Source organism: Roseateles sp. GW821-FHT09G09, from assembly GCF_059415965.1.
The window spans coordinates 114,958-165,562 of record NZ_JBWKOG010000007.1; the positions used below are offsets into that span (position 1 = coordinate 114,958).

73 protein-coding genes and 1 tRNA gene (1 of these 74 cut by a window edge) are annotated in these 50,605 nt (G+C 66.9%); 34 read left to right on the forward strand and 40 right to left on the reverse strand.

Going from position 1 to position 50,605, the window contains the following annotated elements:
- The 26 genes from AC07O8_RS19250 to AC07O8_RS19375 form a co-directional block, all read right to left on the reverse strand.
- Window positions 1-244, reverse strand: the 5' end (the start) of a protein-coding gene (locus AC07O8_RS19250) for a site-specific integrase (RefSeq protein ID WP_495049569.1). Its footprint begins 662 nt before the window's first position; only the first 244 of its 906 coding nucleotides appear in the window; its start codon is at window positions 242-244; its stop codon lies beyond the left edge, outside the window.
- Between the two features lie 164 nt (window positions 245-408).
- Complete coding sequence (locus tag AC07O8_RS19255) at window positions 409-654, reverse strand: DUF4224 domain-containing protein (RefSeq protein WP_495049570.1); 246 nt, start codon at window positions 652-654, stop codon at window positions 409-411.
- Window positions 647-1,048, reverse strand: coding sequence for a hypothetical protein (locus AC07O8_RS19260; RefSeq protein ID WP_495049571.1), 402 nt, complete (start codon window positions 1,046-1,048; stop codon window positions 647-649). Before AC07O8_RS19260 ends, AC07O8_RS19255 begins: the two co-directional genes overlap by 8 nt.
- Window positions 1,045-1,797 carry a hypothetical protein gene (locus AC07O8_RS19265; RefSeq protein WP_495049572.1) on the reverse strand — a complete coding sequence of 251 codons (753 nt, stop codon included), beginning with the start codon at window positions 1,795-1,797 and terminating at the stop codon, window positions 1,045-1,047. Before AC07O8_RS19265 ends, AC07O8_RS19260 begins: the two co-directional genes overlap by 4 nt.
- A gap of 49 nt (window positions 1,798-1,846) precedes the next feature.
- Window positions 1,847-2,248 (reverse strand): hypothetical protein, encoded by a 402-nt coding sequence (locus AC07O8_RS19270; protein ID WP_495049573.1) that lies wholly within the window; start codon window positions 2,246-2,248, stop codon window positions 1,847-1,849.
- Window positions 2,248-2,472: a hypothetical protein gene (locus AC07O8_RS19275; protein WP_495049574.1), complete on the reverse strand. Its 225-nt coding sequence runs from the start codon at window positions 2,470-2,472 to the stop codon at window positions 2,248-2,250. The genes AC07O8_RS19270 and AC07O8_RS19275 overlap by 1 nt, the downstream gene beginning before the upstream one ends.
- An 8-nt stretch (window positions 2,473-2,480) precedes the next feature.
- Complete coding sequence (locus AC07O8_RS19280) at window positions 2,481-3,173, reverse strand: hypothetical protein (protein WP_495049575.1); 693 nt, start codon at window positions 3,171-3,173, stop codon at window positions 2,481-2,483.
- Window positions 3,163-3,297 carry a hypothetical protein gene (locus AC07O8_RS19285; protein ID WP_495049576.1) on the reverse strand — a complete coding sequence of 45 codons (135 nt, stop codon included), beginning with the start codon at window positions 3,295-3,297 and terminating at the stop codon, window positions 3,163-3,165. Before AC07O8_RS19285 ends, AC07O8_RS19280 begins: the two co-directional genes overlap by 11 nt.
- A complete protein-coding gene (locus AC07O8_RS19290; RefSeq protein ID WP_495049577.1) occupies window positions 3,294-4,313 on the reverse strand; it encodes a hypothetical protein in 1,020 nt (339 codons plus the stop codon). Before AC07O8_RS19290 ends, AC07O8_RS19285 begins: the two co-directional genes overlap by 4 nt.
- 1 nt (window position 4,314) lies before the next feature.
- Window positions 4,315-4,596 carry a hypothetical protein gene (locus tag AC07O8_RS19295; protein WP_495049578.1) on the reverse strand — a complete coding sequence of 94 codons (282 nt, stop codon included), beginning with the start codon at window positions 4,594-4,596 and terminating at the stop codon, window positions 4,315-4,317.
- Window positions 4,593-4,736, reverse strand: coding sequence for a hypothetical protein (locus tag AC07O8_RS19300; protein WP_495049579.1), 144 nt, complete (start codon window positions 4,734-4,736; stop codon window positions 4,593-4,595). Before AC07O8_RS19300 ends, AC07O8_RS19295 begins: the two co-directional genes overlap by 4 nt.
- Window positions 4,733-5,086: a hypothetical protein gene (locus tag AC07O8_RS19305; RefSeq protein ID WP_495049580.1), complete on the reverse strand. Its 354-nt coding sequence runs from the start codon at window positions 5,084-5,086 to the stop codon at window positions 4,733-4,735. Before AC07O8_RS19305 ends, AC07O8_RS19300 begins: the two co-directional genes overlap by 4 nt.
- The gene (locus tag AC07O8_RS19310) at window positions 5,083-5,400 is read right to left on the reverse strand and encodes a hypothetical protein (protein WP_495049581.1); all 318 of its coding nucleotides are present in this window, start codon (window positions 5,398-5,400) and stop codon (window positions 5,083-5,085) included. The genes AC07O8_RS19305 and AC07O8_RS19310 overlap by 4 nt, the downstream gene beginning before the upstream one ends.
- Window positions 5,397-5,690 (reverse strand): hypothetical protein, encoded by a 294-nt coding sequence (locus tag AC07O8_RS19315; protein ID WP_495049582.1) that lies wholly within the window; start codon window positions 5,688-5,690, stop codon window positions 5,397-5,399. The genes AC07O8_RS19310 and AC07O8_RS19315 overlap by 4 nt, the downstream gene beginning before the upstream one ends.
- A complete protein-coding gene (locus tag AC07O8_RS19320; RefSeq protein ID WP_495049583.1) occupies window positions 5,687-5,929 on the reverse strand; it encodes a hypothetical protein in 243 nt (80 codons plus the stop codon). Before AC07O8_RS19320 ends, AC07O8_RS19315 begins: the two co-directional genes overlap by 4 nt.
- On the reverse strand, window positions 5,926-6,261 hold the full coding sequence (locus AC07O8_RS19325; protein ID WP_495049584.1) for an XkdD/Y8K6 family phage-associated protein: 336 nt from the start codon (window positions 6,259-6,261) through the stop codon (window positions 5,926-5,928). Before AC07O8_RS19325 ends, AC07O8_RS19320 begins: the two co-directional genes overlap by 4 nt.
- Window positions 6,258-7,727, reverse strand: a complete 1,470-nt coding sequence (locus AC07O8_RS19330) for a hypothetical protein (RefSeq protein ID WP_495049585.1) — start codon at window positions 7,725-7,727, stop codon at window positions 6,258-6,260. The genes AC07O8_RS19325 and AC07O8_RS19330 overlap by 4 nt, the downstream gene beginning before the upstream one ends.
- A gap of 13 nt (window positions 7,728-7,740) precedes the next feature.
- Window positions 7,741-8,493 carry a hypothetical protein gene (locus AC07O8_RS19335; RefSeq protein ID WP_495049586.1) on the reverse strand — a complete coding sequence of 251 codons (753 nt, stop codon included), beginning with the start codon at window positions 8,491-8,493 and terminating at the stop codon, window positions 7,741-7,743.
- 13 nt (window positions 8,494-8,506) lie between these two features.
- Window positions 8,507-9,268: a DUF7666 domain-containing protein gene (locus tag AC07O8_RS19340; RefSeq protein WP_495049587.1), complete on the reverse strand. Its 762-nt coding sequence runs from the start codon at window positions 9,266-9,268 to the stop codon at window positions 8,507-8,509.
- Between the two features lie 76 nt (window positions 9,269-9,344).
- Window positions 9,345-9,590, reverse strand: a complete 246-nt coding sequence (locus AC07O8_RS19345; protein ID WP_495049588.1) for a hypothetical protein — start codon at window positions 9,588-9,590, stop codon at window positions 9,345-9,347.
- Window positions 9,587-9,958: a hypothetical protein gene (locus tag AC07O8_RS19350; protein WP_495049589.1), complete on the reverse strand. Its 372-nt coding sequence runs from the start codon at window positions 9,956-9,958 to the stop codon at window positions 9,587-9,589. Before AC07O8_RS19350 ends, AC07O8_RS19345 begins: the two co-directional genes overlap by 4 nt.
- Before the next feature lie 8 nt (window positions 9,959-9,966).
- Window positions 9,967-10,131: a hypothetical protein gene (locus AC07O8_RS19355; RefSeq protein WP_495049590.1), complete on the reverse strand. Its 165-nt coding sequence runs from the start codon at window positions 10,129-10,131 to the stop codon at window positions 9,967-9,969.
- 129 nt (window positions 10,132-10,260) lie between these two features.
- Entirely contained in the window at window positions 10,261-10,482 is a 222-nt protein-coding gene (locus AC07O8_RS19360) for a hypothetical protein (RefSeq protein ID WP_495049591.1), read from the reverse strand.
- 425 nt (window positions 10,483-10,907) lie between these two features.
- Window positions 10,908-11,093, reverse strand: a complete 186-nt coding sequence (locus AC07O8_RS19365) for a hypothetical protein (RefSeq protein WP_495049592.1) — start codon at window positions 11,091-11,093, stop codon at window positions 10,908-10,910.
- Window positions 11,094-11,194: 101 nt separating this feature from the next.
- The gene (locus tag AC07O8_RS19370; protein WP_495049593.1) at window positions 11,195-11,482 is read right to left on the reverse strand and encodes a hypothetical protein; all 288 of its coding nucleotides are present in this window, start codon (window positions 11,480-11,482) and stop codon (window positions 11,195-11,197) included.
- A gap of 109 nt (window positions 11,483-11,591) precedes the next feature.
- A complete protein-coding gene (locus AC07O8_RS19375; RefSeq protein WP_495049594.1) occupies window positions 11,592-12,125 on the reverse strand; it encodes a hypothetical protein in 534 nt (177 codons plus the stop codon).
- 119 nt (window positions 12,126-12,244) lie between these two features.
- On the opposite strand from AC07O8_RS19375, the gene AC07O8_RS19380 reads away from it, so the two are divergent.
- A complete protein-coding gene (locus AC07O8_RS19380) occupies window positions 12,245-12,490 on the forward strand; it encodes a hypothetical protein (RefSeq protein WP_495049595.1) in 246 nt (81 codons plus the stop codon).
- 11 nt (window positions 12,491-12,501) lie between these two features.
- Here AC07O8_RS19380 and AC07O8_RS19385 read toward each other — a convergent pair whose 3' ends face one another.
- The gene (locus tag AC07O8_RS19385; protein WP_495049596.1) at window positions 12,502-12,783 is read right to left on the reverse strand and encodes a hypothetical protein; all 282 of its coding nucleotides are present in this window, start codon (window positions 12,781-12,783) and stop codon (window positions 12,502-12,504) included.
- Between AC07O8_RS19385 and AC07O8_RS19390 the strand changes: the two genes are divergently transcribed.
- The 28 genes from AC07O8_RS19390 to AC07O8_RS19525 all read left to right on the forward strand — a co-directional run bounded on the left by AC07O8_RS19390 (window position 12,776) and on the right by AC07O8_RS19525 (window position 34,250).
- Window positions 12,776-13,246, forward strand: a complete 471-nt coding sequence (locus AC07O8_RS19390; protein ID WP_495049597.1) for a phage regulatory CII family protein — start codon at window positions 12,776-12,778, stop codon at window positions 13,244-13,246. The genes AC07O8_RS19385 and AC07O8_RS19390 overlap by 8 nt on opposite strands.
- A gap of 7 nt (window positions 13,247-13,253) precedes the next feature.
- Window positions 13,254-13,550, forward strand: a complete 297-nt coding sequence (locus AC07O8_RS19395; protein ID WP_495049598.1) for a hypothetical protein — start codon at window positions 13,254-13,256, stop codon at window positions 13,548-13,550.
- Window positions 13,547-13,831 carry a hypothetical protein gene (locus tag AC07O8_RS19400; RefSeq protein ID WP_495049599.1) on the forward strand — a complete coding sequence of 95 codons (285 nt, stop codon included), beginning with the start codon at window positions 13,547-13,549 and terminating at the stop codon, window positions 13,829-13,831. Before AC07O8_RS19395 ends, AC07O8_RS19400 begins: the two co-directional genes overlap by 4 nt.
- Window positions 13,828-14,049, forward strand: coding sequence for a LexA family protein (locus AC07O8_RS19405; protein WP_495049600.1), 222 nt, complete (start codon window positions 13,828-13,830; stop codon window positions 14,047-14,049). The genes AC07O8_RS19400 and AC07O8_RS19405 overlap by 4 nt, the downstream gene beginning before the upstream one ends.
- Window positions 14,046-14,435: a hypothetical protein gene (locus AC07O8_RS19410; protein WP_495049601.1), complete on the forward strand. Its 390-nt coding sequence runs from the start codon at window positions 14,046-14,048 to the stop codon at window positions 14,433-14,435. Before AC07O8_RS19405 ends, AC07O8_RS19410 begins: the two co-directional genes overlap by 4 nt.
- Window positions 14,432-14,776 (forward strand): hypothetical protein, encoded by a 345-nt coding sequence (locus tag AC07O8_RS19415; protein WP_495049602.1) that lies wholly within the window; start codon window positions 14,432-14,434, stop codon window positions 14,774-14,776. The genes AC07O8_RS19410 and AC07O8_RS19415 overlap by 4 nt, the downstream gene beginning before the upstream one ends.
- Complete coding sequence (locus AC07O8_RS19420; protein ID WP_495049603.1) at window positions 14,773-16,686, forward strand: DNA cytosine methyltransferase; 1,914 nt, start codon at window positions 14,773-14,775, stop codon at window positions 16,684-16,686. The genes AC07O8_RS19415 and AC07O8_RS19420 overlap by 4 nt, the downstream gene beginning before the upstream one ends.
- Window positions 16,687-16,985: 299 nt before the next feature.
- Entirely contained in the window at window positions 16,986-17,276 is a 291-nt protein-coding gene (locus AC07O8_RS19425) for a hypothetical protein (protein ID WP_495049604.1), read from the forward strand.
- Window positions 17,260-18,372: a phage minor head protein gene (locus tag AC07O8_RS19430; RefSeq protein ID WP_495049605.1), complete on the forward strand. Its 1,113-nt coding sequence runs from the start codon at window positions 17,260-17,262 to the stop codon at window positions 18,370-18,372. Before AC07O8_RS19425 ends, AC07O8_RS19430 begins: the two co-directional genes overlap by 17 nt.
- Window positions 18,373-18,685: 313 nt before the next feature.
- The gene (locus tag AC07O8_RS19435) at window positions 18,686-19,093 is read left to right on the forward strand and encodes a M48 family metalloprotease (protein WP_495049606.1); all 408 of its coding nucleotides are present in this window, start codon (window positions 18,686-18,688) and stop codon (window positions 19,091-19,093) included.
- Between the two features lie 86 nt (window positions 19,094-19,179).
- Window positions 19,180-20,448, forward strand: a complete 1,269-nt coding sequence (locus tag AC07O8_RS19440; RefSeq protein ID WP_495049607.1) for a hypothetical protein — start codon at window positions 19,180-19,182, stop codon at window positions 20,446-20,448.
- A complete protein-coding gene (locus AC07O8_RS19445; protein ID WP_495049608.1) occupies window positions 20,441-20,866 on the forward strand; it encodes a phage tail terminator-like protein in 426 nt (141 codons plus the stop codon). Before AC07O8_RS19440 ends, AC07O8_RS19445 begins: the two co-directional genes overlap by 8 nt.
- A gap of 75 nt (window positions 20,867-20,941) precedes the next feature.
- Window positions 20,942-21,592 (forward strand): phage tail tube protein, encoded by a 651-nt coding sequence (locus AC07O8_RS19450; protein WP_495049609.1) that lies wholly within the window; start codon window positions 20,942-20,944, stop codon window positions 21,590-21,592.
- 53 nt (window positions 21,593-21,645) lie between these two features.
- A complete protein-coding gene (locus tag AC07O8_RS19455) occupies window positions 21,646-21,963 on the forward strand; it encodes a phage tail assembly chaperone (protein ID WP_495049610.1) in 318 nt (105 codons plus the stop codon).
- A 62-nt stretch (window positions 21,964-22,025) separates the two neighbouring features.
- The gene (locus AC07O8_RS19460; RefSeq protein WP_495049851.1) at window positions 22,026-22,277 is read left to right on the forward strand and encodes a DUF1799 domain-containing protein; all 252 of its coding nucleotides are present in this window, start codon (window positions 22,026-22,028) and stop codon (window positions 22,275-22,277) included.
- Window positions 22,278-22,298: 21 nt separating this feature from the next.
- Window positions 22,299-24,989 (forward strand): phage tail tape measure protein, encoded by a 2,691-nt coding sequence (locus AC07O8_RS19465; protein ID WP_495049611.1) that lies wholly within the window; start codon window positions 22,299-22,301, stop codon window positions 24,987-24,989.
- On the forward strand, window positions 24,989-25,576 hold the full coding sequence (locus tag AC07O8_RS19470; protein WP_495049612.1) for a hypothetical protein: 588 nt from the start codon (window positions 24,989-24,991) through the stop codon (window positions 25,574-25,576). Before AC07O8_RS19465 ends, AC07O8_RS19470 begins: the two co-directional genes overlap by 1 nt.
- On the forward strand, window positions 25,573-26,139 hold the full coding sequence (locus AC07O8_RS19475) for a hypothetical protein (RefSeq protein WP_495049613.1): 567 nt from the start codon (window positions 25,573-25,575) through the stop codon (window positions 26,137-26,139). The genes AC07O8_RS19470 and AC07O8_RS19475 overlap by 4 nt, the downstream gene beginning before the upstream one ends.
- A 1-nt stretch (window position 26,140) precedes the next feature.
- A complete protein-coding gene (locus AC07O8_RS19480; protein ID WP_495049614.1) occupies window positions 26,141-26,554 on the forward strand; it encodes a DUF6950 family protein in 414 nt (137 codons plus the stop codon).
- The gene (locus AC07O8_RS19485; RefSeq protein WP_495049615.1) at window positions 26,554-30,225 is read left to right on the forward strand and encodes a phage tail protein; all 3,672 of its coding nucleotides are present in this window, start codon (window positions 26,554-26,556) and stop codon (window positions 30,223-30,225) included. Before AC07O8_RS19480 ends, AC07O8_RS19485 begins: the two co-directional genes overlap by 1 nt.
- A complete protein-coding gene (locus AC07O8_RS19490) occupies window positions 30,222-30,611 on the forward strand; it encodes a tail fiber assembly protein (RefSeq protein ID WP_495049616.1) in 390 nt (129 codons plus the stop codon). Before AC07O8_RS19485 ends, AC07O8_RS19490 begins: the two co-directional genes overlap by 4 nt.
- Before the next feature lie 304 nt (window positions 30,612-30,915).
- Window positions 30,916-31,173 carry a holin gene (locus AC07O8_RS19495; RefSeq protein ID WP_495049617.1) on the forward strand — a complete coding sequence of 86 codons (258 nt, stop codon included), beginning with the start codon at window positions 30,916-30,918 and terminating at the stop codon, window positions 31,171-31,173.
- Window positions 31,160-31,618, forward strand: coding sequence for a lysozyme (locus tag AC07O8_RS19500; RefSeq protein WP_495049618.1), 459 nt, complete (start codon window positions 31,160-31,162; stop codon window positions 31,616-31,618). Before AC07O8_RS19495 ends, AC07O8_RS19500 begins: the two co-directional genes overlap by 14 nt.
- Window positions 31,615-32,058: a dATP/dGTP diphosphohydrolase domain-containing protein gene (locus AC07O8_RS19505; RefSeq protein ID WP_495049619.1), complete on the forward strand. Its 444-nt coding sequence runs from the start codon at window positions 31,615-31,617 to the stop codon at window positions 32,056-32,058. The genes AC07O8_RS19500 and AC07O8_RS19505 overlap by 4 nt, the downstream gene beginning before the upstream one ends.
- Window positions 32,055-32,384, forward strand: coding sequence for a DUF7220 family protein (locus tag AC07O8_RS19510; RefSeq protein ID WP_495049620.1), 330 nt, complete (start codon window positions 32,055-32,057; stop codon window positions 32,382-32,384). Before AC07O8_RS19505 ends, AC07O8_RS19510 begins: the two co-directional genes overlap by 4 nt.
- On the forward strand, window positions 32,381-32,809 hold the full coding sequence (locus tag AC07O8_RS19515; protein WP_495049621.1) for a hypothetical protein: 429 nt from the start codon (window positions 32,381-32,383) through the stop codon (window positions 32,807-32,809). Before AC07O8_RS19510 ends, AC07O8_RS19515 begins: the two co-directional genes overlap by 4 nt.
- Window positions 32,806-33,063, forward strand: a complete 258-nt coding sequence (locus tag AC07O8_RS19520) for a hypothetical protein (protein WP_495049622.1) — start codon at window positions 32,806-32,808, stop codon at window positions 33,061-33,063. The genes AC07O8_RS19515 and AC07O8_RS19520 overlap by 4 nt, the downstream gene beginning before the upstream one ends.
- The gene (locus tag AC07O8_RS19525) at window positions 33,063-34,250 is read left to right on the forward strand and encodes a hypothetical protein (protein WP_495049623.1); all 1,188 of its coding nucleotides are present in this window, start codon (window positions 33,063-33,065) and stop codon (window positions 34,248-34,250) included. Before AC07O8_RS19520 ends, AC07O8_RS19525 begins: the two co-directional genes overlap by 1 nt.
- A 307-nt stretch (window positions 34,251-34,557) precedes the next feature.
- On the opposite strand, the gene AC07O8_RS19530 is transcribed toward AC07O8_RS19525, so the two are convergent.
- Both AC07O8_RS19530 and AC07O8_RS19535 read right to left on the reverse strand, forming a co-directional pair.
- Window positions 34,558-34,887, reverse strand: a complete 330-nt coding sequence (locus tag AC07O8_RS19530; protein ID WP_495049624.1) for a hypothetical protein — start codon at window positions 34,885-34,887, stop codon at window positions 34,558-34,560.
- Window positions 34,888-34,899: 12 nt separating this feature from the next.
- Window positions 34,900-35,154, reverse strand: a complete 255-nt coding sequence (locus AC07O8_RS19535) for a hypothetical protein (RefSeq protein ID WP_495049625.1) — start codon at window positions 35,152-35,154, stop codon at window positions 34,900-34,902.
- 122 nt (window positions 35,155-35,276) lie between these two features.
- Between AC07O8_RS19535 and AC07O8_RS19540 the strand changes: the two genes are divergently transcribed.
- On the forward strand, window positions 35,277-36,002 hold the full coding sequence (locus tag AC07O8_RS19540; protein ID WP_495049626.1) for an SOS response-associated peptidase: 726 nt from the start codon (window positions 35,277-35,279) through the stop codon (window positions 36,000-36,002).
- Here the strand turns inward: AC07O8_RS19540 and AC07O8_RS19545 are convergent.
- The 4 genes from AC07O8_RS19545 to AC07O8_RS19560 all read right to left on the reverse strand — a co-directional run bounded on the left by AC07O8_RS19545 (window position 35,968) and on the right by AC07O8_RS19560 (window position 38,122).
- Complete coding sequence (locus tag AC07O8_RS19545) at window positions 35,968-36,324, reverse strand: hypothetical protein (RefSeq protein ID WP_495049627.1); 357 nt, start codon at window positions 36,322-36,324, stop codon at window positions 35,968-35,970. The genes AC07O8_RS19540 and AC07O8_RS19545 overlap by 35 nt on opposite strands.
- Window positions 36,321-36,821 carry a hypothetical protein gene (locus tag AC07O8_RS19550; RefSeq protein WP_495049628.1) on the reverse strand — a complete coding sequence of 167 codons (501 nt, stop codon included), beginning with the start codon at window positions 36,819-36,821 and terminating at the stop codon, window positions 36,321-36,323. Before AC07O8_RS19550 ends, AC07O8_RS19545 begins: the two co-directional genes overlap by 4 nt.
- Window positions 36,822-36,955: 134 nt before the next feature.
- A tRNA-Pro gene (locus tag AC07O8_RS19555) sits at window positions 36,956-37,032 on the reverse strand.
- A gap of 76 nt (window positions 37,033-37,108) precedes the next feature.
- Complete coding sequence (locus AC07O8_RS19560) at window positions 37,109-38,122, reverse strand: NADP-dependent oxidoreductase (protein WP_495049629.1); 1,014 nt, start codon at window positions 38,120-38,122, stop codon at window positions 37,109-37,111.
- 114 nt (window positions 38,123-38,236) lie between these two features.
- Between AC07O8_RS19560 and AC07O8_RS19565 the strand changes: the two genes are divergently transcribed.
- On the forward strand, window positions 38,237-39,190 hold the full coding sequence (locus AC07O8_RS19565) for a LysR family transcriptional regulator (RefSeq protein WP_495049630.1): 954 nt from the start codon (window positions 38,237-38,239) through the stop codon (window positions 39,188-39,190).
- Here the strand turns inward: AC07O8_RS19565 and AC07O8_RS19570 are convergent.
- Both AC07O8_RS19570 and AC07O8_RS19575 read right to left on the reverse strand, forming a co-directional pair.
- Complete coding sequence (locus AC07O8_RS19570; protein ID WP_495049852.1) at window positions 39,182-40,222, reverse strand: phosphotransferase; 1,041 nt, start codon at window positions 40,220-40,222, stop codon at window positions 39,182-39,184. The two genes, AC07O8_RS19565 and AC07O8_RS19570, sit on opposite strands and share 9 nt — an antisense overlap.
- Before the next feature lie 130 nt (window positions 40,223-40,352).
- On the reverse strand, window positions 40,353-41,057 hold the full coding sequence (locus AC07O8_RS19575; protein ID WP_297524157.1) for a Crp/Fnr family transcriptional regulator: 705 nt from the start codon (window positions 41,055-41,057) through the stop codon (window positions 40,353-40,355).
- A 312-nt stretch (window positions 41,058-41,369) separates the two neighbouring features.
- On the opposite strand from AC07O8_RS19575, the gene AC07O8_RS19580 reads away from it, so the two are divergent.
- Window positions 41,370-43,427 (forward strand): type IV pilus assembly protein FimV, encoded by a 2,058-nt coding sequence (locus AC07O8_RS19580; protein ID WP_495049631.1) that lies wholly within the window; start codon window positions 41,370-41,372, stop codon window positions 43,425-43,427.
- 1 nt (window position 43,428) lies between these two features.
- Here AC07O8_RS19580 and AC07O8_RS19585 read toward each other — a convergent pair whose 3' ends face one another.
- The 5 genes from AC07O8_RS19585 to lptF form a co-directional block, all read right to left on the reverse strand.
- Entirely contained in the window at window positions 43,429-44,598 is a 1,170-nt protein-coding gene (locus tag AC07O8_RS19585) for a pyridoxal phosphate-dependent aminotransferase (RefSeq protein WP_495049632.1), read from the reverse strand.
- A gap of 61 nt (window positions 44,599-44,659) precedes the next feature.
- The gene (locus AC07O8_RS19590) at window positions 44,660-45,604 is read right to left on the reverse strand and encodes a CysB family HTH-type transcriptional regulator (RefSeq protein WP_088408215.1); all 945 of its coding nucleotides are present in this window, start codon (window positions 45,602-45,604) and stop codon (window positions 44,660-44,662) included.
- Between the two features lie 52 nt (window positions 45,605-45,656).
- Window positions 45,657-46,082 carry a sirohydrochlorin chelatase gene (locus tag AC07O8_RS19595; RefSeq protein WP_495049633.1) on the reverse strand — a complete coding sequence of 142 codons (426 nt, stop codon included), beginning with the start codon at window positions 46,080-46,082 and terminating at the stop codon, window positions 45,657-45,659.
- A 73-nt stretch (window positions 46,083-46,155) separates the two neighbouring features.
- Window positions 46,156-47,319 (reverse strand): LPS export ABC transporter permease LptG, encoded by a 1,164-nt coding sequence (lptG, locus tag AC07O8_RS19600; RefSeq protein WP_495049634.1) that lies wholly within the window; start codon window positions 47,317-47,319, stop codon window positions 46,156-46,158.
- On the reverse strand, window positions 47,316-48,515 hold the full coding sequence (gene lptF / locus AC07O8_RS19605; RefSeq protein ID WP_495049635.1) for an LPS export ABC transporter permease LptF: 1,200 nt from the start codon (window positions 48,513-48,515) through the stop codon (window positions 47,316-47,318). Before lptF ends, lptG begins: the two co-directional genes overlap by 4 nt.
- Window positions 48,516-48,543: 28 nt before the next feature.
- On the opposite strand from lptF, the gene AC07O8_RS19610 reads away from it, so the two are divergent.
- Window positions 48,544-50,004, forward strand: a complete 1,461-nt coding sequence (locus AC07O8_RS19610) for a leucyl aminopeptidase (RefSeq protein WP_495049636.1) — start codon at window positions 48,544-48,546, stop codon at window positions 50,002-50,004.
- A gap of 52 nt (window positions 50,005-50,056) precedes the next feature.
- A complete protein-coding gene (locus tag AC07O8_RS19615) occupies window positions 50,057-50,485 on the forward strand; it encodes a DNA polymerase III subunit chi (RefSeq protein ID WP_297524149.1) in 429 nt (142 codons plus the stop codon).
- Window positions 50,486-50,605 lie beyond the last annotated feature (120 nt).

Genomic DNA, 50,605 nt, shown 5'->3' on the forward strand with positions numbered 1-50,605 from the left:
GATAACCTTTGAGCTCGGCCAGCTGGAAGATGCTGCGCAGCTGCGACCGGAAGAGATCGTGCGTGCGCGGCATGACTTGGAACGGCTTCAGGAATTCGTAGCACTCGGGCGTCTCGATCTGGCCGGCGCTGCCGCCGTCGAAGCTCTCGGCGATTACCAAGGCTCGCCGCTTCTCGTCAACCTGCGTTTTCGGAGAGTGCTTGGACATCACGTCAGCCTGCCACTCCGCGATCAGCTTCGGCATCGCGTCGTCACGAGCGTCGCGCCCCAGCGAGTCCGCCAACGCCATGTACAGCGCCGGCAGGCCTTCCCTGACCCGCGTAAGCGGGATCCATACTCGCTTCGGTCCATCAGCCTTGACGCGGTAGTACCGGCCCCCCTTGATCTGGGTTCCTTTGACTGGACCCTTCATCCGTTCGTGCCCGTCTTGCGAGGCTTCACGATCGGCGGCTTGACCTTGAAGCGTGGAGCTTCGACCGCACCGCGGCACACCGCCTCGAAGTGCGGTCGCTCGAGCACCACCACACCACCGCGCACGTAGGCCCGGCTGAAGCCGCGCTCGTGCAACTCACGCAATTGGTCGGCCGCGCGCTTGTAGTGCGTCAGCTCCTCGATCTCGCCGACGGAGAGCGTCACCCGCGGGTGATCAGCCATGGCTGTCCTCCACCTTAGAGGGTGCGGCGGCGATCAGCCGGCGGATGTTGTCCTTCAAGGCCTCGACGTTCAGCTCCCAAGCTGCAACAGGGCCGGCCTCGATTGCGTTGAGGGCGTGCTGAAGCGTCTGGCGAGTGAAGTCGTCGAGCTCGCGCCTCTCCCGGTCTGCCAGGACTGCGGCTTGGGCGGCTTCGAGTGCCTCCTGTGTGTTGACGATACCGGCGGGCGGCAACGGCATGTTGGCGCCGTGCTCGCCGTACCAGTGGTTCCAGTCGTCCAGCATCTTCTGGGCGGCCTTGATGGTGTCGGCATGGTGCGCGACAAACTCGCGCATCGCGGCGGCCACTATGGCTCTCGCCATGTCCATGGGATCCGGCTGTTGTGTCGTTGTCATGCAACTTCCTCCAGGAGTGATTGGGTGATCGGCTGTCGTTCCCACCTGCGCAGACTCTGGTTCGGCTCAAGGCGGGCGCGCATCGCTCGGGCGCGCCATTCCTTGTCCGGGAGCGGGTAGGCATGCCGCCAGTTCGAGTCGATCCCGACGTTGCGGCCGATGTTCGTGCTGTCGGCGCTCGCCAAGGGGAAGCGCGTGAAGACCTCCGGATCGAGCATCCGAAGTCCGTGAACCTTGCAGACCGGTCGGCCTTCCTTGTCGCAGATGACGTTGAAGGCCTCGGCCATTCGGTTCCACCACGCGCCGGTGCCGATTTTGGCGAATTGGCCTGAGCTGCCGAGGCAGATCCGAGGGAAATTCAGCGCGAGCCTCTCCAACCGCTCCAAGCTCTCATGCAGGTGCCACACCGGTGCGCCGATCCATGGGGCACGAACGCGCCACGGCCATTCCTCGATCAGGGCATCGTTCGCCGCCTCATCGCCATCGATGACATCAGGGATCACCGCAAAGTCGAAGCACGGCTCACGATGCAGCGCAGCGATCCATTCGTAGTAGGGCTGCCAGTCGGTGATTGGCTTCCCCTTCGTCCACGCACTGAAAGCGCCGTTGTCGAGCGCGATGGACTGGCAGACTTCGAGCGCCAGATCCAATTGCTCCGGATGCGCAAGACTGACGAACGCATGACCCCACTGCACAGCTGCCACCGCTACGGGCGCTGGTGTGATCGGGAGTCCGACGTACGGGATCATCTCGTCTCCTTCAAAGAAGGCCAGCGCAGCACGGCCACGCGGGCGGCGGTCATTCGACGGCCTCCGTTGCTTCGTCGAACATCTCGCGCCGGATGGACTCGATGACCTCAGCTTGTTTCGCAGCATCTCGGCGGGTGAACTCCGCATAGGCGTACTCAAGCTGCTTCTTCAGGATCAAGCTGCGCAGCCCTGTCATGTCCTCTTCGGAAAGCGTCGGCTCGTAGACGAACGTGATTTGGCCCAGGCCGCCAGAGAAGGCATCCGCAATGTCACGAACATGAATATCAACGGACGAGGGACCTTTGACCGTCAGGTCTAGCCCGTACCAGCCCACGCCTGGGGCGACCTCTTTCCTGTCTCGAAGCCAAAGACGGCGAGCCAGTTCAGGGCTGGATACATAGGCTCCGTCGTAGGCGTGAACGGTGAATGGGAAGATGTTCGGCGCGCTCATCACTTCCCCTCCCGCCCAGCATCGGACTCCCCGCCCGACGTCCGACGCTCAACGATCGCTCGGATGCCGGCGTCGTCATCGCTGGTGACCAGGATGTCGGCGCGTGGGTTGTCGGTGAACCGGATCAGCACGGTGGCGCGGATCTCGTCGTGGTAGTCACTGCTGATGAGCGGCTTGATGTGCTGCTCGATGACGCACGCGATTTCGTCGTGCAGCGCTTGCATTGCGGGGCTCATGTTGCGGACTCCCTGCCCGATGCGGCCATGGCGGCGTCGATGGCTGCGTCGGCGTCACGCTCGAAGATCTCAGGGAGGAACCCGTGCACCCTGTCGTGATTCGGTGCTGGGATTCGGTCTGGCAGCGAAAGCACAGGAGGGTCGTTCCCGACGCAAGAGAATTGCATCTGGTCGCGCAGCCACCGATACCGCGCCGCATCCAATTGCAGCGCATCCGACCGAGCCATCTGCGCGCGCCATGCATCTTCATGCGACTTCGCGGCTGCGCGCAGGTTGTTGTAGTGGCTACCGATCATCCTGCCGATGTGGTCGGGTCGGTCGGGGAACCTCGCGCGGTCCTCGATGAGACGCGCGTTCTCGGCCAGCAGCGCCGCAGCCCTCGCAGCACTCTCGGACGGGGCGGGGGAGGCTGTGTAGAGCACGCGCCGATGCTCTGCCGGTTGGAGGTCGAACGCCGCGCGCGTCGCATCGCGCCAAGTGTTGGCGGGGTCGCCTAAGAACGCGCTGGTGATCTGATACACCGGCTCTTGCGCCGCCTCCTGCTGCGAGCGATGGGCAGCGAGGGCAGATTGCAGCGATCGAATCGCACGCAAAGCGTCGGCTTGGGCGAACCCGCGCGGGTACCCGTCCATGATGGAATGCAGCAGCGGTAGTTCGCGCTCCAGCGCTTCGATCAGGTCATTGCTCATGGGAGTCCTCCTTGTTCCGTTCGCGAGCGCGGCCTTCAGCGATTCCGCCGAGCCATCCGACCCAAGCGCCAAATACGCCAGCGACGGTGAACGCGATCACCATTCCGATCGGATCAACGGTCATGCGCTTTCTCCATTGGAGTGGGCGGGGACAAGAGCGGCGCACAGCTTCGCCAAGACGCGCTCTTGGATGTGGAACCCCTCGGGATGGACCTTGAGGCTCGTCCCGCTCGGCGTATGGACGACCGTGAATCCATCGAGCTGTGGGCGGATTCGCCAGCCCTCCGGCACCGCCACAGCCTGCGCTTGCACAGGGGTGGAGAACTCATCCGCCGCGTCGACCGCGTTCCGCCAGGGGCAGTTCGCGCTAGAGTGCTCGCCGATGTCGGCGCCCGTGATGGTGGCGATGCGTGCGGCGAGTTGGTCGGCCCACTCGTGATAGTCGTCGCGCTCCTTCAGCGTCTGATCCCACAACGCATCGTCGTCAGGGCGCGCCTTCGCTTCCACCGGAGCGGGCTGGGATGCGGCCATCAGCTGATGTAGGGCCGGTGCGATGGCGCACGCGAAGTCGGCGGCCAGCGTCTTCTCGATGTATCGGGTGAAGTCGTGCCGACCTAGGTGCTGGGTGAAGAACCGAATCACCTCGGAGCGGCCCTCGTAGCTGGTCTTGAACGCGGATGCATCCGTCAGCGCCACCGGCTCCGGCGCAGATGCCTTGAGGTCTGCCATCAGCTTTTCAGCCTGCCGAAGCACGTGCCCATTGGCATCGGCGTAGGTGGACGGCAGGCAGTTCAGCGCACGCGCGATGGCCCAGACCGTCGACCGCCACTGATCAGCATCGCGCCCGATCTTCCAGAACTGCGCGAGCCAGTGACCATCAGGCGCGGGGCCTTCGTCTTGAGCCCCGAGCGCGATTGCGCCGGTGATGGCGTCGGACACCAGCGCGCGAATACCTTGCGGATCGGCGTCGATGCTGTAGCGCTCCGGCGCATCTGCTGCGGCAGGGGTGGAGAGAGCTTCGAAGTCGGCGCAAACGGCCTTAATCGATTCGAGGTAGCCATCTGCGTTCCAGTCGCGATTTGCGTGGCGCTGGGCGAGGTCGTACCACTGGGTTAGGGTGAGCTTCTTGGCGGTGTCCATGTCAGGCCTCCAAGGTCATGGCGGAATGCAGCGTGGCGTCTAGATCCGCGCTCACCGTCGCTTCGGATGGGAACTGGAACACGATGGTCGAGCCATTGCCGTTCCAGTCCCAGTCCACGGCCAGGAAGCGCGGTCGCAGCCAGCGGAGAAGCTCCGCGTCCTCGGCGTCTTCGCTCGGCTCTGCCGTCACCGCCCAATCCAGCAGAGCCGCTGCCTTCTCGTTGCCGAGGTCGATGAGTTGAAGCCTGGCGGCACGGATGGATTCGAGTTGATCGTGGGTCATTGCGTCTTCCCTTGCTGAGGTGTGGGCTGCTGCTCGCGTCGTGCGCGATCGGCGGCCAGGGCTTCCCAGTCGATCGGCGACTCGGGAGCGGGGTTGGTCCATGGGCGCGCGTTGGCGCGCTGGCGATAGCGGCGGCTCATGACTTGCTTCCGAGCCGACGCATCGCGGCCAGCGTGGAGGCTCGACGTTTGAGCAGGCGCTTGGTGATTTGCTTCCGGACACGCAGGCCCAGTCGGCAGGAGCGGCAGACCTCAAGGTCGTCGAGCACCTGATGCCAGTTGGACTCGCCGTCTGGTCCGTACCTGAGTCCACCCTCGCGGGTTGCCTCGCGTAGCGCCGAGATGCACCCAGAGCCGACCTGAATGTCGCCGTCATAGGCTGGCTCTTCGCAGTTATCGAAGAGGCGGCCAAACAGCTTGCGCCGCTGGCAGATCACCGACTGCAGACGGGCGTAGCGCTGCACGAGGGCGACTGCCCTGTCGGCGTTCATGCGCCACCTCCGAACAGGTCCATGGTCTTGTCGTCGACAGCGGGAGCCGGAGCCGGCGGTACGCCCCATTCCTCGGGCCGCCACTGCATGACGTCGACCTTGTGGCCGGGCTCGCTGTGAGGCCAGCGCACGACATGCATGAGTGTGGATTCGATGGAGGGCATAGCCTCCGGGCAGGTGGACTTCGCCTGCATTCCGGCGTAGGTCACACGCCACGCTGCGTTGTAGGCCGCCGCGACGCGCTCTGCCTCTTCGAGGCTTGGGGCTGCGAACAACTCGTTCGGGCCGGGGATGTGAACGGCGTAGAGGGTCATGCTGCTCTCCTGACCCGGACCATGTAGTCCGCGATCTGCTGTGCCCGGTTGGCGATGTAGATGGGATTCCTGTCCAGCGTCTCCCCGTGGGAAAGCATTCCCTGCATCGCTGCAATCAGGGCCACGTCGTGGAAGGTGGCGGAGGGTGGGGCAGCTTCGGGGAGCGCCATGGGGCCGTTGCCGGGCAGCGGCGCGCGGCGGATCGCGGCGACGATGTACAGGACAACCCCCAGTGCTGCGATCAGACAGCCGACCGCGAGGCCGATGAGGAAGAAGGGCTGGGCGGTCATTGGCCGTTCTCCAGAGAGGTCACAGCGTCAGCCGCGCCCTCCGCGTGGATTTCGCTGACGAGGTGCGGCGTGACCTTGTCGAGCAGGGTGCGCAAGCCGAAGGCGCTGTCGAGTTCGGTGATCAGATCCTCGGCTTGGTCCTGCGTGAGCCACACCTCGATCTCCAGCGCGCTCGGTCGATCAACCTGGATCGAACTGATCTCGTCGGCCTTGATGGTGATGCTGGAGGTGACGCTCACGATGCAGCCCCTTCCGCCTTCGCAATGGCGGCGCGCGCCGCGTCAATGGCGGGACCTTCCTTGTCGCCGACGTCGCTCGGGAACTCCTCGTGCCATTGGGCGAGCATCGGGAGCAGCTCCTTCACGGACTTCAGCAAGTCCGGCGCGGCTGCGATCAGGCGCGCGTTGGCGATCTCGTCGTGGTGCTTGCAGGCGATGAACGGGAGGTTCAGGCGATCCGAGCCGGCCTCCGACCAGACCTCAACCCACCCGGAATCGCCTGCAATGCCCTTCGACTTCGTCGCCCAGTCACCGAAGGTCCACGGACCGGGCGTGTGCTGTGCCGCGCTCATGCTGCCTTCTCCAGGCTCTCCGCCGCCATCACGGTCAGCAGGTGGTTGGAGCCTAGGCTTCCGAACTTCAGGACGTCCGATCGCTTGAACAGCGTCGAGGGGCCGCGCCTCTGGCCGGTGAAGCCGAAGTGCGCCATGCCGGCGGCGTCGATCTTGATCGGCGCGATCAGGGCGTTAATGTCGATGATGCTGAAGGTGTAGTCCTCCTCCGCGGGTGCCGGCGCGGGATCGGGCTGGCGGACCTGGGAGACAGGAGCGGCGACGGGGATGACGTCGACCGGCGCGGGGGCAGGTTCCGGCTCTGGCGCAGTCGCAGAGGCGGCGGCTTCCGCTGCGAGGCGCGCCATCTCGGCGGCCTGCTCGCGCTCGATTGCCGTCGGCAGGATCGACTGCAGGTGCGCCAGCACCTGCGCGTGCTTCTGCTGCGCCTCCTCCAGGCGGTCACCGTAGGTGTCCTCGCTCGGCGCGTTGGAGGTCAGCCGTGCGATGGTCGTGCGGATCTCGTCGGCGGGCTTCGTGCAGTCGAAGGCCAGCAGTTCCTCGTAGCGGTCGAAGCGCGCGGCCACGCGGGCTTGTCGGTCGGCTTCCAACTTGGCGAGACGGTCCTTCTCGGCCTGCATCGCGGCCTTCTCGGCTTCGAACTGCCGGCGTTCCTCGGCCATCGCTTCGGCGGCCTTGCGCTGCTCCTCGGCGGCGCGCTCGTTCTCGATGCGCTGGGCCTCCAGGCGCGCGGCCTCATCCTTGCGGCGCTGCTCCTCGGCGGCCTGTTCCGCGGCGACGCGTGCGGCCTCGGCTTCGTCGTAGAGCTTGGCCTTGAGGGTGGTCTCCAACTTCTCGATGCCCGATGCCCACGCGGCCTTCGCCTGATCGAGCATCTCCTGGAAGACGTCCGGATCGGGCAGAGTGGCGTGCATCTGCTCGGACAGCGCGCGCACCTCGACGGAGGTCTTGCTGCAGGCGATCAGCACGTTCTGCCCGATCTCGGCGAGCGCTTCCTGGATCTTCAGGATGCGCGCGGCTTCGGCGGCGGCGCGAGCCTGACGCTCGGCTTCCTTGCGCGCTTCCTCGACCTTGATCTGTTGATCGACGGGCTCCTCGCCTTCCAGCAGCTTCGCGGTGAGCCACTTGGCCCGCGCATCGATGTTCTTGCCCAGAGCCAGCACCGGCGCCTTCGCCATCTTGCGGCTCTTGTCGACCAGGATTCGCGGATCGCGCCACGCGGCGCGGTGCTCGATGGCGTCCTTCATGCCCTTGGTCGTGCCCACCATGTAGACGGCGTCCTTGGGGAACCGCGCCTCCAAATCGGCGAGACCGGCTTCGACGCGATCGAATTCGGTGAGGGCGCTCTTCACGCGCTCCATGTCCTGCGTGATGGCGAGGGCGTTCTGCTCCTTCGCCACGGTCACTTCCGGGCTGTCGGTGGTCGGCTCATCGAAGCCGGTCGAGTCGTCGAGGTCGAGGGACATTCAAATCTCCTGGTCAGAAGGGCACGTCGTCTTCGTTCACGTCGGACGGCGGCGGGGTTTGCTTGGGCCGCGCGGTTGAGGCGGCAGGGGGCGGCGCGGGCGCGCGCTTGGCGGTGGCCATCTTGTTGGCCTGGGCCACGATGAAGTCGTCTTCGGCGTCCTGGTCGCCGCGCGCGCGGGCCAGCTCGATAGCCGCCGCGACCCGCGCCTTCAGTTCGCCGACGTTGGGCGCCTCGTAGATGCCGGTCATCGCGGCCTGATACCAGCCGTCTCGCTGGCCAGCGTGGATGTCCGCCTTGCTCCACAGGTCGAGCGCCAGGCCGAATCGGAGGGCAGCATTCCGCAGCGCGTCGCCGATCACCTCCTTCTCGCGCGATCCGGCGTCCATGTGAGGCTTGTTGTCCGCGTTCCCGTAGCCGAGGCGCGTCTTGCCGGCGACGGTCAGCTTGATCCACAGCCCGCCCTTGGAGTCGAACTTCGGGAGACCATCAGCGTCGAAAGCCAGTGGCTCCCAGTCCCACAGCAGGTCCGCATCCAGCAGGCGGTGCGTCGTGGCCGCGTGGCCGACGTAGTCGAGGTGGCGGACGTTGGGGTGGTGCCAACCGCCGCAGACGGTGCAGTTGATCTTCTGATCGTTCGGGCAGTCGTTCTGCGCCTTCGTTCCCTTCGGCAGCTTGCTGATGAGGTGCTCGGGCACGGGCTCGCGCAGCAAGGCGAGTCCAGCGGCCTGCACCGCCTGACCCTCCGGCTTCGTCGTGGCGTTCATCGTCGTCTCCGCCTCAGGCCTCGACCGGCCGGCCGCCGACGAGCTTGTAGAAGGTGTCCGGCTTGATGTCTGCCTGGCCCGCGATGCCGGCCCACACGTGGATGACCTTCCATTCGGAGTCGCGCTCCACCAGAAAGATCGCGGAACCGAGCGAGGCCTTCGCGCGGCCATTTCGGCCCGACGCCATGGCCGCGCCGGAGTTGCCGCTGGCGGTGGCCGCGCCGTAGTAGCCGCTGGCGGTGGCCGCGCCGGAGTTGCCGCTGGCGGTGGCCGCGCCGGAGTTGCCGCTGGCGGTGGCCGCGCCGTAGTAGCCGCTGGCGGTGGCCGCGCCGGAGTTGCCGCTGGCGGATGCGGACTTGTTCTTCCCCTCGGCCTTGACGACGGTGTTGTCGACATCGCTGATCGCGCCATCGGCAGGCGTGCAGCGATCCATCGTGTACTTGATGCTGGCCTTGATGAGGCCGACGAGGTCGATTTCGGCGACCACCTTCAGCTTCGAGCTAGCGACCTTCGAGTCTTCACCGTGACGACTCAGTTGACCGCTCTGCTCGACGATCGCGTAGCGAGCCTTGTTGGGCGAGTAGTAGCGGAGAACGTGCAACGGGTACTCGCAGGCATGAAGACCGCCATGGCAGGCAGAGACCTCACCATCGTGAACAGCCGTCTCGCCGAGCGAGTACTGGAAGCCGCGGCACTTCCAATCTTTGTCGAAGCCTTTGTAGGCCGTGACCGTCTCGGTCGCTGCCGCTTGCGCCGCCGCATTCTTCTTCGCCATTGTTCTCTCCAAGGTTGCCGTGTCGGTTGATGAGGTGCTGTTCGCACTCGCCAGCCGCGCGGGCTGGCGGCTGCGTTCAGGTCGGAATTGCGCGAGCGATCTGCGTGGCGAAGTGCGCAAGCAGGATCACGAAGAGGACGAAGGCCACGACGACGATCGCGAAGTCGGTGCCGGTCCAGCCGTTGGACTCGAGGTCTCGCTGGTACACGGACTCAGGCGTGTCGAGCTCACCCGGGCAGGTGTCGGACTCCAGCCACTCGATGCGACGAGTCGCGGCGGCAGGCGCAGGCGCCACGCGGCGCACGATTGCGAGGATGCTCATGCGGCCTCCGGCGAGTGATCTGCAGGGAAGGGCAGGGCGACGACGTTGGAGACCTGCACGACCTGACGCACGCAGCCGAAGAGGCGCTCGCGTCCTTGCTGTGCCTCCTCGGCGTCCGCGCGCTGATCGAGCAGGCCGCGCAGGTCCTTCAGAACCACGTGCATCTCGCCCTCCAGGCGGAATGACGTCGCAATGGCGTCGGTCTGCTTCTTGAGCCAGTCGGCTTGCGCGGAGGGCGAGTACTCTGGGTCCGCCGCGAGGTCGCGGTAGAGGCGCGCGGCGTTGTTCACCGATTCGATCGCGCGGTCCAGGCGCTCGCGCTTGCGGCGCGCCTCCGCGATCAGGATGTCGAGCTCCATCGTGTTCATGACGGACCTCACAGCGCCTGCCGGGCAGCGAAGTGAACCGCCTGGGCACGAGCACGACGCGAGGTCGCGCGGCGGCCAGCCTTGGGCAGTACGATCGCGGGGAAGCCCAGCGGATTAGCCTGGCGTTGCGCCTTGGCCTTCGCGGCGGCTTCGAAGCTGAGGATCTGTGCCATGTCGGTCTCTCCTGAACGCGTTGAGGGATGCGTTGGGAGTGACTCTAATCCCAATAATGGGATTGCGCAAGCCCAAATATGGGATTATCGCGCGTAGGGGTTTTCACCTAATAGCGCAGAGCGGTCAATTCAGAGGGGGGAAAGAAAGATGGCTCTGGTCAATTGCCACGAGTGCGGCAAGCAGGTGAGCACGCAGGCGGCGGCCTGCCCGGGGTGCGGGGCGCCGCCGAAGGTCGTGTCAGCGCCTGGGATCGTGCGGATGCCGCCGATGCCGGAGAAGAAGAAATCGTCGACCGCCGTCACGGCGCTGAAGTGGACTGGCGGCGTGGTTGCGGCCGTGTTCGCGTTCATCCTGTACGTCGGCTCCCAACACCAAGCGAATCCCAGGTACGCCGCTGATCGGAAAGCCGCGTGCGAAGCCGCAATCACCTCGGGCATTGGGCACAGCACGCGGAACTACTCCGATAAGGTCGCCTACGAGAAGGCCATCGACGAGGCGTGCGGAGGCCCTGGGTTGCCGTACCTGCGCGAGGCTGGCGGGTCGGCGCGGAAAGAGGGTTGCCCAGACGACTTCCCAAACTGCAGCTGGGGTCGATAGGCCCGCGAAAAAGCCCGCCGGGAGGCGGGCTCGGGTCATGCGCAGAGGGTTGGGTTCCTCACGCACTGGGGCGGTCTGGTGTCCGCAGGCGGCGGGTCCTCGTGATCCTCGTCGTCGCCACCACCGCCACATGCGGCGACCACCAAGGCCGCCAGCATGAGGACGAGCGCGCGCCGCCTCACGGGCGTCGCTCGGCGCGGCGCGGCGCTGAGAAGTTGATCGGCCCGCTCAACGTGATCGCGAGCTGCTCCACGTTGCCGGTGATGCTCACCCCAGGCAACTTCTCTAGCGCGTTCGCGGCGTCGTCCTTCGCCTTGCTGGACGGCAAGTTGTCGATGATCTTCGACATCACGTCGTTGGTCATCCGTCGCTGTCTGTCAGTCATGAGGTTCCCTTTCGTGCCCCCATGATCTCGGCCCCGGCAAGCGGCGCTGTAGTGGAAAGCGATATGTCGGGATTCGGTCGTTAAATCCGTTGCACCAGCAAAACGTTGGTGATCGCTATCAGAACTAGCAGTGCAACGATCGTCGCCAGGAAGACAAAACGCCGCTTGGCGCTGAAGTCCTTCAGGCAGTTGTGGCAGATCTTGGCGTGGGGCCAGTTGTGGGCGCCGCAGCCTTCGATGCTGCACGGCACACCGACGCCGTCAGGGGGCGGCTTGCTCATTTGGAAGATGACGTCACCGTCAGCTGTTTGCCCCACGTAGGCGTGGGTGGCATGGACCGAGATAGGTCCTTCGCGATCGTCAGACATGGCGCTACCGGAATCACCGCGGCGCCGGATTTATCGTTTTTCGATCCGACGCTGCAGTACAGCGATCCCCCTTTTGGGTGGTGGCGTTCGCCCCACGGATGCTAGTGAATCACGATTCCGTCAATGCCGAGCGTGCGGACTTCGCGCTTACCCGAGTCAACTCCTCGGAATGAGCGGCGTCGATGTCGCTGATCAGGGTATCGAGGTTGACCTGGCGGCCGCGATGTTCGGCTTCCGCCAGGAACTCGATTGCCGTTTCGCGCCAGGTCGGGAGACCCACGGCACCACCGTGAGCCAACGCGTTCCGAGCTCGCTGGATGGCGAGCCTGCTGTCCGGGTACTGCGCCAGGTCCCGTAGCGCGCTGGACACCTCAGCCCTCGACTCTGGATCCAGTCGCGTGAGGACCGCGGCAAGCAGGTCGATGTCCAAGGCGCCACCGGCGCCGCGCGGCGCCGCGGACTCCGATGCTTCAGGTGAAACGAGCGCGGCCAGGGGCACATCGAAGACCTCGGCGAGGTCCTCAATGTGGCTCAGCTTGCAGTCGTCGGCGTCGCTGCGAAGGCGACCCAGCGTGCCGTTTGTGAGCCGGCCGGCGCTGGCGGTAATGATGGGCTTGTTCGAGGTCCATCCCCGTTTGTCCATCAACGAGCTGAGGTTCTTGCGCAGGAGTTCTATTGCTCTCATTGAGGCAGGAGCATGCCTAAACGTCCGTCCCAAAAATGGGCTTGGCAAAATCCCAGAAGTGGGATTAGACTCGCTCCATGGACGAACCAATTGTTGAGTTCCTGAAGCGAAAGCTCCTGGAGGCTGGGCCTGCTCAGTGGGAACGGATCGCGGAATCATGCGGCGTTGCCAAGACGCTGCCGCGAAAGATCGCGTACGGCGACCGTGACAACCCCGGCGTCCAGACGATCCAGCCGCTGATCACCTACTTCCAGAACGCCGAGCGAACCGCCGCGCGCGCAACGAAGCGCGGCCCCCGCGCCACGGCGGGGCAGGTGGGATAGGCCATGCGCCATCACCCCCTCCGCTCGCGCTCGGCGCGCAGCACGCAGTACATGGTGTGCGCGATCAGCTGGCGAGCCGCGTCCCCGGCGCGGTCCCAGTCCTCTCTTTTGAATCCCTCCACCTCGGCATTCACACCTCGCGAGACGACGCGAGGGCTTGAGGTTTTGCCCCGGGGTTTGTTCCCCGGGGTCTTTTCTTCTCTCTCCCTGTCCATGGACTGAATGGTCGGACGGGAACTGATCTGAATCAACGAGAACGCTTGGCGTTTTTTCACGGAGACCACCATGGACATCACGAGGGCGCTGCAGACAGCGGTGAAGGCCTACCAGTGGGGCACCGCCTCACTGGCCGCCGCGATGGGCATCAGCAGCGACAAGGTCCTGCTGGCAAAAGTCGATCCCAACCGCCGCGAGACCCACCTCTCGCCGGAGGAAATGGCGCAGGTGCAGAAGATCACCGGCGACCACGGCGCGCTCTTCGCGATGGCCGATGAACTCGGGTATCTCTGCCTCGCCAACCCTGCCGCCTCGCGCGAGTTGGGCGACTGCGCCGAGCACCTCGTTGAGTCGGTGTCGCGCTGCTCGGACTACTTCAAGACCATCGGCGCCGCGACGGCGGACGGCCAGATCAAGCTCAACGAGTTGAAGGAGATCGATGCCCGCTGCCTGGAAGCGATGGCAGCGCTGGTTCAGCTTCGCGCGTGGGCCGCGCGCAAGCACGAGGACTCCAAGCCCGCCCATCTTCGCGTCGCGTGAGGCCGCCATGAGCACCGAGCAATCATTCGATCGCGCCGCCGCCGTGGCGCAGTTCCTTGTCCTCGCTGAACGCGTTGCTCCGATGGACGCGCTGCGTGGCGTCGCCTCCTCGTTCGGCGTCTTCCCGGGCGAGATCTCGCGAGTCGTGATGAACGCCGCCGTGCGCGAGTACCTGCACGCCGTTGGACTCACGCACGAGCCCGCGCTGGAGGTACTGATCGCCGCGGCGAAGAAGTTCCACCTCAAGACCGAATCGCTGCAGTCGGCAGTCGACGAGCACCTGCAATCCGTGGAGGCGCCATGAGCGAACCAATCAAAGCTGGTGACCTCGCCGAGGTGATCGACGGCATGCGCGGCAAGGCGAGCCCGAACCTGGGCTTGATCGTCCGCGTCCTGTCGTACGAAGGCGACCACACCCTGTATGGCCCCATCTGGCGATGCGAGGCCGAGTTCGCCGAACTGGAGCAGGTCGGAAGCCGCTACACGCCCGGCACCGCGCATTTCGCTGCTTCGTGGCTGCGCAAGCTCCCGCCGGACGCCAAGCCGCCCGAGCAGATCAAGACCGAGCGCGAGGTGAATGCGTGACCCCCGCCGACCTCACCACCACGCAGCGCAAGGTCCTCGCTTTCATCCGCGAGCACCGCCCCGAGAACCAGATGCCACCGACGCGCGCTGAGATCGCGTCGCACTTCAACTGGGCTTCGCCCAACGCCGCGCAGTGCCACCTCGTCGCGCTCGAGCGACACGGCGCCATCCGTCTTTCCGCGACCCCTCGCGGCATCTTCGACCTGGAGACAGCATGAACTCGACCTTCGCCGAGGCGACCACCGGGATCGCCTTCGTCCTCACGCTGTCGAAGCGGCAGTGCAACACGCTCCTCCGCGTCAAGGCGCAAGAGGATCGCTTCGGAAAGCCGGAGCGCAATGCCGGCGTGTCCGCGTGGATGGAGCGCGGGAGCGGCAACAAGGAATCTCCGGCCCACATCAGCATCGTCCAAACAGACTCGCTGCGAGGTCTGCGCGATCGTGGGCTCGTGTTCTGGTTCACCGACCACAAGGGCGAGCCCTGCGGCTTCGGCGGCCTGACCCGCGCTGGCGAGCTGATGGCCGACCTGCTGATCGAAGCCGGCATGACCATCGAAGCGACCAACACCCTCTCCGTTCTCAAGCGCTTGGAGCGAGCAGCATGAGCCTCCGCACCCCCAATGAGCCGACGGACAACTTCCGTCTCCCCGCGAAGCCCGCGGCGGCTCCGCAACCGAAGTCCGACGTCTGGCGCAAGACCGAAACGACGGGCATCGAGATCAACCAGGACGGGAAGCGTCGCACGGACCTGCCAAAGCCCGGCGCGCTGATGGTCGATCGCGGACTCTCCTCCGGCGAGTTGCTGGACCTGATGTGTTTTCCACAGGGCGTGACCATCTTGACCGTCTCTCCGCCGTGCCAAGCGTTCGCTCCGTCGGACATGTGGACTGCCGAGGTGCGCGAGCAGATCGCGCGGGACGTGGCTCGGACGATGGGAACCCGATGAGGCGCGACGACTTCACGATGCCGCTCGATCTCGGGCGGGAACTGATCATCGACAACTTCGCTGGCGGTGGCGGCACGTCGACCGGACTGGAGCAAGCCTTTGGCCGACCGGTCGACATCGCGATCAACCACGATCCCGAAGCGCTGGCGATGCACGCCATCAACCACCCGCACACGAAGCACCTGTGCGAGAGCGTGTGGGACGTGGATCCGATCGAGGTCACTGGAAACCAGCCGGTCGCGCTGGTCTGGCTGAGCCCGGACTGCAAGCACTTCAGCAAGGCCAAGGGCGGCACGCCGGTCGCGAAGCACATTCGCGGCCTGGCCTGGGTCGGGATGCGCTGGATCGCGCTGACGAAGCCGCGCGTCCTCATGCTGGAGAACGTCGAAGAATTTCAGGAATGGGGCCCGCTCATCATCGGCGCCGACGGCACCGCGCGGCCAGATCCGGCGAAGAAGGGCAAGACCTTCGAGTCGTTCGTGAGGCAACTGCGCGGGCACGGCTACACCGTCGACTGGCGTGAACTCCGCGCGTGCGATGACGGCGCGCCGACGATCCGAAAGCGCCTGTTCCTGGTCGCGCGCCGCGACGGACTGCCCATCCAGTTCCCCGACCACAAGTTCGGCAAGCCGGACAGCCGCGAAGTCATCGCCGGCCGCCGCCGCGCGTGGCGCACCGCCGCCGAGTGCATCGACTTCAGCCTGCCGGCGACGAGCGTCTTCGGGCGGAAGAAGGGTCTCGCCGAGAACACGCTGCGCCGCGTGGCGAAGGGACTACACCGTCACGTCCTGACGAGCGCATCGCCGTTCATCGTGGGCGTCGGCGGGCGCATGGGCCAAAGCCCTGCGCGCAGCGTCGCCGCGCCGGCGCAGACCATCACGTCGAAGGCCGATTCGTGCCTCGCGACTCCGGTGCTCGCACCGTTCATCGGCGACCAGTCGCGCCCGGCGGAGGCGCGCACGGCCGGCGCCGACGAGCCGCTGCGCACTGCATGCGCCGAGGTCAAGGGCGGGCACTTCACCGTCATCGCGCCCTCGCTGGCGCCGCTGCGCGGCACGAGCGAGGGGCACATGGGTGGGCACGGCATCGAAGAGCCGCTGTCGACCGTCTCCGCTGGCGGCACGCACCACGCGCTGACCGGCGCGCACCTCGTCACCGTTGGGTACGGCGAGCGTCCCGGCCAGGAGCCGCGCACGAACGATGTGCAAAGCCCGCTGGGTACCGTGGTCGCGGGCGGCGTGAAGCAGTACGTCAGCCAGGCGCACCTCACGAAGTTCCGGACCGGCAGCGTCGGACAGAGCCTCGACGAGCCGATGCCGACGATCACCGCGAACAGCTTCGTGAAGCGCCCCGGCGGCGCCGCGCCGTTGGGCGTGGTGGCTGCGCATCTGGTCGACATGGGCCACGGTGAAGGCAAGTGCGGCACGAAGCGATTCAGCCACGGAATTCGCGACATCGAAGTCCCGCTGAACACCGTCACCGCGAGCGGCGCGACCAGTGGGCTTGTCGCCGCCTGTCTGGAGCAGGCCTATGGCGGATTCAACGAGGGCAACGACGGCCGGCCGGTGGATCAGCCGGTGTCGACCATCATGTCCAAGGGCGCGAATCAGCGCCTGATCACCGCCTACTGCGTGAAGTACTACAGCAGCGGCGGGCAGAGCAGCGACCTCGCGGATCCGCTGCACACGTTGCCGACGAAGGGCCGCATGGGCCTCGTCACGACGGAGCAACTGCCAGCCGCCTTCCTCGCGCCGGAACACGCCGAGCGCGCGCGCGAGTGCGCCGCGCTGCTTCACCGGTACCTGCCGGAGCACTTCGCCGAGCCGGCCGAGATGGTCCTGGTGTGGCAGCAGGGGCAGTGGTGGGTCCTCGTCGACAGGGGCACGGACCGAGCGAGTCGTCGGCGATGAGTCGTCATCAAGTCGTCAATCATCCGAAGCGCGCGAAGGGAAACCGCGACGGCTTCCACGCTGCGCATCTGAGTCCATGGCAACAGACGTCTCAACTCCATCCGATGAAGTGACCGCGATGTCTCCCGACTGGGAGCTCGCGCGCGCTCTTCTGGGTGGGACGAAGGCCATGCGTGAGGCCGGCGAGGCGTACCTGCCGAAGTGGCCGAACGAGGATCCTGCGTCGTATGAGAAGCGTCGCGAGACTGCGGTCCTGTTTGCAGCGCATCGTCCAGGGCGAAGAAGACGCGATCGATCAGATGCTCCAGATCTTCGCCGACTGGATCAGCGCGGGGCAGGGCGGCCACTGCAAGATCTTCAGTGACTTCGGTGCAATGACGCTCAGCGACGCGATGGCGCAGCTGATCAAGGACATGGGCGCATCCGGCCTACTGTCGAAGGAGACGGTGTTCAACGAACTGCAGCGCCGCGGCACGATCTCGCCCGACCTGAAGTGGAACGACGAGAAGGAGCGCATCGACGCCGAGGGCCCGCCGCTGGGCGCGCCGGGGATGAACAATCAGCTGGGCGGCAATGGTCTCCGCGAATGAGTGGCTGGCCGATGAGGCGGTCGCTCGCAGCATTGACCTGACGAAGTACTCCAACTGGCTGGTCTACCGGCTGTTGGCGATACTGAATCGGGCCGACGCGAACTTGGCGGCCCAACTTGAGGCTGCGCTGGACTCGATGCCGGTCGGGTCATGGACGGTCGAGCGCATCGAGTCGCTGCTGTCATCGGTCCGCACGCTCAATGCCCAGGTCTACGCCGAACTCGTCGAGCAGCTTGGCAACGAACTGCACGGCCTGACCGAAACGGAAGTTCGCTTTCAGACGGAGACGCTGACGCAGCCGCTGCCCGTGCAGATCGCGACGCGTTTCAATGCGGTGTCGATCGAACAGGTTCACGCCGCCTCGCTGGCACGCCCGTTCCAGGGCCGGCTGCTGCGAGAGTGGGGGGAGGGGCTGGAGCAAGGACGTATGGCTCGCATCCGCGACGCCGTGCGCATGGGATTCGTGGAGGGGAAGGCGATCTCGCAGATCGTCAGAGAGGTGCGCGGCACCAGGGCTCAGAACTACACCGACGGCATCATCGAGATCGATCGTCGGCACGCTGAATCGGTGGTGCGCACGGCGGTGAGCCACACCGCCGGCTTCGCGCGGGACCAGGTGCTGTCCGCGAATGCGGATCTGGTGAAGGGCGTCGTGTGGCGCTCTACGCTGGACGGGCGCACAAGCCAGATGTGCCGGATTCGCGACGGCCTGAAGTACGCGCTCGAGACCCACAAGCCGATCGGACACAAGATCCCGTGGCTTGCTGGTCCTGGCCGGCTGCATTGGAACTGCCGGTCGACGAGCTCGCCGCTGCTGAAGTCCTGGCAAGAACTGGGCGGCGCGGACATCGCAGACTGGACGCCGAGCCAGCGCGCGAGCATGGACGGCGCGGTGCCGGCGGACATGACCTACGCCGAGTGGTTCAAGCGGCAGGGGGCAGAGCGTCAGGATTCGATCCTCGGACCCACCCGGGGCAAGCTGTACCGGACGGGCGATCTGGATCTGGCGGACTTCAGCAACAACCGAGGCCAGATGCTGAACCTCACGCAGTTGCGGGAGCGCCGGCCGCAGGCCTTCAGGGACGCGCGCGTATGATTGCGGCGTGACGCTGAAGCTGGTACCGCCCACACCTGAGCCCGAGCCGACGCACGCCGATAAGGTACGGCGCCGGGTCGCAGCCGCCGCGCCGCGGCACATGCTGGTCTGCCGAAAATGCGGCGGATCGGAGTTCATCGAGACCCGATTCGGGGTCGAAGTCACACCAGCAGGAAAGGCAGTCGGCGGAAAAAAGACGCTGCTGTGCTTGCCCTGCTACGCAGCGAGGGGGGAGCGCGTAGAAGCGCCCTGAGACATCGCGCCAACAGCGAGGCCCGCCACCGAGCGGGCCTTTCGCATTTCTGGGCCGCCCATGGAAGCCATCCTCTACCCGATCGGGATCGCATGGATGGGCTGGGTGGCGCTGAACGTCGCCGGCCTGCTGCTCGGGCCGCTGATCGCCGGCAACCGGCACGGCGCGCTCACGAATGGTCTGTTCATCAGGATCCCGCCGGCAGTCGCGCAGATGCTCGACGCCGATGAGTTGGCCGCGGTCATCTCGCACGAACGAGGACACCGGGCGCACGCCCACAGCCTCAGGAACCTCACCCGCTCGTGCGTGTTCCTGAAGCGCTCGGCTCGCGGCCTGCTGCTGCAGGAACTCGAAGCTGACGACTACGCCGCCAGGCGCGGACACGGTGTGGCCCTGGCCCGCGCGCTGCGGCGCCTGGGAGACCACCCACTGAATCTTTACCGCGCGGCCCGGCTGGACCCGCACTGACGTTCCCGACCGGCTCGCGCGACGCGGGCAGGTCATCAATGCCGAGTGATTCGGCGCATCACCACCATCGAGAGGATGGCCCAGCAATGAAGACCACGAAGACCCGCGCGATGCGCGCTTACCTCACCTCGCTCCTGGCGAGCGCCGGCCTGATGAACTTCGCCCTGGCGATGTCCGTCGATGCGCTGGATGCGATCCCGGAGACGCAGCGAGGCCTCTACAAGGAGACGAACGGGAAGTTCGTCCTCGACGTGGACGGCTACGAGGACCCGACCAACCTGAAGAGCGCTCTCCAGAAGGAGCGCGAGCGCGCCAATACCCTCGACAAGCAGGCCAAGGCCTGGGCGGCGATGGGCAAGACCCCTGAAGAGATTCAGGCTCTGGTCGAAGCCCAGCGCAAGGCCGATGAGGACAAGGCGCTCAAGGGCGGCGAGTTCGAGAAGCTGAAGCAGCAGATCATCGATCAGCACAAGGGCGAACTGGCGAAGAAGGACGAGCGCATCGGGTCTCTGACCAAGAGCCTGGAGCGCCGACTGATCGACGCCGATGCCACCGCCGCCATCGCCGGCGCCAAGGGCATCCCCGCGCTGCTGCTCCCTCACGTCCGGGCTTCGGTCAAGGTCGTGGAAGACGGCGGCGACTTCAAGGTCCAGGTCGTCGATGCGCAGGGCAACCCGCGCGTCAACGGCAAGGGCGAATTCCTCTCCATCGCTGACCTGGTCGACGAGATGCGCCAGTCCGATGTGTTTGAGCACGCCTTGCACCGCCTGCGTGATCGACGCCGAAAAGAGCCACATCGACGGCACGCTGATCCAGGCGGGACACAAGGTGGCGCTGGTGCCGCCTCAGGGCATGGACACACCCAAGCCCGGCGCGAAGCTGCTGTGGGGCGGCGTAGAGCTTCCAATCTCCGTGGTGAAGACCCTGGCGCCGGCCGGCTTGGCGGTGCTGCACGAGCTGCAGGTGCGCGGATGAGCAACTGGAGCATCCCCTTCGACCAGCTGGCGGCTAAGGCGAAGCTCGACATCGACACCGCGGTCCGCCGCAGCACGGTCAAGCTCTTCGAGTCGGTGATCAACCTGAGCCCGGTCGACACAGGCCGCTTCCGGGGCAACTGGATCCCGTCTCACGGCGTGATCCTGAAGCAAGTCAACGACAGCGCGCAGGCCAACGATTCGACCAATCGCCTTGACAAGGTCTACACGTTCCCGGTCGGCGGCGTCGTGTACCTCGCCAACAGCCTGCCCTACGCTGTCCGGCTCGAGCACGGATGGTCCAAGCAGGCGCCGACGGGCATGGTCAGAAAAAGCGCCGTCCAGTTCAAGCGATTCGTGAGGCAGATCATCCGTGAGTGACAAGATCATCCGCGCCGCGCTCATGTCGGCCACCCAGGCGTGGGCAGACGCCCAGACGCCAGCCATTCCGGTCGCGCGCGAGAACGTGGATTTCACGCCGCCCGCCAATGGAGCGCGCTACGCCCGTGCCTTCATGCTGCCGGTTCCGACCGAGTCCGACACGCTCGACATGCTCCATCGCAGCTACGAAGGCGTCTTCCAGGTCACGCTGTGCATGCCCAAGAACGCCGGCAACGGTGATGCCGACGACCTGTGCGCTTCGCTGGGCCAGGCCTTGTCCCCGGCGGCGCCGATCGTGCGCTCCGGTGTGCGCGTCTTCATCACCCGTCCGATGAGCCGGGCCACCGGAATCCAAGAGGACGACTGCTACGCCGTCCCCGTCTCCTGCGCCTACCGCGCCGACACCTACCCCACCTGATTTCCGCCCAGCAGGGCATCGCAACCAAGCCGCCTTCGGGCGGCTTTTTCTTTGTCTGACGAAAGGGCACATCAAATGGCCGTCTCTCTCCCAAATGGCAGCACCGTCGCGGTCGCGTCGGCCTACGCGACCGCGAAGGCCTTCACCGCCATCTCCAATGCCACCGAAGCGGTCGTGACCGATGCGACCCACACCTTCGCTGTCGGCGACATCCTGGAAATCACCTCCGGCTGGTCGAAGCTGAATGGCCGGCTGGCGCGCGTCAAGTCGGTGGTCGCGAGCACCTCCTACGTCCTGGAGGGGATCAACACGTCGAACACGACCAAGTTCCCGGCCGGCAGCGGCGTCGGGTCGGTGCGCAAGATCACCACGTGGCAGCAGATTCAGCAGATTCTTTCCTCGTCCTCGAGCGGTGGCGAGCAGCAGTTCACCGAGTACTCCTTCCTGGAAGACTCGACGAAGCGTCGCATCCCGACCAGCAAGAGCGCGCGCGGCTACACGTTCAACGTCGCCGATGACCCGAACCTCGCACACTACCCGGTGCTGCAGGCGGCCGACGATGACACCGTCTCGCGCGGGATTCGTCTTGCGCTGGCGAACGGCGGATTCATCTACATGCCTGCCATCGTCTCGATGGCGGACTCGCCGTCGCTCACGCAGGATGAGGTCATGGCGATCGAGGTGACGCTGTCGCTGTCGGCCCCGACCACGCGCTACGTCAGCTGATCAACCGACACATGAGCCCGCCTGAGTGCGGGCTCTTTCCATTGGAGAGATGAATGCAAGCATCGATCAAGGCAAATCCGACCTTCAAGGCGACCGTCGAGATCCGCCGCCCCGGCGATGAGCCGATGAAGTTCACCGGCATCTTCAAGCACCGCACGCGCGATCAGTTCGATGCGCTGGCGAAGGATGCGCGCGAGAACCCCAAGCAGGACCTGGATGCCGTCCTGGACGTGCTGGAAGGTTGGGAGGGGATGCTCGAAGCGTTCAGCCGCGACTCCGTCGCGGAGCTCCTGCAGAACTTCCACGACGCGGCGGACATCATCGCCGCCACCTACGTCCGAGAACTCGGACCGGCCCGCCGGGGAAACTGAGACAGGCCGGGGCCAAGCTCTACAAAAAGCGGCCAAAAGCCGAAGAGCTCGATGACCTCGGCCTGACCTTCGAAGACGTGGCGGACCAGTTCGACATCGAACTCTGGCCCGACACGCACGACGCGTTCGTGCTGTTCGATCGAGTGCGCCACCAGTGGGTGCACGGACCGGCCGGCCCCACGGCCCTGAACTACCAAGCGGTCGAGTCAGCCCTGCGGATGATGGGCGTGGCGAGAAGCCGATGGCCCGATCTCTTCGACGACATCCAGGTCCTTGAGGCCGGAGCGCTGTCGCAGATCCACGCAAGCAACTGAGGCCCTTCGGGGCCTTTTTTCATGGCCGATCAAAACGTCACCACCCTTGGCATTGCGGTCGACAGCTCCGGCGTCCGCACGGCTGAGGGCGACCTCAAGAACTTCGCCAAGGCGGGGAACGAGGCGGCCAAGTCCGCCTCGGTGCTCGAGCGCGCGATCGACAGCAGCGCCAAGCCCGCGAATCAGGCCGCCGCCGCGATCGGCAAGATCGCACCCGCGTCGTCCGTGCTGAAGAACGCGGCCACCGGCGCAGAGAAGTTCGCCGCAAGCGCCAAGCTCACGGCCTACCAGACGCAACAGCTGTCGTTCCAGCTGCAAGACTTGGGCGTGCAACTGGCCGGCGGCGGAAACCCGCTCACGGCAATCGTGCAGCAGGGGAGCCAGGTCGCATCCACGTTCGGCGGGATCGGATCTGCAGCGAAGACGCTCGGTGCGGCGGTGGGTGGAACGACGGGCATCCTCGCGGGCGCCGCGGCGGTGATCGCCACCTTCGGTGCCGCCTACTACCAGGGCTCTGAACAGAGCAAGGCCTTCAAGAACGCCATCACGCAGACCGGCAATGCCGCCGGCCTCACCGAGGGCAAGTTCAACTCCCTGATTGCGCGCACCGCGGAACTCGCGAACGTGTCGCAGTCGGCGGCCCGCGACATGGCGCTCGCGTTTGTGCAGTCCGGCCAGCTGAGCGGGCAGGCGCTCGAAGCGACCGTGACCGCCGGCTTGAACATCGCCAAGGCCACCGGTGCGTCGATCGACGAAGTGCAGAAGCAGCTGTTGGGCGTGACCAACGGCGTCGCGAATTTCGCCGCCTCACAGAACCGCAGCCTCAACTTCCTGACCTCGGCGCAGTACCGCTACATCAAGTCGCTGGAGGACCAGGGCCAGACCGGCAAAGCCATCCTCGTGACCATGGAGGCGCTCAATGGGCGCTACAAGGACCAGGAACAGAACATCGGCCTGATCGAGCGGTCCTGGAACAAGGCCAAGAAGGCCGTCAGCGACTTCTGGGAGGCGGCCAAGGGCATCGGCCGCACCGACACCATTGAGCAGCAGATCACGTCGCTCGAGCGCGGCCTGGAATCGCTGGACAACCGGAGGTCGACGAACCCCTCGCTCACCGCCCAGCGCAAAAAGGCGATCCAGGAGCAGATCGACGCGCTCAAGGAGCAGCAGCGCCTGCAGGGCCGGGCCGCGCAGGGCCAGGCTGAGGACGCGCAGCGCGCGAAGGTGGGCATCGAGTACACCGACGTCCTCGCGCGTGCGATGTCGCGCCAAGCGTTGGCCGCGAAGACCCTCAGCGATGCGAAAGCCAAGCTCGCGAAGTCTGACCTCGACGCGGCTCAGCAGTCGCAGATCCTGGCGCAGCTGCAAAAGGAGCTCGACCCCGGGGCGTCCCAAGCCATCAGTCAGTCGCGCATCGACGGAATCAAGCGATCGCTCGCGGATATCGTCGCGGCCTACGAGGCGAGCGAGTCCACGCTGGAGGCTTCGCGGCAGGCGGGCATCCTCGACGACCAGACCTATTACACCGAGAAGATCGCCTACGTCGAGCGCTACGCAAAGGCCCGCAAGCTCGCGCTGGAACTTGAGAACGAGGAACTCCGTCGGCAGCGCGGCAACCCCGACAACATGACGGCCGACCGGCAGGCCATCGACGACAAGATCAAGGACAACCTCGCCGAGATCGGGCGGCTTCAGCAGAAGGCATCGGCGGATGTCGAGAACTACGGCATCCAGGCAGGCGCGGCGCTCGGGAACGTGAACAAGGGCTATGCCGAGGTGCGCGCGGCAGCTGAGGCCTACCTGCAGACGCTGACGCGCCAGCAGGATCGCGAACTGGCGCTGTTCGGCGCCGGCACGGAGGCCCGATCGCGCGACGCCGCGCGCAGCCAGATCGCCGACCGGTACGACGAGGAGCGACGTCGCATTGAGGCTGAGCGCGAGGCGCTGAGGATCCAACAGGGAGCCCTGCGCCCGGATCAGGAGAAGCAGTACGCGTCTCTGCTGTCCGTGAATGAAGAGTTCCGGGCGAAGGCGCTGGAGGGTTGGGACGACTACTACAACCGCCTGCAGAAGATGCAAGGCGACTGGGTCTACGGAGCGTCTGAGGCCCTGGCGAACTACGCCGATTCGGCCAACAACATCGCCGCCCAATCGCAACGGGTGTTTGAGAACGCCGCCAAGAGCATGGAAGACGCGATCGTCACCTTCGCTCAGACCGGGAAGATCAACTTCGCCCAGCTCGCCAGTTCGATCATCGCGGACATGCTGCGCGTGGAAGCGCAGCGCGCGACGAGCTCGATCTTTAGCCAAATCGCCGGCTACGCGATGTCCTACTTCGGCGGCCAGACGGTGGACACCAGCGGTGCCGGCAGCGGCGGCGGCATCACCGGCGGCGCGACGCTTCCTGACTCTCTGCGAGGCGGTCGCGCGATCGGCGGCCCTGTGTCTGCCGGCGGTATCTACCGCATCAACGAGCAGAACCGCCCCGAGGTCGCGAACTTCGGCGGCAAGGACTACCTGCTGACCGGCGGCCAGAGCGGCACCGTGAGCCCGGCCTCGGACGGCGGCGGCGCGCCCGTCAACGTCACCGTGAACATCGGCTCCGGCGTCACGCGGGCTGAGGTGCAGTCCATGGTCCCGACGATCGTCAAGCAGGTGCAGTCGGCGGTCCAACTTCAACAGCGCCGCAGCGCGACCCTGGGGACCAACTGATGGCGACCTTTGACCATCCGACCGCGCTCGTGCCTGAAAGCATCGAGTGGGGAAGCATCAAGCGCGCGATCCAGTCTCGCAGCCCCACAACCGGCGCGACGGAGTCTATCGAGTTCCCGGCGGAGCGCTGGCAGATTTCGGTGACCTACCCGCCGCGCATGCACCGAGTCGCTGGCCTGGCCGAGGCATTCTTCTCGCGTGTGGTGGGAGGCGTGGACCGTGTCCGCGTCTACAACTTCCGCCGGCCTGTGCCGTGGGGAACGATGCGCGGCACGCCCACGCTTGCCGCCACCGTCACGCGCGGAGCGCAGTCGCTGACGATCAACACCACGGGCACGCTTGAGGCGGGCGACCTCTTCAAGATCGGCGACCAGCTCTTCCAGTCCATGTCCGACGTGTCGCCGGTGAGCGGCGTGCTCACGGTGCCGCTCGTGCAGCGCGTGCGATCGACGCTGAACGCTGGCGCCGCGGTGCTGTGGGATCGCCCCACCGCGCTCTTCATCTTGCCGGCGACGGTGAACCGGTCGTCCTACAGCGACGGCCTGCTGAATCGATTCACGCAAGACTTCGACGAGGTGTTCGCATGACCGGGCGCGACGTCAACAGCGCTGCGCGCTCGGTCCTCGGCACGCGCTTCGGCGCGGCGATCTTCGTCGAGATGCAACTCGACACGCCGATCTACATGTGCAACGCGGGCGTGAACATCGATGCCGCCGGGCACACGTGGCTTGGCGTCCAACAGTTGCAGGTCGAGTCCGTCAGCGAAGGTCCCCAGCAGGCCGAGCAGATGAAGTTCTCGCTGCCCGCAGTGCCCAACGCCAACCTCGCGCTGGCGCTCACGACCAACATCCGCGGCAAGACGGTGAGGGTCTACATCGGGATCCTGGATCCGGACAGTCACGCGATCCTCGACCTGGTACCGCTGTGGGGCGGGCAGTTGGATCAGATGCCAGTCGGATTCGGCCCCGACACCGCGGCCATCAGCGTGACCGCCGAGCACCGGGCCGTCGCCTTCGCGCGCCCGAAGCCTCTCCGCTACACCGACGCCGACCAGCGTCGTCTCCAGCCGGGCGACAAGTGCCTGGAGTTCCTCATCGACCAATCGCAGAAGCAGGACGTGTGGCCTAGCGCGGAATGGTTTAGGACCTGACATGCACCCTTCGATTCAGCGTTACCGCGATTGGCAGAGCCGAATCGCGGACTTCGTCGCGTCCCGTGAGACCACGCCGTTCGCGTGGGGCGAACAGGACTGCGCGCTGCTCCCGTGCGACGCCATCGTTGCGATCAGCGGGCACGACCCGGCGGCCGATGTGCGCGGCTACAAGACCGCGAAGGGCGCGGCACGAGTAGTGAGCAAGCTCGGCGGCATGCGCGCGATCGGGAACTCACGTTTCGGGGCTGAGATCCACCCGATGCAGGCTCAGGTGGGGGACGTCGGCCTCGTGGAGATCGACGGACGCGAGTCGTTCGTCATGTGCGGCGGGGCTTGCTGGATTGGCCCGGGACCTGACGGGCTGGTTCGCCTCGACATCGGTGCGGCCGTGATGGCCTGGAGGTGCTTCTAATGCCGCCGGTCATCATCTCTGCCATTGCGGTGTACGTTGGCCTTGCGGAGGTATCTACGCTGATCCTGACCGCCATCGCCTACGGGCTCAGCCAGTACCAGGCGAGCCGGATGCGCAAGAAGGCTCGCGACAGCTACAACGCCAGTCTTCAGGATCGGCTGATCATGACGGCTACCGTCGACCAGGCGCGTACCCGCTGCTATGGACGGGTCCGCAATGTGGACGGCATCGTCTTCAAGGGGACGTGGGGCGACAAGAAGCAGTTCTACACGTTCGTGATCGCGCTGGCTGGACATGAGATCGACGGCGTTGAGAAGGTCATGTTCGGCGACGTCGAACTGACACTCGACGCTCAAGGCCGTGTGCTCACCGCGCCGTGGGGCGTGAACGTCACGACGCCCTACACCGGTACGGTTCCGGCAGGCTCGAACAGCACGACCGTGACCGTCTCGCCGGATGCCGGCTCTGTCGTGGGTGTCGCCGAAGGCGCCGACGGCGACTCCGCTGCAACTGCTACGGTGAGCGGCAACACGGTGTCCTTCTCGGGCGGCCTGTCGGGGCTCGTAAAGCGCTTCGTCTACCAGAACACGAAGCAGGACTCCCGGGCTGTCGTGACCGTCTACAACGGCGGCAGCGGCCAAGATTTGTCCTCCGCGCTCGCGACGCGCTTCCCCGGCCAGATCGTGCCAGGCGCGCACAGGTTCGCCGGCATGGCCTGCCTGCTGGTGGAGCTCGCCTACAACCAAGACTCGTTCCCCAACGGCGTGCCGAACCCGATCACGGCAGTGTTCCGTGGCGCGAAGGTCTACGATCCGCGCACCGGTGTGACGGCTTGGTCCGAGAACCCTGCGCTCATCGCGCGCGACTGGTCGCTGTATGCGAACGGTGGAGGTTGCCAAGCGTCCGACCTTGTCACCGAGGACTTCGTCGCCGCGGCGAATGCGTGCGATGTCTCGCATGCCTTCACGAGCGTGAATGGCAACGGCGCCTCGAGCACCACGACGCGCCCGATGTTCACCTGCGGCATCGTGTGCGACACCTCGGCAAACCCGATGGAAACCCTGTCGGCGATCTGCGAGTCGATGGCGGGCGACTTCTCTTGGCCCGGAGGCCTGCTGTCGGTTCGGGCCGGATCCTACTCCGCTCCGGAGTGGACTATCGACGGCGACTGGCTGAGCGACAAGTCCGAGATCCAGATGGTGAAGGACGCCCCGCGGTCGGAACTCATCAACGTCTTGATCCCCACCATTGCCAACAGCGCGAATCGCTACATCGCGGCGCCGCTCCCGCGCGTGGCTGCGGACGCCTACATCGCAGTCGACGGCGAAGAGTACCCGCAGGAAATCCAGATGGAGGGTGTGACCGACTCGGACCACGCCGGCCACATCGCGAGCGTCATGCTCAAGGACGCCCGCGCGGCGAAGACCTACACGCTCCCGTGCAACCTGCGCGGCCTGCAGGTGAAGGTCGGCCAGAACGTCACCGTCAACATCCCCGAGATCGGCCTGTCCAGCGAACTCATGCGCTGCGTCGGCTGGAAGCTCGACTTCGAGCAGTCGTGCTGCTACCTCACGCTGAAGTCGACGAGCGCCGCGATCTTCGATCCGGATGCTGAGTTCAAGCGCGACGACGCGCTGCCCAATTCTTCGCTGCCCAGTCCTTTCATCGTCCCGGCGGTCGCCGGCTTGACGATGCAGAGTGGAACGTCACACCTCTTCGTGCAGTCGGACGGCACCATCGTCTCGCGCGTGCTGGTGTCGTGGACCCAGGCGGCGGACGAAGCCGTGCAGAACGGCGGCGCCGTCGAGATCCGCTACGGCACCCTCGACAAGGACCCGGACGACTGGCAGATCGCCACCGTGCCAGGCGTCGACACGCAGCTCTACCTGACCGGCCTGGAGGACCAGCGCATCTACGGCTTCATGGCCCGGTTCCGCAACAAGCTCGTCGCCGGCAAGTGGGGGCTGGTCCAAATCCACCAGGTCATCGGGAAATCGCAGCCCCCCGCTGCAGTGGCAGGCCTCTCGGCGCTTCAGATCGGCGCAAAGCTTCGAATCAATCGGACGCCCAGCACCGAAGCTGATTGGGACACCGCCATCTACGAATACGCGGTCGGTCCCGGCTACAGCACCTACTTGTCGATCCCAGCCGTAAGCGACCGCGCCGGCGCGGACTGGGACAACCCCGTCGTCGGCGCGCTGCGCATCCGTGCGCGCGACGTGGACTCGTCGGGCAACGTGGGGTCGCCCGTGACCTACGACGTGACGACGCTCACATACGACCTGTTCGGGGTCGGTGATGCGCTGAATCGCGACCCCGGCGTGATGACGAACGACGCCTGGGAGTTCATCGGTTCGGGGACCAATCGTGGAACCGTGACCACCGAAGCAAATTCGGTCGGCGGCGTCTATTTCCGCAACGCAACCGCGACGGACAAACTGGTCTTCTCGAGTGTCAGCGAGTTGATGCCGATCGACTCGAGGAAGACCTATAACCTGTCGGCGAACCTGATTTGCGAGACGGGAAACAACCGGTACATGATCCTCGTCGTCTCTCTGTACCGAGTCGACGGCGGGTACATCAGCGGCGCGTCCACCGGCTGGGGAAATACCTACTCCGGTTACGTCTGGTCGGGCATCCCCACGTCCGACAGTGCCTTCCATAGGTACGGGGATGACTTCGGCGTCGGCACCTCGAAGCCGATCCCGACCGAAGCAGCATTCGTCCAGATCGGCGTCTGGATGCAGGTCGGAGGGTCGGGGTCGTCGTCGGTGACGCAAGGGTTCCAGGATCTTCGGCTCACAGACGTCACGGCTGCTCGCAATGCGCTGTCTGTGGCCTACACCGCCATCGCCAACGCCGCGACTGCGCAAGCGACCGCCGACGGAAAGATCGATTCGTTCTACCAGATCAGCGCGCCGACTTCGTTCTCCGATGGCGACATCTGGTTTGACACGGACGACGGGAACAAGCAGTACGTTGCTGTGGGTGGCGTCTGGACGCTGGCGCGCGACACCGGCATCGGCCAGGCCATCACCGCGGCGGCCGGCGCGCAGGCCACGGCTGACGGCAAGGTCACTACGCTCTACGCGTCGTCGGCGCCGGGCGGCGCCCATGCGGTCGGCGACCTGTGGTTCAACACCACGGACAAGCGGGTCTACCGCTGGGATGGTGGCGCCTGGGTGGCGCAGCGTGCCGTCGGATCTGGCGACATCGGCACGCCGGAGCTTGGCAGCGGCGCAGCGACCGGCGTCAACGTCACCCGCGTGGCCGGTCCAACGACCGTAACGGCGACGCAGACGCTGCCGAACAACCTCGGCAGCTTCAATCTGATTGCCTCGTTCACCTTCACCCCTTCCTCGACCGACTCCGGCAATGTCGACGTGGTTCTTTACGTGTCCGGGAATTGGCAGATCAGCACCGCATCGTTCGCGGATGAGCTGTTCTGTTTCCTCGGACAGTCCAGCAGTTATGACGGCTTCGCGGTGACGTCGATCTCGGATTACGTCTCCCCTGCTACTAACGCCGCCGGCAGCTTCACCCGGTACGTTCGACTCAGCGTCCCCGGTAACGTCTCAACGACATTCGGTTTCTACAGCCAACACGTTCAAGGTAGCGCGACCGCGACGCTGACGAACGTTGAACTCCGCGCAGAGGCGATCAAACGATGAGCTGGTTCTCTGAATACTGCATCGAGTCCGGTGAGTTCACCGGGCGCATGTTCGACCTGCAGCAGGACGCCAATTTGACGAACCATTGCGCCGAAGGGTGTTCGATGTTGGCCGGCGAGTTCGATCGACGGTCACATCGGGTCATCGACAGCACCGCGGTGGAGCGAGACGATCCGCTCGAGGAGGACTTGGCGCGATTCGAGTTCGAAGCCAGGCGCCAGCGAGGCGCCAAGCTCGCCGCCTCCGACTGGGTGCTGCTTCGCGCCATGGACACCGGTGAGCCTGTGCCGCTGGCGTGGCGCGAGTATCGGCAACTGCTGCGCGACGCTCCGACTCAGCCCGGGTGGCCCCGGGCTGTCGAATGGCCCGAGCTGCCAGAAGCCTGACAACGATACTTTGCGGCTCGTTCTCACTTAGCTTTCCGAGTCCGGTTTGACTACGCTGGAAGCACAATCCAGGGGAGTTGAATCGATGAAGAAACTGATCGTGATGATGCTGTGCGTCGCCCTCTCGGCGTGCGGTGGCGGTGGAGATGATGGAGACGACGAGCAAGTCGACAACAGACCTCCGAATTGCCAGGAACACCCGAGCCTCTGCAAGTAGTTGAGGCTCGTAGACAGAAGGCCCTCCCTCACCCGGAGGGCCTTTTTCATTGGCGCCGTGCGCCGGACAGAACAGGGAAGGCCGGCCATGTCGGACACGAGCGGCGCACTGAGCGCATGGGAAGCGGCTGTCGCCGCGAGCGCGAATAAGGTCACGAGCGTCGGCGGTGGCGCAGCAGTCGTGGGAAGCGTGCTGAGTTCGACCAACTTCATTGGCTACGCCGGCCTCGCCATTGCGCTGGCCGGCTTCGTCGTGAACTGGATCTACAAGCGCAAGCATTTCAAGCTCGCGCAGCAGCGCGCTGAGCAGGACGCCGCCGTCAGGGGGTTCTATGACGAAGGGTAAGGTCGCTGCCGGCGCTTGCGCTGCGCTGCTGGCTCTCGCGACGCCGGTCGTCATGCACTTCGAGGGCTTGTCGACGACGCCTTACCGAGATCCGGTCGGGATCCTCACCGTTTGCTACGGCGAGACCAACGTCGCGATGCGCCCCTACACGCCCGCCGAGTGCCAGGACATGCTCGCCCAGTCGTTGGCCGAGCACTGGCAGAAGGTCGCGCACTGCGTTCCCGCCGACGCGCCGGACCGCGTCAAGGCCGCGTCCGCCTCCTTCGCCTACAACGTCGGCCCCGCGGCCTTCTGCGGCTCGACGATGTCCCGCAAGCTGATGGCGCGCGACTACGCGGGCGGCTGCGCGGAACTCTCCCGATGGACCTATGCCGGCGGCCAGCAGTTGCCCGGCCTTGTGAAGCGCCGCGCGGCCGAGCGGGCTCTCTGCGAAGGACGCACATGAGCGAGAAGCCCACAAACCCCAAGGACGCGATCGGCGCGAACAAGTTGCCGCTGCATCTCTGGCCGCCGGCCGCGACCGCCTACGGCTGCATCGGACTGGCCGAGGGCGCACTGAAGTACGGACGCGGCAACTGGCGCGAGGCCGGTGTGAAGGCCTCGATCTACGTGGACGCGTGCAAGCGCCATCTCGACGCGTGGTTCGAGGGCGAGGAGGTGGCGCCGGACTCCGGCTCGCCTCACCTGTCCAACGCGCTGGCCTGCCTCGCGATCCTGGTCGACGCGAAGACCACCGGCAAGCTCATCGACGACCGGAACTTCAACGGCGCCGGCTATCGCGCGCTGGTCGAGGAACTGATGCCGCACATCGCGCACCTGAAGGACCTGTTCAAGGACAAGTCGCCGCGGCACTTTACGATCGCCGACAACGGGAGCAGCGAATGAGCATCCTCGTCACGCTGGGCCTGCTCAGCTTCGTCTTCGTGGCAGTCTTCACTTGGCGCGCCTACACGCGCGCGCCGGGGCCGGGTCAATCGCCGCGCAGCGCCATCATCGAGGCGTGGGCCAACATCGCCGTCGGCTTCACGTTCAACTTCGCGGTCAATCTGCTGATCCTGCCCCTCGTCGGCGCGACGCTCACGGCGGGAAGCAACTTCTGGCTCGGCTGGATCTACACGGCGGTCTCGATCGTCCGGCAGTACGCGATCCGCCGATGGTTCAACGCGCACCTCGTCGCCATGTCCAAGCGGCTGGCCGGGGACAGCCCGTGAACTGGTCCGCCCGCATCCTGATCTGGCTCGTAGCCATGACGACCGCTTTCATGGCGGGAATGGTCAGCCACGCCCGCATCGCGAAGGCGAAGTCTGACGCCGCCAACCTGCAGGCCAGCGAGAAGGCCAGAAAGGACGAGCATGCCAACGCCGTCGCCACGATCCGTCGCATGGACGACTACAGCGTCACAGCGGCGCGCAACGCTGCTCGGGCTCTGCCTGCTCGCTCTGACCTTGCAAGCGTGCAGCACAGTCTCGCCGTCATCGGCGCCGCCCCCGCTTCCGCTGCCTCAGGCTGCGTCCCTGACCCAAGACTCCCCGGACTCCTTGAGCTACTCGGAGAGGGCGCGAGCCTGGTTGAAGAAGGTCCGCGACACCTTGAAGAGCTTCGAGCCAAGCGCGACGCCCTGAAGGACAGACCATGAGCACCAAGCCGCCGCCTCTCGTCCTCGTCGAATGGGAGGACGCGACGCAGATCGACGTCGGCCCGTGGGCCGTCAACGAGGCGGTCGACTACAAGCCCAAGGTCTTCCAGCAGGTTGGCTTCCTGATCTCCGACACGCCCGAAGGCGTGATCCTGACGCATGCGTGGTCGGACGACATCGTCGCCGCGCGCGACCAGATCCCGCGCGGAATGATCCGCAGCGTCCAGCCAATCCGAATCCAGAAAGCCCGCTGATGAACAAGGACGAGATCCCAGAACTCCGGCCGCACGCGACTGCGCGCGAGCTGGAGTACCTGGACGCGATCGAGCGAACCAGGTCGATCATCCGAGCGGCGGAGGACATGAAGGTCGCTCGCGGGTCCATCCAGGGTGCGATTCGCAACCTGAAGGCGCGCGCGGTGAAGGCGGCTCGCCAAGGCCATGCGCCCGGCCACTTCGTCAGCGGCACCGCGCCGGGATACCTGATGGGCAAGGTCACCGTCCAGCGAAGCAAGGATGGGGAGGTCGAGCGGACCTGGGAGCGGCAGTCGCCGGAGCAGTCAGCGCAGGAGGAGGCGATCCGCGCCGGGCTGGAGGCCTTCGCCGAGGATCTGCCGAAGGTCAAGCCGCGCCAGCCACTTGACGAAGCCGCCTACAGCGCGCGGCTCATGGCCTGCTACCCCATCGGCGACGCCCACATCGGCATGATGTCGTGGCCGGAGGAGACTGGCGAGGCCTGGGACCTGAAGATCGCCGAGGAGATGCACAGTTCGGCGATGGCGAGCCTCGTCGAGATGGCGCCGGCCTGCGAGGAAGCCGCGATCGTGAACCTCGGCGACTGGTACCACGCCGACAACCTTGAGGGCGTGACCACGCGCAGCGGCCACCGCCTGGACATGGACAGCCGCTACGCGAAGATGGCGCGCACCGGTGTCCGGATCATGCGCACAATGATCGAGACGGCGCTGACCAAGCACAAGCGCGTGCGGGTGATCAACGCCGTGGGCAACCACGACGACACCGGCTCGCTGATGCTCAGCATCTGCCTCGCCCACATCTACGAGAACGAGCCGCGCGTCATCGTCGACACCACGCCGGCCCCGTGCCACTACATCCGCCACGGCGCCACGCTGGTCGGTGTTCATCACGGGCACAGCATCAAGCCGGAGCGCCTGCCGGGCGTGATGGCGACCGACCGCGCGAAGGACTGGGGCGAGACGTCCCACCGCTACTGGTGGATGGGTCACGTCCATCACGCGTCGGTCATGAAGGACCACCCCGGCGTTTCCGTCGAGTCGTTCAGAACCTTGGCCGCGAAGGACGCCTATGCGACCTGGGGCGGCTACCGGGCGCCGCGGGACATGAAGGTCATTCTGCTGCACGATCAGCACGGCGAGGTCGGCCGGTACACGGTCACGCCGGAGATGCTCGCGGAGGTATGACGTGCGTTCGAACTGCCTCATCTTCGCCCTTGCCCTGTACGCCCGACGTCGGCGCAAGGGTGACGAGGTCTACCTGAGCATCAGACGGTCCAGGTACGGCAGATTTCCGCACTTCCTGCTGATGCGCCGCCGCCGCGATGGCCTTTTCCGCGCCGTCAGCTACAAACCCGTCGACCCGACGGAGCGGAAGGTGCCGCCGCCGGTATTCGAGGGGCGATCCCGATGGGGTGACCTCTAGGCCTTCGAATACGACCGCAATGGCGGCGTGAAGTCGGTCCCGCCCTTGCGGGTGTAGGCCCGCGTGTGCCTAAGGCTCTTGGACGACCGGGTCCGGCCGAGGGTCGCAAGACATCGAACTGGTCATTTGCGTCGGCTCCCTCCAGATGAAGCATCGACGGCCCTCCAGTTCATCGGGCGCGGCGGGGCTCGGCGTGGTGAGATCGACTACCAGCAGTTGCCCCTGAGGAAGAACGTGCTCCGTGACGCGTGTTCCGCCAGCGACGGCAGGCTGGTGAGTTGCGCGCTTCGGCGCATCGTTGAAGCGTAGGTGCTTGGCAGCGAGCAGCCCGATCGCGACACCGATCGCGATGGCGAGGATCAGGGAGGCCGAAGCCGGCCGCGAGGTCGATGTGTCCATGATGTCGTCAGCTCAGCGTGAGGCCGCCGGCGGCGTGCCGAAGCGCTGTTGATAGGAGTCTTCAAGCGCTTCGCATCGCTGCGGCGTCGCGCGCCCGACTTCGGGAAGGAAGCCATCACGCCGGCTGGCCTGCCAGCAATGGTCGATGTGGGACTGGGCATCGCCCATCGCGTCAACGCGGGTGTCATCCCCGTCGGAGTGGGCCATGATGGCCGCCGCTGAAAGCCCTGACGCGGCGGCCGCGGCGAGCGCATATTTGATCTTCAAGCTGACTCCCTCCGGCAGCGCCGGCCTCGATGACGCGCGCCCGTTGACGAGCGTCTCCGACCTGATCGTACCGGGCGAGCAGCCGACGCGATACATTCAGATGCATGTGCAATCTTTACCACATGAGCCCGCGCGACGACTTCGAGATCTACGTCCGCCGGCACCTCGGCAAGCTGTGGCTCCCCGAGGCGCTGCCGGAAAAGCCGTTCGTCGGACCTTTCGACCCGGGCCTGTTCCTGCGACCGGACGGCGAGGGCGGGGCGGTTGGGGAGGTCGGGCAATGGGGCCTCATCCGGCCCGGCGCGCCGACGCGCAAGGACATGATGCAACCCAAGACCGTGCCGGGGAAGAAGCCGCCCGCGCCGCGGCCGCGCAGCACAAACAACGCGAGGTCCGAGACGGTTGCGACCTCGCCCACATTCCGCGCCGCGTGGACGGAAGGCCGCCGCTGCCTGATCCCGGCGACCTGGTACCAGGAGCCGAACTGGGAGACCGGGAAGAACATCTGGTGGCAACTGCGCAGGGCTGACGGCCTGCCGTGGATGCTGGCCGGCATCTGGAACCACTGGACCGACCCGGCCACCGGCGAGATCGTGCCGTCGTACACGATGCTGACCCGCAACTGCGATGACCACTCGCTGTTGCGGAGGTTGCACAAGCCGGACCCGAAGCTTCCGCCCGACGAGCAGGACAAACGGGCTGTCGTCCATGTCGAGCCGGAGGACTGGACCGAATGGCTGACGGGGCCGGTCGACGGCGCGCGCGGGCTGCTCCGCCTGCCGAGGGCTGAGGTCTTCGATCAGGCCGACGCGGTCAAGACGGATGCGCTGCTGACCACGCTGCTGTGACTGCGGCAGGGCGCGCATCGATGGTGATGAATTCCTCGCCGAGCGCCTCGTCGAGTTCGTCGCCGGCCAGTCGGAGCACGAGGGCGGGGAACTCCAGGCGCGCCGCGTCCAAGGCAGCGAGCTGCGCATCGCGCCAGCGATCGCTGGCGGCACCGCGCGACGGCCCAACACCGTAGTCCGGCCCGCCGGCGGCGACGAACGCTTCCACCACGCCAGCGGCGCCGCCGAGGTGTTGCTCAAGCACGCGGCGAATCGTTCGCTCGGCTCCGTCAAGGTCGCGCTCGAGCACGACGACCTGGTGCATCCCGATGGTGTAGGTCATGGGGTTGTCCGTTTGTTGTGCTGCGACGCCGGGAGGAGATTGTGGGCGCCGTGGTCACGCGGGTTGATGGGCGCAGGAGGTGGCGGCGGCACACCAGTCTCGCCATACATCGTGAGAGGAATTGTCCCCTCGCGCCCAGCCGTGACGTCATGCCGGAGTTCTTCGCACACCTCGGGCGGCAGTTCGCGCAGGGCCCATGTCTGGCGGAGCGACACCTCCGTCCCGTCGATCACTTCCCGCTCAATGCCGGTCACCGTCCAGTAGCTGCCGCCGCTGGCGTAGATGACGGTCGCATCCCACAAGGGCGGGAGCTCATCGCTGTCGAACCCCTTGTCCTCCTTGGTCAGCGGCAGCAGCCGCGCGATGCGCAGCGTCCGGCGCGAGTCCTGATCGAAGGTCTCGGCAAGCCTGAAGCGGCCGCCCTTGGTCATCTTGGCGTGCAGCGTCGGCGGCGCCTTGCGGCCGCGGCGAAAGAGTGGTGTGACGAGGCAGAACATACTGTGTATTTATACAGCATGAGGTGACGGCCGCGCCAGCCACGTCGTTAGAAGGCATCCGTTTCGTTAGAAATTCGGCCCGAAAATGAAAAGAGCCGCAAGGCTAAAAAAGCGTTGCGGCTCAATGTGTTAGGTGGTCGGGGCGGCGGGATTCGAACTCGCGACCCTCTGCTCCCAAAGCAGATGCGCTACCAGGCTGCGCTACGCCCCGACTGAGCCTCGCATTCTAGCCTGGAAAATCCACGCTCCCAGGAATTCGCCCGCACATCCTTGAGAGGCGTTCGATCTCACGCGACCCGGAGGATGATCTTGCCCTGGATCCCCCCGCGGGCCGCCCGTTCGTGGGCCTGGCGCGCATCCGCCAGCGCGAACGTGCTGTCGATCGCGACGCGGAGTCGATCCTCCGCGAGCAGCCGGCCCAAAGCCTCGAGTTGCGAGCCGTTCGATCGCACCTGCGTCGACGACACGGTGACGCCGAGCCGCGCCGCTTCATCGGCCCCGTCGAAACCCAGCGGATAGACCGGGAAGAGGGCGCCGCCGCGCTTGAGCGTGCGCAGGAACCGCGCCGTCGTCGGACCGCCGAGGGTGTCCAGGACCAGGTCGAGGTCTCGCGCGACGTCTTCCGGCGGCGTGGCCGTGTAATCGATGAAGCGGTCGGCGCCAAGCCCGCGCACGAACGGCTCGTGCCTGCCCGAGGCGACGGCGATCACCTCCGCGCCTTGCCATTTCGCCAACTGCACCGCGAGGTGCCCCACGCCGCCGCCCGCGCCGTTGACCAACACCGTCCGGCCGGCGAGCGGCACGGGACGATGGGATGCGGGTTGGAACGGATTCGACGCGTCGTGGCCGAGTTCGATCAGGAACTGCCATGCGGTCAGACCGGCCATTGCCGCACCGGCTGCGTGCGAGTGATCGACGCCCGCGGGCTTGCGCGCCAGATCGGTCACCGGCGCGGCCACGTATTCGGCATAGGCGGCGCTTTCCCCGAAGCTGGGGAACTTCACCATGCCGAACACCTTGTCGCCGACGGCCAGCGTTGTGACGTCCGCCGCCACGGCCGCCACGACGCCCGACACATCCGACCCGGGAGTGACTGGCAGGCTGACCGGCGGCCGCCAGTCGGCGGGCAGGCTCCGGTAGCCGTCGCGCAGATACCAGTCGGGTGGATTGACGGCCACCGCATGAACGCGGACCAGCACCTCGCCGGGCTTCAAGGTCGGGATCGGCGCGTCCTCGTATCGCAGGACTTCCGGACCTCCGAACTCGTGGATCCGAACGGCCTTCATCGTGTCTTGAGTCATCACTGCTTCCTTTTCGAATGGGGAGGGACGACACCGCCGGGGGTGTCCTGAAATCGCAGTGTGAATATTCGCCGTCAGTTTGATAATCCTCCCATCGATCACTTGTCAAGTGCCATGACGGAACAAATCAGCCTGGAGCGCCTCACCGGCATCGTCGCGTTCGCGCGCGCCGCCTCGCATGGCAGCTTCACTGCGGCGGCGCAATCGCTGTCGGTCTCGCCGTCCGCGGTGAGCAAGACCATCCAGCGTCTGGAGCAGCAACTCGGCTTGCGCCTGTTCACCCGGACCACCCGCTCGCTGGTGCTGACGCCGGAAGGCCGGGATCTGCATCAGCGCGCGCTCGAACTGCTGCGCGCGGCGGACGACGTGGTGCAGTCGGCCGTCGCCGCCAAGGCGGAGCCCGCCGGCACCTTGAAGATCGCCGCGCCGCTGCCGATCGGCACGCGCCTGCTGGCGCCGGCGCTCCCGGAGTTCCGTCGGCGCCATCCGAAGGTCCACATCGACCTTCGCCTCAGCGATCGCTACGTCAATCTCGTGGAGGAGGGCATCGACGTCGCCGTGCGCATCGGCAACCAGCCGGACTCCAGCTTGATCTCGCGCGGCCTGTCGCCGGTGCGCTTGAGCGCCTTCGCGTCGCCCGCTTACCTGGCTGCGCGAGGCACGCCGCGTCGGCCCGAGGACCTGAGCGCGCACGACTGCGTGAACTTCCGCTACCAGACCTCGGGGCAGACGCTGCAGTGGCAGTTCAAGGTGGGGCAGCGCCTCGTCGAATTCACGCCCCACGCCGCGATCGTCGTGGATGTCAGCGATGCGGTCGTGGAGGTGCTGGCCGCCGGCGGAGGCGTCGGCATGGCGGCATCGTGGATCGCGGCGCCCTACGTGGAACGGGGCCTGCTGGTGCCGGTCTTGAGCGAATTCGCCGTGGAGCGTTCGACGATCACCGCGGTCTGGCCGGAGAGCCGGCGCGCGAATCCCGGCGTGAAGGCCTTCGTCGCCTTCCTCGATGAGCTGTTCCCCACGCCTTCGCCCTGGGACGCCGTGATCGCGGCGTGGCCGGGCTCAGACTGACAGCTTCTGCGCGAACTGCCAGCCCAGTTCCGCCATCGGCTTGGCGCCGGCGCCGGCCTCGCGGGCCTGCTGGCTGGACGCGGTGCCGTCCTCGACGCGCTTGGCGATGCCTTGCAGGATGGCGCAGATGCGGAACAGGTTGTAGGCGAGGTAGAAGTTCCAGTCCTTCATCACCGTCGCCGCGTCGCCGCGGCCGGTGCGCTCGCAGTAGCGGCGCACGTAGTCGAGTTCGCTCGGGATGCCCAGCGGCGCCAGGTCCACGCCGCCCAGGCCGCGCGCCGCGCCGCTCTTGCGGATGTGCCAGGACATGCAGTGGTAGCTGAAGTCCGCCAGCGGGTGGCCCAGCGTCGACAGCTCCCAGTCCAGCACCGCCAGCACGCGCGGCTCCGTCGGGTGGAAGACGAGGTTGTCCAGCCGGTAGTCGCCGTGCACGATCGCCACCTCGCGCTCGTCGCGCGCCGAGTCGGGGATGTGCGCCGGCAGCCACTCGATCAGGCGGTCCATCGCCTCGTTCGGGCCGGTGATGGTCGCCTGGTACTGCTTGCTCCAGCGGCCGATCTGGCGCTCGAAGTAGTTGCCCGGCTTGCCGTAGCCTTCGAGCCCCAACGCGCGGAAGTCCACGCGATGCAGCGCGGCGATGACGCGGTTCATCTCCTCGTAGATCGCCGTGCGTTCCGCGTTGGAGGCGCCGGGCAGCGTCTGGTCCCACAAGACCCGACCCTGGATGAATTCCATGACGTAGAAGGCGCGGCCGACGACGGATTCGTCCTCGCACAGTGCCAGCATGCGCGGCACCGGCACGTCGGTGCCGGCGAGCGCGCGCATCACGGTGAATTCGCGCTCGATCGCGTGCGCCGACGGCAGCAGCTTGGCCACCGGCGCCGGCTTGGCGCGCATCACGTAGGTCGCGCCCGGCGTGATCAGCTTGTAGGTGGGATTGGACTGGCCGCCCTTGAACTGCTCGATGGTCAGCGGGCCGGCGAAGCCGTCGATCTCGCGCGCCAGCCAGGCGGCGAGGGCCTCTGCATCCATCGATTGCGAAGGGGCGCGGGTGCCGGTGAAAGCGTCGTCCACAAGGTCTCCTGGAGTTGTCGTGATTCTTGATGCGAGCGCTCCGGAGAAGGCGTCGACCGCCGCGAGGCGGTCGACCTTCCTGGAACGCTCAGCGGTTGGCGATGGCCAACAGCTTTTCCTTGCTCAACACCACCAGCCGGGTCGGCTCCACGCGCACCGCGCCTTCGCGCTCGAAGCCCTTGAGCTCCTGGTTCACGCGCTGCCGCGACGCGCCCAGCAACTGCGCCAGGTCTTCCTGGGCCAGCTGCAGGCCGATGCGGACTTCCTCGCCCTGCGACACGCCGTAGCTGCGCGCCAGCAGCAGGATCTGCTTGGCCAGGCGCGAGGCCAGGGGCCGGGTGTTGAGGTCCTCGACCTGGTCGAACATCAGCCGCAGGCGCCGGCAGTTCAGACGCAGCAGCGCTTCGTAGAGTTCGGTGTGGCGCTGCAGCAGGTCCCGGAAATCCGGCTTGCGGATCACCAGCAGCGTGGTCTCGCCATGCGCGCTGGCGTCGTGCGTGCGCGGCAGGCCGTCGAAGAGGGCGATGTCGCCGAACCAGATGCCCGGTTCGACGTAGGTCAGCGTGACCTGCTTGCCCGACAGCGAGACCGAACTCACCCGCACCGCGCCCTTGGCCACGCCGATCCATTCCTCGGCCGGTTCGCCGCGCACCGACATCAGCGCCCCGTCGGAGAGACGTCTCACGGTGGCGCGCGCCAGAATGTCGCTGCGCAGCGGCAGTGACAGCTTGGAAAACCACGGCCCCGTCTCGATGTTGTTGCGTTCCGAAATTGTAAGAACCGAGCTGTTCATGCTTTGTCGCTGGCGTGACAAGCCAGCCGTCTCCTGAAATGTGGGGATGGATCGCGCGGGCCGCGGCTTCTTCCGACCTGCTTGCTGCCCATTCCGGCTTATTGTGAGGGACCCGCGCCGTGCCGGCGGGCGCCGCGCCGATGCGTGCATGATGCGTGGGCGATGCGCATCCAGGGGGAAGGACGGGCGCTTTTCCGGGTTTGTCCCTGTAAGTGCCGTGCTAGAGTGAAACGCACACCAACAGCAACAACAGCGGGAATGGATCGAGATCATCACGACCCGCGCGGCGCTCTGCCGCCGCACAGCGTTCTCGTGCTTGCCATCCTCATGATGTCGGCGCCGGCCTGGAGTCTCGGTGTCGGTCGCCCCCAGGCGGCATCGTCATTGGGCCAGCCCCTGAACCTGTTGTTCCCCGTCCAGCTCAACCCGGGCGAGACCGTGACGCCCGAGTGCGTGCGCGCGGAGGTCAGCGCCGGCGAGAACCCGCTTGCCAGCTCGGGCCTGCACTGGCAGGTCGAGGGCGACGGCTCGCGCGTCACCGGTGTGCGCCTGCGCAGCATGCAACGCATCGACGAGCCCATCGTCTCGGTGCAGCTCAGCGTGGGCTGTCCGGCGCGGCTGACGCGCCAGTACACCGCCTTCATCGACCCGCCCGGCCTGAACGGCGAGCCGATGGTCGATCCCGGGCCGCCGCCCGCGGCGACCGTGTCGCCCGCGCTGCAGGCCTTGCAGGAGAGCCAGCCGGCGCGATCGTCCGACTCGGCGTCCGCCCGTTCGTCGGCGCCGCGCGCCGGCAATGAGCTGGCGATTGCTGCTGCGGCGACGCCCGGCGCCTCCTCCGTGGAGCGTCCGCGTCGGCCATCGCGACGGGCGACCGAGGCAAGTCCCGGCACCGAGGGCGCCGCCCCTTCCGCACGTTCAGCGCCGTCGCGGGAGCCGCGCCAGAGCGCGACGCGCCAGGCGCAGACGCGCGACGCCCGCGCCGCGCGCCCGGTGACCCCGCGCCTGTCGCTGGAGCCCGTGGAAGCGCTGCAGTCGCCCGCGCCGGCGCTGCTGGCGGCCGAGGCCGCCGCCAGTGCCGCGAGCGCTGCCGAGGACGCGCGCCAGCAGATGCTGGCGATGCAGAAGCAGCTCGCCGACATGCAGACCGAGCAGAAGCGCTCGCTGGCGGCGATGGCCACCCTGCGCCAGGAACTCCAGGCGGCGCGCGAACAGGCGGCGAGCGGCGGCAACGCGTCGTCGGTCTGGGTGCTGGGCCTGAGCCTGCTCAGCCTGGCGCTGGCGGCGAGCAGCCTGCTGCTGTGGCGCAGCAACCGCGTGCAGAAGCGCGAGGCCGGCCAGCACTGGCTGGGCGATTCCCGCCACGACGCGCAGGAAGCCGAGACGGTGCTGCCGCCCGTGGCCACCGGTCCGTCGCCGTTCACGCCCACCGATCCGCACAGCTCGCCGGCGCCGCTGATGTCGCACCTGTCGAGCGACGGCCCGGTGGCGTCGATGGCGCCGTCGACGATCCCGATGCCGTTGAGCCTCAACGAGGAGCCGACGCGTCCCGCGCCCTTGATGACGTCCACGCCGCCCGCGCCGCCGCGCCCGCCGGCCCGGGCGCCGACGACCGCCGCCGACGACGCGCTGGACGCCCTGGCGGCGCTCGATGCGATGGAACCGCTGAGCCTGCGCTTCGATCGCGGCGACACGCTGCCGGCGCCGCTGTCGGCCGACTTGGGCGGCGGCGCAGTGACCGTGACCGTCGAGGAACTCATCGACCTCGAGCAGCAGGTCGACTTCTTCATGGTGCTGGGCCAGGACGATGCGGCGATCGAGCTGCTGTCCTCGCGCCTGAACCATCGCGACGCGGCTGGCGGCCTGCCGTTCCTGAAGCTGATGGAGCTCTACCAGCGCCGCGGCGACCGGGAAGCCTTCGACCGCGTCGGCGCGCGCTTCGCCGATCAGTTCCACGCCCGCGCGCCGTCCTGGAGCGACGACCTGAACCAGGGCGAGGCGCTGGAGACCCACGAGGAACTGATGGCGCGGCTCGAGGCCGCCTGGTCCGATCCCGAGGGCAGCATGAGCCTGCTGCAGGACCTGCTGTCCAATCACCAGGAATACAGCGGCGACCTGGGCCTGCCGGCCTACCGCGACCTGCTGCTGCTGTACGCGGTGGCGCGCGATCGCGCCGAGCATGAGATCGACGGCAACTCGATCGACGTCGTGCTGCCGCTGGATGCGACCGCGCCGACGGATCAGATGGCCACGATGGTCTGGCAGACGCCGACGGCGGCGCCGTCGCGGACGCCGCTCACGCAGTCGGTGGACCTGGATCTCTCGCTCGTCGAGGACGACGAGACGCCGCGCGCCCCCAAGGCGCGCTGAATCAGATCTTCTTCAGGCGTTCCAGCGCGAGGTCCAGCGTCTCGTCCTTCTTCGCGAAGCAGAAGCGGATGACCTTCGCGTCGCTGCCGCCGCTGTAGAACGCCGACAGCGGAATCGCCGCGACGCCGATCTCGCGCGTGAGCCACTGGCAGACCGCCATGTCGCCCATCGCGGCCTGCGCCGCAGGCAGCGCGCTGTAGTCGACGCACTGGAAGTAGCTGCCGGGGCAGGGGCGCAGGGTGAAGGCCGAGTCCGCCAGGCCCGCGCGGAAGCGGTCGCGCTTGCGCTGGTAGAAGTCGCTCAGGCCCAGATAGGGCGCCGGATCGCGCAGGTAGGCCGCGATGCCGTGCTGCATCGCCGAATTCACGGTGAACACGTTGTACTGGTGGACCTTGCGGAACTCCGCCATCAGCGGCGCCGGCGCGGTCACGTGACCGACCTTCCAGCCGGTCACGTGGAAGGTCTTGCCGAAGCTCGACACGACGAAGCTGCGGGCCGCCAGTTCGGGCAGCCGCGACACGCTCTGGTGCGTGTGGCCGTCGTAGACCATGTGCTCGTAGACCTCGTCGCTGATCAGCAGCACCTCGGTGCCGTCCAGCAGTTCGGCGAGCTGGCGCAGTTCGTCCGCGCTCCACACCGCGCCGCTGGGGTTGTGCGGGCTGTTGATCATGATCGCGCGGGTGCGCGGCGTCAGCGCGGCACGGAGGCGGTCGAAGTCGGGACGGAAGCTCGACGGATCCAGCGGCACCGGCACCATCACGCCGCCGGCCAGCGCGATGTTGGGCGCGTAGCTGTCGTATGCCGGCTCCAGCACGACCACCTCGTCGCCGGGATGCACGATCGCCAGCAGCGCCGTGAGGATGGCCTGCGTCGCGCCGGCGGTGACGGTGATCTCGGTGTCGGGGTCGTAGGCGTGCCCGTAGAGCGTCGCGATCTTCGCGGCGATCGCCTGGCGCAGCGCCGGCACGCCGGGCATCGGCGGGTACTGGTTGTGGCCGGCGCGCATTGCGGCATCGACGGCATCCAGCAGCGCCGGATCGCCTTCGAAGTCCGGGAATCCCTGGCCCAGGTTGACCGCCTGGTGCTGCTGTGCCAGCGCCGACATGACGCTGAACACCGTCACGCCCAGTTGGGGCAGGCGGCTCGCGGGAACGGGAGTGTGAACGCGCATGGTCGCTATCGTTGAAGTGGGGCGGGTCGTGAGCGGGGGAGGCGCTGGACGCTGCCGGGGATCAAAGGTCGTAGTCGCTGGCCTCGCCGCTCATCGCGCGCTGCAGCAGCGTGCGGTTGAGGCGGTCGGAGAGCAGTTCGGCGAAGCTGTAGACATAGTTGCGCAGGTAGGCGCCGCGCTTGAAGGCGATGCGCGCGACGTTCTGGCCCAGCAGGTGGCCGAGCGGACGCGAGACGAGTTCGCCGCCGGGCGGATCCTCGCGCACCGCCATCTCGGCGACGATGCCCACGCCCAGGCCCAGCCGGACATAGGTCTTGATGACGTCGGAGTCGATCGCCTCCAGCACGATGTTGGGCTTGAGCTGACGCTGCGCGAAGGCGCGGTCGATGCGGGTGCGGCCGGTGAAGCTCGGGTGGTACGAGACCAGCGGCTGCGCGGCCAGGTGCTCGAGGTCGATGCGCTCGAGCTGCGCCAGCGGGTGCTCCGCGCGCATCACCAGCACGTGCTGCCATTCGTAGGCGGGCAGGGTGACGAGTTCCTCGAACTGCGACAGCGACTCGGTCGCCAGGCCGACGTCGGCGGTCTCGTCGATCAGCATCTTCGCGACCTGGTCCGGGCTGCCCTGGTGCAGCCCGATGTTGACCTGCGGGAACTGCTTGCGCAGCTGCGTGACCGGGCCCGGCAGCACGTAACGCGCCTGCGTGTGCGTCGTGGCGATGGACAGCGTGCCGACGTCCTGCTTGGAGTACTCCTCGCCGATGCGCTTGAGGTTGCCGACCTCGCGCATGATGATCTCGATCGACTTCAGCACCTGGCGGCCGGGCTCGGTGATGCTGCGCAGCCGCTTGCCGTGACGGGAGAAGATGTCGACGCCGAGTTCTTCCTCCAGCTCCAGGATCGCCTTGGAGACGCCCGGCTGCGAGGTGTACAGCGCCTTGGCCGTCTCGGTCAGGTTGAGGTTGCGGCGCGCGGCCTCTTGGACGAAGCGGAACTGGTGCAGGTTCATGACGGATTCATCGCGGGTTCATCGCAGGGCTGTCGCACGGTCATCGGCGAATTCAGGACGCGGGAAGCACGGTCGGCGTGGCGGGGTCGAGCGGGTCGGCGGGCAGGGTCACGGACGAGATCAGGTCCAGCGTCGCGCCCGCCATCGCGCGGATCACCGACGGCTGCTGGCCGATGGCGTCATGAAGCACGAACAGCACGCGCGGATGCGCGGCGCGCAGCGACTCCACCAGCGGCGGCACGTCGCGGCGCACATGGCCGCTGGCGCCGAGGAACATCGGCACGATCTGGATGCGTGTGCAGCCGACGGCGACCAGCGCGCCCGCCGCGGTGGCCAGGTCGGGCGCCATCAGTTCCAGGTAGGCGAGCGCGATCGGCAGGTCCGGGCGCTGCGTCTGGAGTTCCGCGGCGATGGCCTGGAACGGACCGGCCCAGGCCGGATCGCGGGCCCCGTGGGCGAAGAGCAGCAGACCGTCCATCAGCAGTCCTCCCTCAGGTGGAACCTCGGTGATCCGGACCGGTGGACGGTCGGGCAGGCGGCGTTCCCGCCGCTCATCGATACCGCACCAGCCAGTAGAACGCGCCCATCGAGATGCCCAGGTACAGCAGGCTGGGCGCCGAGGCCACGAGCCACGGCGTCCAGTCGCGCAGCAGGCCGAGGTGGCCGGTGATCGCGTTCAGCACCACGAAGCTGATGCCCAGCATGATGCCGCCGAAGACCTTCACGCTGATGCCGCCCGAGCGGAAGTGCAGGTAGGCGAACGGCAGCGCCAGCGCCACCATCACCATGCAGGCGAACGGATAGAAGGCCTTGCGCCAGAACTGGATCTCCGGCTGCGCCGACGACTGCTCCTGCGAGGACAGGTGGCGCGTGTAGCGGTAGAGCTCCAGCGTGGACATGTTCCAGGTCGGCTGCACCGCCGCGGCCACCACGCCGGACGGCAGCTGGCTCTGCCACTCGTACTTCGGCAGCAGGATCTCGCGCACTGCCGGGTTCTCGGCCAGCTTGTCCTGCGGCGCCGCCGGGTCCGCATGCTCGGGCGCGGCCAGGGCGGGCCGGTTCAGCGGCGTCGGCGTGCGCGACCACTGCATCAGCCGCACGTCGTTCATCAGCCAGCGGCCGGTCGGGTCGACGGTCGCGTCCTTCGCGGTCAGCCGCGTGGCCATCGCGCCCTTGCTGTCGAATTCGAAGACGAGCACGTCCTCCATCGTCCCGTTGGCGCGCGCCCGGCCGACGTGGACCGCGTAGCTGAAGTCGCCGATGCGGTCCTTCAGCCACGCGCCCTGCGCGTTCGTGACGCCGCCGTTGGCGCTGGACTTGAGCAGCTGCGCCTGGCGGTCGGCCCACGGGTTGACGAAATCCCCCACGACGAAGGCCAGCACGGCGAAGGCCAGCGCCATCACGCTCAGCAGGCCCAGCGCGCGCTGCGGCCCCAGGCCGCCGGTGCGCAGGATGGTGAACTCGCTGGACTGGGCCAGCCGCGCCATGCTGAAGATGGTGCCGATCAGCACCGCGATCGGCATCAGCTCGTAGAAGCGGCCCGGCAGCTTCAGCAGGCTGGACCACACCGCCAGCCCGATGCCCAGGCCCAGGCGCTGGAAGCGGTCCAGGTCGTCGATGAAGTCCAGGAAGAAGAACAGCGCCAGGAACCCGGCCATGACCAGGGTGAAGGAGCTCAGGATGTCGCGGTACAGCAGCCGCCGCACGGTTCTCATGTGGGCACTCCCGGCATGGAGGAGGACATCGACGCCGGTGCGATCACCATGCCGGCCGGGGGCGCGGCGAAGACCGTCTCGGCATAGGCCGGATTATCCGGCGGGGCCGGGATCACGCCGCTGCGCGGGGCACCCACGCGCGCGCCCTGTTCGCGCCAGAGCAGCAGCAGCAGCGTCACCAGGAAGGCGCCGCCGTGCAGCGCCATCAGCGCCGGGCCCAGCTTCATCTTGTTGCCCACCACCCAGGTCTGGGTCAGGTTGATCAGGTTGAAATAGACGATGAACGCCAGCAGCGCGAACAGCAGGTTCCAGTTGCTGGCGCGGCGCGGATTCGTCGCCGAGATGCCGATGCCCAGCAGCACCAGGTTGACGCAGCCCAGGATCATGCCGAAGCGCCAGGCCAGTTCGCCGTCGTTCTGCGGCGTGCGGTCGGTCAGCAGGTCCAGCGTCGGGCGCGCCTTGGGCGGACGCGTGCCGCCGGCGCGCATCACCTCGTCGTCCACGACGACCTGGTACTGCTGGAAACGCGCCACCGACTTGTCGCCGTTGCGCCGGTCGACGTCGTTGCGCTGGCCGTGGTCCAGCACCAGCACGCGCTGGTTGTCCTTGTATTGCAACGCGCCGTGCGCCGAGGTCGTGACCGACTCCAGATGCTCGGTGTTGTTCATGATGAAGACGTTGCGCGCGGCGGATTCATCGGCGGGATCGCGCTCGATGAAGAACACGCGCGAGCCGTCGTTGGAGGTCTGGAACTGGCCCGGCGCGACGCGGGAGAGGTCGCTGCGCTGCTCGAACTGCTCGCGCAGCTGGGCGCTGTTGTCGTTGCTCCAGGGCCAGACGATGGTCATCAGCACCGCCACGACGACCAGCACCGGCGAGGCCATCGTCAGCACCGGCCGCACGAAGCGCGTCAGGCCCAGGCCGCTGGCGAACCAGATGGTCATCTCCGATTCCTTGTACATGCGCCCCAGCGACATGACGACGGCGACGAACAGCGACAGGCTCAGCATTACCGGCAGTTGGGCGAGGGCCAGGTAACCCAGCGACAGCAGCACGTGCTGCGGGGCCACCGTCCCCTTGGCGGCCATGCCGAGCGAGCGCACCAGCAGCATCGTCACGACGATGGTCAGGATGACCACGAAGGCCAGTCCGAAACTGCGGGCCAGTTCCTTGCGTACGGTTGAATCGAATAACATCCGGGCACTTTATCTACTTCTCGGCATTATGGACTTCCGCTCTCAGCTCGTTTCCCTCGACGCCCTGTCGTCGCACGGCGCTGACGCCCTCGTGCTGGTCGTCGCGGGCGACAGCCTGCCGGCCTCGCTCGACAAGACCGTCGCCGCCCTGGTCAAGGATGCGGTCAAGCTCGGCGATTTCGAGCTGAAGGCGGGTCAGGTCTTGTCCCTGGTCCGTCCCGCCGGCCTGAAGGCCCCCAGACTGGTCGTCGCGGGCAGCGGCACGACGCTGAAGGCCGCCCGCGCCGCGCTGGGCGCCGCGCTGGGCCAGCTCAAGGGCAAGGGCGCCGCCGCCGCGTCGGTGGCCTACGCCGGTTTCGGCGCCGAGCTGACCGAGTCGCTGGCCGAGCAGACCGTGCTCGCCGCCGAGGACGCCACCTACGTCTACCGCGAGACCAAGCCGAGCGCGCCCGCCGCGTCCAAGCTGACGAGGATCGCCCTGCTGCACGGCAAGGACGACGCCAAGGCGGTCAAGGCCGGCCTGGCGCGCGGCCAGGCCATCGGCGCCGGCATCGCCGTCGCGCGCGAGTGCGCCAACCTGCCGCCCAACGTCGCCACGCCGGCCTACCTGGCCGACCAGACCAAGGCCCTGGCCAAGAGCCACGGCATCAAGGTCGAGGTCCTGGACCAGAAGGGCATCGAGAAGCTGGGCATGGGCTCCTTCCTGTCGGTGGCCAAGGGCTCCGACGTGCCGCCGCGCTTCATCGTCGCCAAGTACGAAGGCGCCGCCAAGACGCAGGCGCCCCTCGTGCTGGTCGGCAAGGGCATCACCTTCGACTCGGGCGGCATCTCGCTGAAGCCGGGCGCCGGCATGGACGAGATGAAGTTCGACATGGGCGGCGCCGCCTCGGTGCTGGGTGCGCTGCGCGCCGTGGTCGAGCTCAAGCCGAAGATCAACCTGGTCGTGCTGATCGCCGCCTGCGAGAACATGCCCAGCGGCCGCGCGGTCAAGCCGGGCGACGTGGTGACCTCGATGTCGGGCCAGACCATCGAGATCCTGAACACCGACGCCGAAGGCCGCCTGATCCTGTGCGACGCGCTGACCTACGCCGAGCGCTTCAAGCCCGCGGCCGTCGTCGACGTCGCGACGCTGACCGGCGCCTGCGTGATCGCGCTGGGCGGCGTGCGCTCCGGCATGTATGCCAGCGACGACGAACTGGCCGCCGCGCTGAGCGCCGCCGGCGAGACGGCGCTGGACCCGTGCTGGCGCCTGCCGCTGGACGACGACTACGCCGACGGCCTGAAGACCAACTTCGCCGACGTCGCCAACGTCGCCGGCCGCGAGGGCGGTTCCATCACCGCCGCGAAGTTCCTGCAGCGCTTCGCCTCCAAGTACCGCTGGGGCCACCTGGACATCGCCGGTACCGCCTGGAAGGGCGGCGGCGCCAAGGGCGCGACCGGCCGTCCGGTCGGCCTGCTGACGCACTTCGTGCTGTCGCAGGTCCGCTGAACGCCATCGGCGTTCCCGGGACTCTGAAGCTGAAGTCGGAAGGGCGGGTCCGGTGACGGAAGTCAACTTCTATACCGGCGTGCCCGACCGTCAGGTCTACGCCTGCCGCCTGCTGCGCAAGACGCAGGCGGCCGGGCTGACTGTCGGGGTCTGGGGGCCGATGCGGCTGCTGGAGCGGCTGGACCAGACGCTCTGGACCTTCGAGCCCGGCGAGTTCCTCCCCCACCTGCTGCTGCGTGCCGATTCGCCGGCGCCATTGCGGGAACGCACGCCGATCCTGCTGTCGGACCAGCTGGACGCGCTGGCCGGGTGCCAGGTCTTGCTCAATTTCGAGCCCGGCGTGCCGCCCGGCCTCGAGCGTTTCGAGCGCGTGCTGGAGCTGGTCTCCACCGACGCCGAGCAGGTCGCCGCGGGACGCGGACGATTCAAGGCGTACAAGGCGCTCGGCCTGACGCTGAATCACCACGTGATGTCGACCTGAGCCGACCGATTCCTGTCATTGCGTCGTTGGACGAAGGCCGCGCCAACAGGGTGCCGGTCCGCGCCGTCGTGGTGCCGCAAGGCCCATGGGCAGGGCATGAATCCCTCTCCTGATCGATCG

Bases quoted from the DNA above. Each gene is read 5' to 3' on its own strand.
- AC07O8_RS19255 (WP_495049570.1), bottom strand. From the start codon at position 654: ATGGCTGATCACCCGCGGGTGACGCTCTCCGTCGGCGAGATCGAGGAG.
- AC07O8_RS19260 (WP_495049571.1), bottom strand. From the start codon at position 1,048: ATGACAACGACACAACAGCCGGATCCCATGGACATGGCGAGAGCCATA.
- AC07O8_RS19265 (WP_495049572.1), bottom strand. From the start codon at position 1,797: ATGATCCCGTACGTCGGACTCCCGATCACACCAGCGCCCGTAGCGGTG.
- AC07O8_RS19270 (WP_495049573.1), bottom strand. From the start codon at position 2,248: ATGAGCGCGCCGAACATCTTCCCATTCACCGTTCACGCCTACGACGGA.
- AC07O8_RS19275 (WP_495049574.1), bottom strand. From the start codon at position 2,472: ATGCAAGCGCTGCACGACGAAATCGCGTGCGTCATCGAGCAGCACATC.
- AC07O8_RS19280 (WP_495049575.1), bottom strand. From the start codon at position 3,173: ATGAGCAATGACCTGATCGAAGCGCTGGAGCGCGAACTACCGCTGCTG.
- AC07O8_RS19285 (WP_495049576.1), bottom strand. From the start codon at position 3,297: ATGACCGTTGATCCGATCGGAATGGTGATCGCGTTCACCGTCGCTGGC.
- AC07O8_RS19290 (WP_495049577.1), bottom strand. From the start codon at position 4,313: ATGGACACCGCCAAGAAGCTCACCCTAACCCAGTGGTACGACCTCGCC.
- AC07O8_RS19295 (WP_495049578.1), bottom strand. From the start codon at position 4,596: ATGACCCACGATCAACTCGAATCCATCCGTGCCGCCAGGCTTCAACTC.
- AC07O8_RS19300 (WP_495049579.1), bottom strand. From the start codon at position 4,736: ATGAGCCGCCGCTATCGCCAGCGCGCCAACGCGCGCCCATGGACCAAC.
- AC07O8_RS19305 (WP_495049580.1), bottom strand. From the start codon at position 5,086: ATGAACGCCGACAGGGCAGTCGCCCTCGTGCAGCGCTACGCCCGTCTG.
- AC07O8_RS19310 (WP_495049581.1), bottom strand. From the start codon at position 5,400: ATGACCCTCTACGCCGTTCACATCCCCGGCCCGAACGAGTTGTTCGCA.
- AC07O8_RS19315 (WP_495049582.1), bottom strand. From the start codon at position 5,690: ATGACCGCCCAGCCCTTCTTCCTCATCGGCCTCGCGGTCGGCTGTCTG.
- AC07O8_RS19325 (WP_495049584.1), bottom strand. From the start codon at position 6,261: ATGAGCGCGGCACAGCACACGCCCGGTCCGTGGACCTTCGGTGACTGG.
- AC07O8_RS19330 (WP_495049585.1), bottom strand. From the start codon at position 7,727: ATGTCCCTCGACCTCGACGACTCGACCGGCTTCGATGAGCCGACCACC.
- AC07O8_RS19335 (WP_495049586.1), bottom strand. From the start codon at position 8,493: ATGAACGCCACGACGAAGCCGGAGGGTCAGGCGGTGCAGGCCGCTGGA.
- AC07O8_RS19340 (WP_495049587.1), bottom strand. From the start codon at position 9,268: ATGGCGAAGAAGAATGCGGCGGCGCAAGCGGCAGCGACCGAGACGGTC.
- AC07O8_RS19345 (WP_495049588.1), bottom strand. From the start codon at position 9,590: ATGAGCATCCTCGCAATCGTGCGCCGCGTGGCGCCTGCGCCTGCCGCC.
- AC07O8_RS19350 (WP_495049589.1), bottom strand. From the start codon at position 9,958: ATGAACACGATGGAGCTCGACATCCTGATCGCGGAGGCGCGCCGCAAG.
- AC07O8_RS19355 (WP_495049590.1), bottom strand. From the start codon at position 10,131: ATGGCACAGATCCTCAGCTTCGAAGCCGCCGCGAAGGCCAAGGCGCAA.
- AC07O8_RS19360 (WP_495049591.1), bottom strand. From the start codon at position 10,482: ATGAACGCGAACACGGCCGCAACCACGCCGCCAGTCCACTTCAGCGCC.
- AC07O8_RS19365 (WP_495049592.1), bottom strand. From the start codon at position 11,093: ATGACCAACGACGTGATGTCGAAGATCATCGACAACTTGCCGTCCAGC.
- AC07O8_RS19370 (WP_495049593.1), bottom strand. From the start codon at position 11,482: ATGTCTGACGATCGCGAAGGACCTATCTCGGTCCATGCCACCCACGCC.
- AC07O8_RS19375 (WP_495049594.1), bottom strand. From the start codon at position 12,125: ATGGACAAACGGGGATGGACCTCGAACAAGCCCATCATTACCGCCAGC.
- AC07O8_RS19380 (WP_495049595.1), top strand. From the start codon at position 12,245: ATGGACGAACCAATTGTTGAGTTCCTGAAGCGAAAGCTCCTGGAGGCT.
- AC07O8_RS19390 (WP_495049597.1), top strand. From the start codon at position 12,776: ATGGACATCACGAGGGCGCTGCAGACAGCGGTGAAGGCCTACCAGTGG.
- AC07O8_RS19385 (WP_495049596.1), bottom strand. From the start codon at position 12,783: ATGTCCATGGTGGTCTCCGTGAAAAAACGCCAAGCGTTCTCGTTGATT.
- AC07O8_RS19395 (WP_495049598.1), top strand. From the start codon at position 13,254: ATGAGCACCGAGCAATCATTCGATCGCGCCGCCGCCGTGGCGCAGTTC.
- AC07O8_RS19400 (WP_495049599.1), top strand. From the start codon at position 13,547: ATGAGCGAACCAATCAAAGCTGGTGACCTCGCCGAGGTGATCGACGGC.
- AC07O8_RS19410 (WP_495049601.1), top strand. From the start codon at position 14,046: ATGAACTCGACCTTCGCCGAGGCGACCACCGGGATCGCCTTCGTCCTC.
- AC07O8_RS19415 (WP_495049602.1), top strand. From the start codon at position 14,432: ATGAGCCTCCGCACCCCCAATGAGCCGACGGACAACTTCCGTCTCCCC.
- AC07O8_RS19420 (WP_495049603.1), top strand. From the start codon at position 14,773: ATGAGGCGCGACGACTTCACGATGCCGCTCGATCTCGGGCGGGAACTG.
- AC07O8_RS19425 (WP_495049604.1), top strand. From the start codon at position 16,986: ATGCTCCAGATCTTCGCCGACTGGATCAGCGCGGGGCAGGGCGGCCAC.
- AC07O8_RS19430 (WP_495049605.1), top strand. From the start codon at position 17,260: ATGGTCTCCGCGAATGAGTGGCTGGCCGATGAGGCGGTCGCTCGCAGC.
- AC07O8_RS19435 (WP_495049606.1), top strand. From the start codon at position 18,686: ATGGAAGCCATCCTCTACCCGATCGGGATCGCATGGATGGGCTGGGTG.
- AC07O8_RS19440 (WP_495049607.1), top strand. From the start codon at position 19,180: ATGAAGACCACGAAGACCCGCGCGATGCGCGCTTACCTCACCTCGCTC.
- AC07O8_RS19450 (WP_495049609.1), top strand. From the start codon at position 20,942: ATGGCCGTCTCTCTCCCAAATGGCAGCACCGTCGCGGTCGCGTCGGCC.
- AC07O8_RS19455 (WP_495049610.1), top strand. From the start codon at position 21,646: ATGCAAGCATCGATCAAGGCAAATCCGACCTTCAAGGCGACCGTCGAG.
- AC07O8_RS19465 (WP_495049611.1), top strand. From the start codon at position 22,299: ATGGCCGATCAAAACGTCACCACCCTTGGCATTGCGGTCGACAGCTCC.
- AC07O8_RS19470 (WP_495049612.1), top strand. From the start codon at position 24,989: ATGGCGACCTTTGACCATCCGACCGCGCTCGTGCCTGAAAGCATCGAG.
- AC07O8_RS19475 (WP_495049613.1), top strand. From the start codon at position 25,573: ATGACCGGGCGCGACGTCAACAGCGCTGCGCGCTCGGTCCTCGGCACG.
- AC07O8_RS19480 (WP_495049614.1), top strand. From the start codon at position 26,141: ATGCACCCTTCGATTCAGCGTTACCGCGATTGGCAGAGCCGAATCGCG.
- AC07O8_RS19485 (WP_495049615.1), top strand. From the start codon at position 26,554: ATGCCGCCGGTCATCATCTCTGCCATTGCGGTGTACGTTGGCCTTGCG.
- AC07O8_RS19490 (WP_495049616.1), top strand. From the start codon at position 30,222: ATGAGCTGGTTCTCTGAATACTGCATCGAGTCCGGTGAGTTCACCGGG.
- AC07O8_RS19495 (WP_495049617.1), top strand. From the start codon at position 30,916: ATGTCGGACACGAGCGGCGCACTGAGCGCATGGGAAGCGGCTGTCGCC.
- AC07O8_RS19500 (WP_495049618.1), top strand. From the start codon at position 31,160: ATGACGAAGGGTAAGGTCGCTGCCGGCGCTTGCGCTGCGCTGCTGGCT.
- AC07O8_RS19505 (WP_495049619.1), top strand. From the start codon at position 31,615: ATGAGCGAGAAGCCCACAAACCCCAAGGACGCGATCGGCGCGAACAAG.
- AC07O8_RS19510 (WP_495049620.1), top strand. From the start codon at position 32,055: ATGAGCATCCTCGTCACGCTGGGCCTGCTCAGCTTCGTCTTCGTGGCA.
- AC07O8_RS19520 (WP_495049622.1), top strand. From the start codon at position 32,806: ATGAGCACCAAGCCGCCGCCTCTCGTCCTCGTCGAATGGGAGGACGCG.
- AC07O8_RS19525 (WP_495049623.1), top strand. From the start codon at position 33,063: ATGAACAAGGACGAGATCCCAGAACTCCGGCCGCACGCGACTGCGCGC.
- AC07O8_RS19530 (WP_495049624.1), bottom strand. From the start codon at position 34,887: ATGGACACATCGACCTCGCGGCCGGCTTCGGCCTCCCTGATCCTCGCC.
- AC07O8_RS19540 (WP_495049626.1), top strand. From the start codon at position 35,277: ATGAGCCCGCGCGACGACTTCGAGATCTACGTCCGCCGGCACCTCGGC.
- AC07O8_RS19545 (WP_495049627.1), bottom strand. From the start codon at position 36,324: ATGACCTACACCATCGGGATGCACCAGGTCGTCGTGCTCGAGCGCGAC.
- AC07O8_RS19550 (WP_495049628.1), bottom strand. From the start codon at position 36,821: ATGTTCTGCCTCGTCACACCACTCTTTCGCCGCGGCCGCAAGGCGCCG.
- AC07O8_RS19560 (WP_495049629.1), bottom strand. From the start codon at position 38,122: ATGACTCAAGACACGATGAAGGCCGTTCGGATCCACGAGTTCGGAGGT.
- AC07O8_RS19565 (WP_495049630.1), top strand. From the start codon at position 38,237: ATGACGGAACAAATCAGCCTGGAGCGCCTCACCGGCATCGTCGCGTTC.
- AC07O8_RS19570 (WP_495049852.1), bottom strand. From the start codon at position 40,222: ATGGATGCAGAGGCCCTCGCCGCCTGGCTGGCGCGCGAGATCGACGGC.
- AC07O8_RS19575 (WP_297524157.1), bottom strand. From the start codon at position 41,057: ATGAACAGCTCGGTTCTTACAATTTCGGAACGCAACAACATCGAGACG.
- AC07O8_RS19585 (WP_495049632.1), bottom strand. From the start codon at position 44,598: ATGCGCGTTCACACTCCCGTTCCCGCGAGCCGCCTGCCCCAACTGGGC.
- AC07O8_RS19590 (WP_088408215.1), bottom strand. From the start codon at position 45,604: ATGAACCTGCACCAGTTCCGCTTCGTCCAAGAGGCCGCGCGCCGCAAC.
- AC07O8_RS19595 (WP_495049633.1), bottom strand. From the start codon at position 46,082: ATGGACGGTCTGCTGCTCTTCGCCCACGGGGCCCGCGATCCGGCCTGG.
- lptG (WP_495049634.1), bottom strand. From the start codon at position 47,319: ATGAGAACCGTGCGGCGGCTGCTGTACCGCGACATCCTGAGCTCCTTC.
- lptF (WP_495049635.1), bottom strand. From the start codon at position 48,515: ATGTTATTCGATTCAACCGTACGCAAGGAACTGGCCCGCAGTTTCGGA.
- AC07O8_RS19610 (WP_495049636.1), top strand. From the start codon at position 48,544: ATGGACTTCCGCTCTCAGCTCGTTTCCCTCGACGCCCTGTCGTCGCAC.